Genomic DNA, 43,520 nt, shown 5'->3' with positions numbered 1-43,520 from the left:
TCCCGTTGCCGGTGGGGCAGGCGGAGGTGCGTGCCCGGGTCAACGACACCGGACCCGGAAACCCACCACGACTACTGCACCCACCGATCTTCACCCACGCACACACCCACCCCGACCGCATCGCCGTCCACGGCCACGACCACACGCTCACCTACCACCAACTCACCCAACAAGCCCTGGCCATCGCCGGACACCTACGCAGCCGCGGCATCGCCCACGGCGACCCCGTCGCCGTCTCCATCCCCAAAGGACCCGACCAAATCACCGCCGTCCTCGGCATCCTCGCCGCCGGCGCCTGCTACGTCCCCATCGGCATCGACCAACCACCCCACCGCCGCAACCGCATCCTCACCTCCGCACACGCCCACCACGCCCTCATCACCACCACACCCGACCCCGACTGGCCCCACACCACCGAACCCATCGACCTCACCACCGCCACCCACGCCGAACCCCTCCCACAACCAGCCCAACCCTCACCCCACGAACTCGCCTACATCATCTACACCTCCGGCTCCACCGGAGACCCCAAAGGCGTCGAAATCACCCACGCCGCCGCCGCCAACACCATCGACGCCATCAACCACCGCTACACCATCGGCCCCCACGACCACGTCCTCGCCATCTCCGCCCTCGACTTCGACCTCTCCGTCTACGACATCTTCGGCCTCCTCACCGCCGGCGGACACATCACCACCATCACCGAAAACACCCGCCGCGAACCCACCCACTGGGCACACCTCATCCAGCAGCACCACATCACCATCTGGAACACCGTGCCCACCCTGCTCGACATGCTCCTGACCACCACCGACACCCACCAACTCCCCAGCCTCACCCTCGCCATGACCTCCGGCGACTGGATCGGCCTCGACCTCAAAGACCGCCTCACCACCACCGCACCCAACGCCCACCTCGCCGCCCTCGGCGGCGCCACCGAAGCCGCCATCTGGTCCAACGTCTACGACGTCACCCACATCGACCCCACCTGGGTCTCCATCCCCTACGGCCACCCCCTCCCCGGCCAGCACTACCGCGTCGTCAACCCCCACGGCCACGACTGCCCCGACTGGGTACCCGGCGAACTCTGGATCGGCGGCGCAGGCCTCGCCCACGGCTACCGCAACGACCCCCACAAAACCAACACCTCCTTCATCACCACCAACAACCAACGCTGGTACCGCACCGGCGACCAAGGCCGCTACCACCCCGACGGCACCCTCGAATTCCTCGGCCGCACCGACCACCAAGTCAAAATCCGCGGCCACCGCATCGAACTCGGCGAAATCGAGACGCGGTTGCGAGAACTGCCCGACATCACGCACGCGGCGGTGTGGGTCGAGGAGTCCGGAGCCGCCAAGCGCATCGCCGCGGCCGTGGCGGGTACGGACTCCGACGCGGAGAAGGTGCGCGCCGAGCTGGCCGGAACCGTCCCCGACTACATGGTCCCGGAACACGTCCAAGTGCTGGAAGCGATGCCGCTCAACGCCAACGGCAAGATCGACCGGGCCGCCCTGGTCCGCGCATCGCCCGCGATCACCGAGACCCCACGCCGGGAGCCGGTGCCCCCGAGAACCGGGACGGAACGGGCCGTGGCCGAGATCTGGCAGGAGCTGCTGGGGGTCACCGAAGTATCGCGCGACGCGGGATTCTTCGAGCTCGGCGGCGACAGCCTGACAGCGACCCGCGTCGCACAACGCCTGCTCCGACGTTTCGACGTGGAGCTCACGCTACGCCAACTGTTCGACCATCCCACGCTCAGCCAGGTCGCCGGTCTCGTCGACGAGCTGATCCTGGTGACCGACGACCACGACGCTCCCGTGCGACTGGAAGAAGGTGTCCTGTGACCGCTAGCGACATCATCGCCGAGCTGGAACGAGCCGGCCTCCACCTGTGGGAAGACGACGGAAAGGTCCGCTTCCGCGGCCCGGAAGGGGTGATGACGCCGGAGCGTCGCGACCTGATCGCCAACAAGCGCGACGAGGTGATCCACGCGCTGCGCGAACGCGACACCCGGGTGGTCGACTCGCGACCAGAGGAACGCTTCGAGCCGTTCCCGCTGACCGACGTGCAGTCCGCTTACCTGCTCGGCAGGCGCGGTGTTTTCGAGTACGGCTCGGTGCCGTGCCACGCCTACGGCGAGCTGATGTTCGACGCACTCGACCGCGACCGACTCCAGCGGGCCTGGTCCAACGTCGTCGACCGGCACGACATGCTGCGCACCGTCCTCGACTACGACGGGTTCCAGCGCGTCCTCCCGGAACCACCGGAGCCGACGATCGACTGGACCGATGCGCGCGAGCTCGCGTCGGCCGAGGGCGAGGCACGGGTCGCCGAGACCCGGAACCGGCTCTCACACGAGTCGAAGGAGGTCACCGAGTGCCCGCTGTACAGCATCGCGGTCACCGAGCTCGCCGACCGCGCCGTGCTGCACTTCTCCATCGACTTTCTGATAGCCGACTACGTCAGCATCTACCAGCTGCTCGACGAGTTCGGCGCGTTCTACGAGGATCCCGACGCGAAGCCGCCGACTCCGAGCATCAGCTTCCGCGACTACTTGCGGGCCGAGCGGCAAGTGCGGCAGGGCCCCGCCTACGAGCGCGACCGCGAGTACTGGCTGGAACGCCTCGACACCCTTCCGGCTGCCCCGGAGCTGCCGTTGGTCTCCGAACCCAGCCGGTACGGCCCGAGCCGGTTCACCCGACGGGAGCTTCGGCTGGACGCGGACACCTGGGCGAGCCTGAAACGACGCGCCGGAAACCACAACCTTTCCGCGTCCAACGTGGTCATGGCCGCCTACGCGGAGGTGCTCGGCCGGTGGAGCCGTCATCCGCGATTCACGCTCGACATCACGGTGCTGAGCAGGCTGCCACTGCACCCGGACGTCACCAGTCTCGTGGGTGACTTCACCTCCGTGGATCTGCTCGCCGTCGACACCACCGCGGCCGACGACTTCGTGGACCGCGCCAAGGCACTCAACGAGCAACTCTTCGAGGACCTGGACCACCGCCTCTTCTCCGGGGTGGAGGTGCTGCGCGAGCTGAGCCGCAGACGCGGGCAGCAGGGCGGTCTGATGCCCGTGGTGTTCACCAGCGCCATCGGGCTGTCCGACACCGAGGAACCGAACGGTCCGATGCGCACACCGATCGAGAACGGCATCAGCCAGACCCCGCAGGTCTGGCTCGACTGCCAGGCGATGGAAGCGGGAGGTGCGCTTCGGATCAACTGGGACTCGCGCGACAACGTGATTCCCCCAGCGGTGCTGGACGACATGTTCGCGACTTTCGAGGCCCTCCTGCACCGACTCGCCGACGACGAGTCCTCCTGGTTCGGCGACCCGGTGGAGCTACCCGCCGCTCAGCTCGCACGCAGGGCCGAGGTCAACGACACCGGACGGCCGCTGAGCGGGGAGACGCTGGTCGATTCCCTCGTCGACCGGGCGCTGGACGGTCCCGACGAGGTGGCGGTCGTGGACGACGGGGCGAGCATCAGCTACCGGGAGCTGTTGGCACGGGCAGCGGCGGTGGCGAACGCGCTCCGCTCGGCGGGCCGGGAGCGGGGCGACCGCATCGGCATCGTCATGGACAAGGGCGCGCACCAGGTAGCCGCCGCCGTCGGAGTCCTGCTGTTCGGTGGGACGTACGTGCCGGTCGAGGCCGGCCAGCCGGAGAGCCGGCGGCATCAGATCCTGAGCGGTGCGGGGATCGAGGTGGTTCTCAGCCACTCGGAGAGCACGGCCGCCGCGCCGAAGGGGTGCCGCCGCATCGACGTCGACGTCCTGGAAGAGGCCACCGAACCACCGGCACGGCCGCGGGTCTCACCGACGGACTCCGCCTACGTCATCTTCACGTCCGGCTCCACCGGCTCCCCGAAGGGAGTCGAGATCAGCCACCAGGCCGCCGTCAACACGCTGGACGACGTGTGCCGCCGCTTCGCCGTCACCTCGGGCGACGTCGTGCTCGGGTTGTCCAGTCTGGCCTTCGATCTGTCGGTGTTCGACATCTTCGGTGTGCTGGGCCGCGGCGGAACCCTGGTCCTGCCGGAACCGTCCGGACACGCGGATCCCTCCCACTGGGCGGAGCTCATCCGCGAGCACGGGGTGACCGTGCTCAACACCGTGCCCGCCCAGATGACGCTGCTGGAGGAGTACCTCCGCGGGGCGGACGCCGACTGCGGCAGCGTGCGGCTCGGAATGATGTCGGGCGACTGGATTCCGTTGTCCCTGCCCGACGCGATCCGGGCGCGCATCCCGTCGATCGAGCTGGCCGGCCTCGGCGGTGCCACCGAGGCCGCGATCTGGTCGATCGTCCACCCGATAGAGCGGGTCGATCCCACGTGGCCCAGCATTCCCTACGGCACACCGCTGGAGAACCAGCGCTTCCACGTGCTCGACGGCGAGCTGCGGGCACGCCCCGATCTCGTCATCGGCGATCTGTACATCGCCGGTGCGGGCCTGGCCGAGGGATACCTCGGCGACCCGGACAAGACCGCGTCGTCCTTCATCCGGTTGCCCTCGGGCGAGCGGGCCTACCGCACCGGCGACGTGGGCCGGTACCTGCCGGACGGCAACATCGAGTTCATCGGTCGTGACGACCGCCAGGTCAAGATCCGCGGCCACCGGGTGGAACTGGCCGAAGTCGAGTCCGCGCTGGCCGCCGACCCCGAGGTCGAGTCCGTCGCCGTCACGACGCGGGGCGAGCGCAACGATCGCAGGCTGGTCGCGTTCGTCGAGACCGCGAGCACCGACGACCGGGACCGGTCCGCCGACGCCGACATCGTCGAGGAAGTGATCGCGGCGGGCGACGAGATCCGGCGGGACGTGGACGTTTCCAGGGTGGTCGAGTTCGCCGCCGTGCTCGACGACGCGGCTCTCCGCCGCATGATCGACGTGCTGCGCCGATCGGGGCTGTGGCCCACGACCGAAGCACGGCACACCACGACGGAGATCATGCGCACCGCCCGTGTCGCCCCGAAGCACGAACGTCTGGTGCGACGCTGGCTGACCGTCTGCGTCGAGAACGGCTACCTGCTCGCGCACGACGACGGCTACGAGTGTCCACGACTGATCGAGCCCGACGACGTGGCGCGGGCCTGGGCGGAAGTGGACCGGCTGATGCCCGAGGCCCACGACCGCCCCGAGCTGGTGGAGTACTTCAGGACCGCCTCCGAGCACTTGCCCGAACTCGTGCGTGACGAGCGGGACCCGCTGCGACTGCTCTTCCCGGAAGGGGACCTGAGCATCCAGGAAGCGGCCTACATGGAGGGGTTCCTCTCGCGCTACCTCAACCGCCTGGCCACCAGCACGGTGCGAGGTGTCGCCCGCGGCAACGACGGACGCGCACCGCTGCGGGTCCTGGAGGTCGGGGCCGGGGTCGGCGGCACCAGCGCGGACACCATACCCGCGCTGGACGGCGAGAACGTGCGCTACTCGTTCACCGACGTCTCACGGTTCTTCCTCAACAAGGCCGCCGACCGGTTCGGCGATTACCCCTGGGTCGACTACGCGCTGTTCGACTTCAACGAGCCGTTCCGCGATCAGGGGGTGCGCCCCAACTCGATCGACGTGATCCTGTGCGGCAACGTCATGCATTACGCCAAGGACGCCCGCGAGGCACTGCGGCGAATGCGAGAGGCGCTGGCCCCCGGCGGGTGGCTGGTGTTCATCGAGACCACGCGCGACAACTATCAGGTTCTGACCTCGATGGAGTTCCTGTTCGACGCCACCGCGGGCGACTTCCGGGACGTGCGGCAAGGCCGGGACCAGACCTTCATCGCCCACGGGCAGTGGCACGAGCTCCTCACCGAGGCGGATGCGGACATCGTGTACTGCCTGCCGGACGAGTCCGACGAACTGGCCGACATCGGCATGCACGTCTTCGCCGCACGGTTCAAGCGGGACCGCGTGGCGATCGACACCGAGGAGCTGGCGCAGCGGCTCGGTACGCGGCTTCCGGCGGAGATGATTCCCTCCCGCTTCCACGTGCTCGACTCGCTGCCGCTGACGGACAACTACAAGATCGACCGGGCCACGCTCGCGGAGTGGGCCGAGGAGCGGGATCCCGATTCCGATCAGTCCCGGGAGGACGAGGAGCAGGAAGCCAGCGAGCTCAAACGAACCACCGCCCGCATCTACGCCGAGGTGCTGGGCAAGAACGACGTCAGCCTCGACACGAACTTCTACTCCCTCGGGGGCGACTCGCTGCTGGCCGCGCAGGTGGTCACCCAACTTCGCGAGAACGTTCCCGAGGCCACCGCAGTCCTCTTCGACGAGCTGCTCAGAGAGCTGCTCAACGGAGCGTCAGTACAGGAGGTCGCGATGTTCCTCGACGACGAGCAAGCGGACAAGACCGAGACGAACGCGGGGTCGGACTACGCCCTCACCGGGGCCGCCGAGGCGATCGGCAACCCGGTGCACGTGCTGTTCAACGACGGATTCGGGGAGGACGCCGTCCGAATAGGAGCGGAGCTGGGCGAGCGCGATCCCGTCGTGCAGGTCCCCATGCTCGCCGCCGGGGAGCAGCTGGCCATCGAGGACCTGGCCCACGAGGTGGTGCGGCAGATCCGCACGCTCAGCCCCGGGCCGTTCCACCTCGTCGGGGTGCGGGGCGGCGGTCTGCTGGCGCTCACGACGGCTCAACAGCTGACCGAACTGGGCATCCCGGTCTGCGGGCTGACGCTGGTGAGCAGTTATCCGCTGCCTGCCGTGATCCGCGACGAGACGGTCTACGAGGCGATGTTCCTCCTGGGGACCGGCACCGACCCCGCCAAACTCGGCTACCCGGACGAGGCCGGGTTGGGCCGTGTCCTGGGGGAGCTGGTGCCCGCGGGCGACATTCCGCCCGGCGCGATGGCGGGACTCGTCGACCATCGGGACGCGGAGCTGCGGGCGGTGGCCGAGGTGGCGGCCGATCTCGATTCGCGGACACGCGACGACCGGGTCGAGGCGATCGCCGATCACCTCGGGTGGCCGGCCGAGGACATCGGCGCCGCGCTGCGCGGCACACTGGCGCTGTTCAACGCCGCGGCCTCGTACACACCGGACGTCTACACCGGTGACGTCCGCCTCCTGGTGCACAGCGAGGAAACGCCCGTCTGGCCGACGATGGCCACCGACATGCGGGCCTACTGGGAGAGCATCTGCGTCGGGCGTCTCGACGTGGAGCTGGTCTCCGGCAGCCACTTCAACTGCACCGAGCGACTCACCAGTGATCACATCGATCTCCCGGAGGAGGAGCGGTGACAGACGTCGATATCGCGGTGCTCGGCGGCTACGGGGCCGTCGGGGCCGCCGCGCTGGAGGCGATCGCCGAGCGTAGACCCGACGTGACGGCGAGGGTCGGAGGGCGTGACGAGGCGCGGGCCGATGCGCTGCTCGACGAACTCGGCATCGGGGGCGAGTCTCAGCGGGTCGATCTGCGGGACGGCCGATCGCTCGCCGACTTCTGTCGAGGCGCTCGGCTGGTCCTCAACTGCGCCGGACCGTCGTACCAGGTGCTGGACCGGGTGGCTTGGGCCGCGATGGCGGCCGGTGCCGACTACGTGGATCCGGGCGGGGACGAGCCGGTCTGCGACGCCCTGCGTCGGCCGGGGTCGTTCACCGGCACCGCGGTGCTCACGGCGGGGATGCAGCCGGGGCTCACCGGCCTGCTGCCCCGGCACCTGGCGCGCCCGATGTCCGATCCGCGAGCGCTCACCGCTTACGTCGGGACGATGGACCGGTTGACTCCGGCGGGAGCGGCGGACTACCTGCTCAGCCTGGGCGGTTCGTACGGCGAGTCCCAGGCCGCCATCCGGAACGGTGTCCGGGTGGAACGCGCGCTGGAGCCGCGCACCGACATCGAGCTTCCGTACGCCGGACGCAGGCTCGACGCGTATCCGTACCTGAGTTTCGAGTCCGAGGAGATCGCCCGGGAACTAAAGCTGTCCGATGTGGACTGGTTCAACGTCTTCGAGGGCGGGGCGCACATGATGACCTGCCTGAGCAGGCTCCAGGGCGCCATACGCGGTGAGTCGGATCTGACCGGGGCGGCCGACGAACTGACGCGGGCGGCCGCGCTGGACCTGTTCGGCAAGAGCCCCTTCCAGATCATGCTGTTCGAGGTCACCGGCGACCACCTGGGCGAACCCGCGACACGCTGCCTGGTGCTGCGCGCTCACGACACCTACGCCCTCACCGGACTGGCGAGCGCGCTGGCCGCGCTCGGCGTGTTGGACGAGCGGATCGGTCCCGGAATCCACTTCGCGGCCACGGCTCTCGACTCCTCCGCCGTGTTCGACGCCCTGCGGGCGAGCCCGGCGGTGACGACCCTCGAGGTCCACGAGCGGCCGGTCCTCGGAACCCGCGCCACCGAGGAGGGACAGTTATGACCCCCGAGGGTTCCGAGACCGGCATTTCCGAGACCCGGCCGCCGAGGGTGGTGGTGGCCGGGACCGGCTTCGGCCGGGCTTACCTGGCCGCCTTCGAGCGGCCCGACTTCCCCTTCGAGCTGGCCGGGATCATCGCCAACGGGAGCGAGCGCAGCAAGGCCTGCGCCGAGCACTACGACGTGCCGCTGTGGACCGAACCCGGTCAGGTGCCCGAGGACGTCGACATGGCCTGCGTGGTGGTGGGTGGCGCGATGAACGGTGGGCGGGGACCCCAGCTCTCGCGGGAGCTCATGTCGCGGGGGCTGCACGTGCTGCAGGAGCACCCACTGCACCCCGACGAACTGGCCTCGTGCCTGCGAACGGCCCGCGAGCGACAGGTGGTGTTCCGGATGAACACCCACTACCCCCACGTGGAGCCGGTGCGGCGTTTCCTGGCATGCGCCCGCGAGCTCGGCGAACGCCAGCGTCCCCTCTTCGTCGACGTCACCTGCGCCTTCCAAGTCCTCTACACGGTCTTCGACCTGCTCGGCGAGGCGCTCGGCTCGATCAGGCCCCTCGGCGTCCACGGGGCGACCGAGGAACCGGCCAACGGTGCGACAGCGCCGTACCGCGGCGTGAGCGGACGTTTCGGGGGGGTTCCGCTGACCCTGCGGCTGCAGAACGAGCTCGTTCCCTCCGAACCGGACAACTACAGCCACCTGCTGCACCGGATCAGCATCGGCTACGAGGGGGGCAACCTGACGCTGTTCGACACCCACGGACCGGTGCAGTGGAGCATGCGCCCCCACATGCCCGCCGAGATGAAGGACCTGGTGCGGTTCTCCGACGCCACGGCGGAGCACCTGCGAACACCGAGCGTGCAGCCCATAGGCCCCTCGGTCGGCGCGTCGTACCACGAGGTGCTGGGCACGCTGTGGCCGCAGGCCACAGCTCGCGCGATGACCGCACTCAGGCAAGCGATCGTCGACAACGCCTCCTCGGACGCGCACGTACAACGGCACATCACCCTCACCCGGATGGCCATGTCGGTCGCCGAGGCCTGCGGTCCAGTGCGTCTGCACCACCCCCCGAACCCGCCGGAACTGATCAGCGCGGAGGAATTCGGCGAACACCTACGGAGGTAAGGCGCTATGACGATGATCCGCGACGCGTGGCTTCGGACGTTCTTCCCCCGTCCGAACGCCCCCCTGCGGCTGCTGTTCTTTCCGCACGCCGGTGGCTCGGCCAGTTTCTACCGGTCGGTGGCCGGTGCCCTGCCGGAGCACGTGGAGCCGGTGATCGTGCAGTACCCGGGGCGGGAGGACCGGATCAACGAGAAGCCGTGCGTCGACATGGACGAGCTCGTGGCGGGGCTGACCGAAGCGCTCGATCCGCTCGTGGACAAGCCGATCTGGTTCTTCGGGCACAGCATGGGAGCCTCGGTGGCTCACGAGGTGACCCGCCTGCTCACGGCGCGGGACCGCCCACGGCCGGAACACCTGGTCGTCTCGGCCCGGCCCGGTCCGGCACGCCAGCGGTCCGACGACAAGTACCTGGACGACGAGCGGCTTTGGGCCGACGTCCGCGACATGGGCGGTACGAACGCCAGTCTGCTTGCCATGCCCGAGATCAAGGCCATGGCGCTGCCCATGATCAGGGCCGACTACCGGTTGATCGAGACCTACCGCGCCCGGGTCAGCGCCGACCTGGACATACCGTTGACCGCGTGCTTCAGCGACCGCGACCCCGAGGTCGACCGCGAGGACGCCGAAGCGTGGCGGGCGGCGACGAGCGGCCCGTTCGCGGTGGAGAGCTTCACGGGCGGCCATTTCTATCTGCGTGAGGAGAGCGAGCGCGCCGTCGTCGACTGGCTCACCGCACGAATCGGGAACAGGCGGACGTGAGAGCGCTCAGCGGTGGGCGAGCACATTGATCACGTTGCCGTCGCGGTCCCGGAGGAAGAATCTGCGAACTCCCCAGTCCTCGTCGTGGAGTTCGTAGATGATCTCCATTCCCGCCTGTTCCGCCGCCGTGCAAGCGGCATCGACATCCTCGACCTCGACCGAGGCATCCATATTGGACGGACCTGTTCGGTCCTTTGTTATCAGTCCTATTTGAGCCGAAGGATGCTCCGGCGAGGCCAGGATGGCGATCCATCCGTGATTCATCACGACTTCCATACCGGTAGTCCGCGCATAGGCGTCGACGGCGGCGTCGAGATCGCTCACCGTCAGGACGGACATCACACGACGTACAGCCATGACGACAGGCTATCCGGGATGAGTTCGGGCTGGTGCGCAGGCCTGTTGGCACTCTTTCATCGAAGCACCCCACCCGGCCGCACCGGGCTACATTCACGCCGACAGACGCGGGAACGCAACCGATCCGCCGCGCTCCCGGCGTTGTTCACATCCGCCTGAGGAGGATTGACGTGGTACTCGTCAACGCAGCCGGAACTGCCGTCAAGAACACCGTGCTGGAGGAGCTGCGCGACTCGATCCGGGGTGAATTGATCACCCCCACCGATCCCGACTACGACGCGCGCAGGCAGATCTGGAACGGGTTCTTCCAGAAGAGCCCCGGCGCCATCGCGCGGGTGGACGGAGCGTCGGACGTCACCAAGGTCGTGAAGTTCGCTCGCGAGAACGAGATCGAGCTGGCCGTCAAAGGCGGCGGGCACTGCTTCGCCGGCACCGGCACTGTCGAGGGGGGACTGGTGCTGGACACCTCGAACCTGCGCGGCATCCGGGTCGATCCGTGGCGTCGTCGCATGGTGGTCCAGCCGGGGCTGCTGCAGGGTGACGTCGACGCGGAGACACAGAGCTTCGGCTTGGCCGTCACCGGTTCGCAGGAGTCCTACATCGGCATCGGAGGCGTGACGCTCGGAGGTGGTCTGGGCTGGCTGGCCCGTTACCGGGGTCTGCTGGTCGACAACATGATCTCGGCCGACGTCGTGCTCGCCAACGGGGAAATGGTGCGGGCCAGCCCACAGGACGACGCGGACCTGTTCTGGGCGATCCGCGGTGGCGGCGGCAACTTCGGCGTCGCGACCAGCTTCGAGTTCGAGCTTCACCCGCAGGGTCAGTGCGTGGCCGGGATCCTGGGTTTCCCGATCGACCAGACGGTGGAGGTGACCCGTCGCATCGACGAGTTCAACCAGTCCGCCCCCGATGCGCTGACCACCTCGTTCGCCTTCCTGGTCGCCCCCAACGGCGAACCGGCCGTCGGCTTGGGCTTCTGCCACGCGGCGCCGGACGAGAACACCGAGAAGCTGGTCGACCAGATGCGCGGCCTGGGAACGAACCTGGTGCTCGACCACTGCGGCACCATGCCCTACGTGGCAGTGCAACAGTTGCTGGACGACAACACCATCGCTGGGCACCGCTACTACCCGCGCTCGTTCCTCCTGCCGTCGCTGAACGGGGAGGCGATGCAGATCCTGGCGGACGGCTTCCTCAACACACCCTCGCAGCGCAGCCTGGTCGGCGGCGCCCAGATGGGCGGGGCGATGCTGCGAACGGCGTCGGACGCGACGCCGTTCCCCCACCGGGACGGCTACCTGACGAGCATCCTGCCCTCGTGGACCGACCCTTCCCAGGACGAGGAAGCCATCGAGTGGACGGAGCGGATCTACGCCGATTTGCTGCCCCACACGACCGAGGGCGTCTACGCCAATCATCTCGGCGTGGACGCCGCCGAACGGGTCGGCGAAGCCTACGGCGACAACTACAAGCGCCTCGCGGAGCTGAAGTCGGTTTACGACCCGGACAATTTCTTCCACACGAACGTCAACATCAAGCCGAAGGCCTGAGGAACGAGTACTTCCGGGACGCCGCGTCGGCTCGGGTATCGGGCCGATGTGGACCGAGGCGTTCCGGGGCGCCGAGTCGGTGGCCGTGCCGGTACGACGGGGCACGTGGTGCGGGTGTGGCCACTGCTCGACGTGCCCTACGAGACGACCTGGAGTCCGGCTCGACCGATGGCTCACCGGGCGGGGCGGGCTCTGGGACGGGCACCACTCCCGAGTTCCGCCCCGAGGCCGACGATCCGGGAGCCGGAGGGGCGACCGGGTCGGGGGCACGGCCGCGGCGGAATCCCGCGTGCGATCCCGAGATCGGAATGATCATTCCCGAACTCCGCACGAGGGAACGGAATACACCGGCACGAACGGAACCTCCAGACGCGCTGGAATCTTTTCCGATCAAGGTTCCGAACGGAGCAGCGGACGCGTCGGCGTGTATACGCCGAAAAGATGAAATCCGACTCCCGCGGTTGACAATCCTAGCAAAACCGACAATACTACCGAACAATAGTCCGACTGGAACAGCAAGCAAGAAGACCGACCCGAACCACTCACGGATCGCACATTTATTCGCGCGCCAAAACGGGGGCAGGGGGAAACGCGCGGTAAAATCGGGAAAACATCCGCGAAACAAGCTTTCCTCGGGCGATTTCCACCCGAAAAACACCGGAAATACGAAACGAAACCGGCCATATTTCCGGGAATTCCCGGAGCACGACGCAGAACTGGGGTGAGCGCCAACGAAGACGGCCGAGCCCGACCGAACCGGATAACCAATTCTCGCGCCCCGGGGAACGACCCCGACCGGCGAATTCCTTTATATCCGACGGTCGAGAAAGCCGCCGGACAAGCTTTCCATACTTTCACCCGTCGAATATCGAGCACGTGCGACGAACGCACGTGAGGGCGACGTAGATGCGGGAGCGACATGTCGAACACCGAGACACCCCGTGCCACTGCCTACAGTATTCCTCGTCAAGTGCCGCTCGACCCCTCGAGAAAGTGCGGGAACGCGCCGCTGATTCGGCGATGAGCACTCGTCCGGAAGTCGTGTTCCTGCGCTGGCCGGCGCAGAGCCATGAGCGCACCCGATTACGTGAGGCGGGAGTTCCCGCCCTGCTGATAGTGGAGGGAGGCGTCAACCCGCCGACCGACATCGCTCCCACGGAGGACTGGGTCCGGCAGCCGATCCCGCGTTGCGACATCGAGGCGCGGGTCTCGGTGCTGCGGCAGCGCACGGCCGACACCGTTCCCGTGCTGGACCCCGCCGGGGTGCTCTACTACGACGGCGAGTCGGTGCCGATGTCGAACGCCCAGGTGGCGATGATGCACTGCTTCCTCGCCGACTTCCGCCGCGTGGTTCGTCGCGGGGAGCTGCAGGAAGCGCTGGCCGACATCCGGGTCGGATTCTCCAACAACGCGTTGGATCTACACATTCTGCGGCTGCGCAAGCGAATCGCCAGGCTCAGCCTCGAACTGCGAACCGTGTGGGGGCGCGGCTACATCCTGGGGTGGGCGGCTTCGGAGGCCCGGAGTACTCCCGAGAGCCCGGTCCACCGCGTTCAGGTGAGCTCCTAGCGGGCTCCGCTGGCTCGGTTCTCCGCACCCGCTCGGCGGAACCTCTCGTACGCTCTCGTTCCGAGGCCCGACGTCGGTTGGCTACGCCCACCAGACGTCGGGCCTTCCTCGTGCGGGGACTCGGGTAGGAACCCCGGCCGTGCGAGCGACAGCGCGTCGAGGGCGGGTGTCCGCACCGGCCGAAACCGTTTCCGCGCGGAGAACGCCCCGGCTGATTCCCGGAGTTCCGCGGGATGCCGCACCGGAAGCGGGTATCCCGGCCGGGCGCGAAAAAGTTCGGCGAGATGTGCGGGCAGCACACCTCGCCGAACTCGCCGAGTCAGGTCGGTGTCCGGGTCACGTCCTCGACGACCGTCCGGACGGCCCGCCTTCGGAGCACTACTCCCCCCGCTCCGCGGCGGAATCGTGCTCGACCGCCCCGGAGTCGTCCGGACGTCCGTCCCCGTGGGAACCACCCGTCGAGCCTCCACCGTCGGTGGACAGTTCCGCACGCTTTATACGCAGCCCGAACACGACCACGAGTGCCGTGGCGAGCAGCATCACGCTGACGACGAGGAAGGCTTGGGTGGCGCCTGCGGTGAACGCGATCTCGTAGAACCGGTCCTGCTGGGGAGTGGCTCCCTCCGAGGACGGCGGGGGCGCTCCGCCGAGCAGTTCCGCCTGTTTGTCGAGCAGCTCGCGCACCCCGATCGTGGACAGCACCGCGATACCGAGGGCACCACCCACCTGCTGCATGGAGTTGAGCACCGCCGAGGTGACGCCCTGCTCGTTGGCATCGACACCGTGCACCGCGGTCAGGGTGAGCGAGATGAACATCAGCGCGAAGCCGGTGGCGGCGACGATCATCGGGGGGAACAGATTGGCCCAGTAGGTCGAGTCGGCCTGGAGCATCGAATACCAGTACATTCCCGCCGCGCCCAGGAGCGCCCCGCTGCCCGCGACCCACCGCGGGTCGAAACGCGACACCAGGGACGAGGCCAGCTGTGACGCCCCCATCATGAACACGGCGAACGGCAGGAACGCGATGCCCGTCTGCAGGGCGGAGTAGTCCATGACGTCCTGGGCGTACTGGCTGAGGTACAGAAAGAACGAGTACATCGCCGCGGCCACGATCAGCATCGCGAAGTAGCTGGTCGCCCGGGTGCGCTCTCGCAGGATGTGCAGGGGTAGCAGCGGTCCGATCGAACGCCGCTCGACCAGGATGAACACGACCAGGAACAGCACACCCGCCCCGAGTGCGATCATCGTCTCGGGCTCCGACCACCGGCTGCCGCCGCCTGCCGTGCCGCCGCTCGCGTGGGTGAAGCCGTAGACCAACGACACCAGACCGACCGTCGCGGCGAGCGCGCCCACCAGGTCGAACGAACCCCGTTTCGGATTCGACTCGGCGAGGAACCTGGGAGCCAGCAGCGCCACCGCGATCCCGAGCGGCACGTTGATGAGGAACGTCAGTCGCCAGGACAACTCGGTCAGCACGCCGCCCAGCAGGAGACCGACTGTCGAACCCAGCCCGGACATGGCCGCGTAGACGCCCATAGCGCGGTTGCGTTGCGGCCCCGCCGGGAACGTGGTGGAGATGAGCGCCAGCGCCGCGGGAGCGGCCATCGCCGCGCCGACGCCCTGAAGCCCTCTCGAAACGATCATCCATCCGGGATTGGTCGCGACGCCGCCCAGCAACGACGCGACCGCGAACAACGCCGAGCCGAGGACGAAGACGCGTCGCCGCCCGACCAGATCGCCCAACCTGCCACCGAGCAGCAGCAATCCGCCAAAGGCCACCGAGTAGGAGGTGAGCACCCAGGAGACGTTTTCCGGAGCGAATCCGAGATCAGTGCGCAATCGCGGCAACGCGATGGTCACGATCGTCGCGTCGAGCACGACCATCAGCTGCACCGTGCTGATGAGCACGAGTGCCATGCCGAGACGACGCCGGCCGTGCTCGTCGGCCGCCGAGTCCTCGTCACTCGAATCAGTCAAGTCGGCAGACACAGGAGAAACCCTCTTTCGCTAGAGGTCCGCGAGATGGTTCGCCCGAGCAGCAGGCGGAAGGAACGACAGCGGTCCCGGCCGTGTTGACGATCGCCACGTGGGTTCTCCTCACTCGGGCGCGGGCAGTGCTCGGGCACGGGCAGTGGTTGGTTCGAACGTAGTCGTTCGCGACCGAGTCGAGGGCTTTTCTGAAAGAGCGACGACAGGGTTGGGCACTCGCCCGGCACGACCCGGCTAGCCTCCGCCGCAGCCGTGCTCACGGGACCGGAACGGCAGTACGCCGAACGTGCCACCCGCTCGCGCGGCCCGCCGGAGCCGGTCCGAACCAAGGAGGCAGCCGTGTCAGCCCAGCCCCCACCCCGACGTCCGCACACACCGACCGGGCGTGGGGCGGCCGCGCCGCGCCATCGGCCCGACGGCGGCTCCGGTGAGTCCCGCGCGACGGCCCGGGGACTGTCAGTGCGGTTCTTCGGCGCCGGACTGGCCACGGCGGAGCTCATGACCTGCTACCTCGGTCTGGAGATCGGCGCCTACCGTGCGCTGGCCGATCTGGGTCCCGCGACGCCCGCGGAGGTGGCGCACCGCGCCGACCTCGACGAGCGCATGACTCTGGAGTGGCTGGAGCAGCAGACCGGCGCGGGCATCCTGCGCATCGAAGACCCCGAGCCGCCACCGGAACGACGGCGCTTCGAGCTTCCGCCCGAGCACGCCGAGGCGCTTCTCGACCCGGACAGTCCGCATTGGATCGCACCGCTGGCGGTGATGCCGATCGGCGGTATAGCCGCGGTTCTGCCGCGACTCGTGGCGGCCTACAAGAACCGGACCGGACTGGAGCAGAGCGCCTACGGCGAGGCCATGCGAACCGGCCAGGAGAATCTCAACCTCGGTGTCTTCAACCACCATCTGGGCGACTGGATAGCCCGGCACCTGCCCGATATCGAAGCCCGGCTGCACCTGCCCGGTGCCGCCATCGCGGACGTCGCATGTGGTTCGGGCCGCTCCACGATCGAGCTGGCGCGACTGTTCCCACTGGCCGAAGTGCACGGCATCGACCCGGACTCCGATCGCATCGCGGCAGCCCGTCAACACCTCGCCGAGACCGATCTCGGCGAGCGGGTGAGCTTCAGCGACCGGGACGCGGCCGAGTACGACGACGAGGGCCGACACCTGCTGGTGTGCGTCTTCGACGCCCTGCACGACATGCCTCGACCGGTCGAGGTACTCCGCGCCTGCCGACGGATGCTGGCCCCCGGTGGCGCCGTCCTGCTGATGGAGCCCTCCGTCGGGGAGCGGTTCAGCGCCGAGCCGGCCGACAGCGAACGTTTCCACTACGCCGTCAGCGTGCTGCACTGCCTGCCGATCGGCATGAGCGAGACCCCCACGGCGGCGACCGGCACCGTTATGCGGCCCGCTACCGTGCGCGAGTACGCACGCGAAGCCGGCTTGGACACCGAGGTGATCGACGTCGGTCACCTCTTCCACCGGCTGTACCGGCTACGGGCCGTCTGACCGGCGCTTTCACCTCGTGTTGCCGGTCGGCTCGTGTCGCCGGTCGGCGGGGTCTTTCCGGCGCTGGGAAGGTCGGAAAGAGCCACCGCCGGCGGGGTCTCCCCGCCCCGCTTTCCCGTGCGGACGGCCCGCTTCAGGTCGCGTGGCTGTCGTCGGACTCCCGCTCGCGTGCCCGGGTGCCGCTGAGGGGTTTCCCGATCCTGCCGGTTCGCAGGTACTCCCCGACCAGGTTGTTGACCTCGGTCGGTTTCTCCAGCAGGGACGCGTGGCCGCTGTTCCGGATCTCGGTGTACTCGGCGGTCGGAATCAGTTCGGCCAGTTCCCGCGCGTACTGCCGCGGCGCGACGATGTCGTGCTCCATGCCGACGACGAGCAACGGCACGCGGATCTCGGCGACCTCCTGTTCGGAGGGACGGAACATCCGAGCGGCCTCCGCGTGGCCGATCGCGCCGTGGCCGCCGGACTCGGCCCAACCCTGCAGGCCTTCCAGGAACGGTGCGATGAACGCGTCGCGGTTCAGCGCTCGCGGTCCGAACAAGTACATCGCGCGATACACGCCTTCGAGCAGCGCCGGAACCTTCTGGTCCGACTGCAATCGCGTCACGGCTTCGGCCTGGATGGCCTCCTGGAGCTTGCTGGCTTTCCACGGCACGCCGATCAGAGCCGCGCGCTCGACCAGGTCGGGACGCTTCATCGCGAACTCCAGCAGGATCATCGCCCCGACGGAATACCCGATGTAGGTGCACGCACCGAGCCCCAGCAGCTCGTTGAGCGCGGCCAGGTCCTCGGCGAGCAATTCGACGGTGTAAGGCGGCGGGGTTTCCTCCGACGGCGCGACGCCACGCAGGTCGAAGGTCACGACCCGGTACCCCATCCTGGTCAGGTACGGCACCTGCACGTCCTCGAACAGGGAAGCCTGGTGCTGTCCCGGAACGAGCACGACGACCGGACCGTCCTCCGGACCGAAGATGTCGTAGCTCAACGTGACCTCGGTCGGCAGTGTTGCCTTCATGCGGTTTCCCTTCCTCGGGGCGGGCTCGGTGGTGCTCAGGAAGAGACGAGCTGTTCCTGAGCCGTGAGCTGACCGATGACGTACTCCAGGACCCGCTCCGTGGTCTGAATGCTTCGCCCGGTTTCCTCGTCGATCGGTGGCAGGTCGAAGTCGTCCTCGATCGCGAAGGCCAGCTCCAGCAGGGCCAGGGAGTGGAAGCCGAGATCGTCGACCAGGTGCAGATTCTTCGCCGGATCGAACCGAGTCGGCTCCGGTGCGAGCTGCTCGATGATCCCGAGCACGGTCTCGCGGACTTCCTCCGCCGTGTAATACATCCGCGTTCTCCAGTTCTCGACCTTCTCAGGTGGGTCGCTCCACCCGGCTGGAATGGCTCAGCGTGAGCCACAGCTCCCGACGCCGGTACTTGCCGCTGGTGGTGCGGGGGATGGTCCCGCGGGGAACGCGCTCGACGTGTCGCGTCGCGCCGGGACACGTCGAGCCCAGCACCCGATCGGCGATCGCCGCGCAGTCGGCGTCGAGCTCTTCGAGGACGGCGTAGGCGTGAGCCCGTGAAGCGACCTCCCCGAGCACCACGCAGACGCGGTTGAGATCCAACCCCGCACGACCGAGCGCCATCTCGACGTCCTCCGCGAGGAGGAACCGCGCGTTGACCTTGATGCCGTCGCCCAGTCTGCCGAGGACGTACACCTCGCCGTCCCGCTCGAAGGCCACGTCGCGGGTGTGCAGCCTGCCGTTCCGGAACGCGGTGTCGGCGGCCCGCGCGCCCTCCGGCGCGTCGTCCAGGTAACCGTCGGCGAGCGAGTCCCCAGTGACCACGAGCTCACCGAGGTGTCCCTCGGGCACGGGCTCGCCGTTCGCGTCGACCAGCAGAACGTCCGTTCCGGCGAGCGGTCTGCCGCAGCTGATCACATCGACGATCCCGTCCTCGTCCAGGTCCGAGACATCGGTGCGCACGGGCGCGCCGACCGCCAGTTCGCCGCGGCGGACCCGCACGCTGGCCGGGTTCTCGCGCACCGACACCCCTGTGACGGCGAGCGTGCTCTCCGCGAGCCCGTAGGCGGGGGTGAGGGCGCGCGCGTCGAGGCCGTGGTCGGCCAGCAGTTCGGTGAACGACCTGGCGAGGGTGGGATCGATCCGTTCCGCGCCGACGATCACGGCTCGCCAGTGGGAGAGGTCCAGCCCGTCGAGATCATCGGGGCGCACCCGTTCGACGACGCGGCGCAGCCCGAAGGTGGGGGTGGCGGTGATGGTGGCACCGCCTCGGTCGAACCGGCGCAGGTAGGCCAGCGGATGCCGGAGGAAGCTCTCGGGGGTGCACACGGAGAGACCGTTGGTTCCCCCCGATACCGGGACGACCATGCAGCCGATCAGCCCCATGTCGTGGTGCATCGGCAACCAGGAACACCAGGCGTCGCGTTCGGTGGCGCCCTCCCAGGCGCGGATCGCCGCGACGTTGGCCGCCAGGGCGTCGTGGGAGATCAGCACGGCGCGCGGCCGACCGGAACTGCCGGAGGTGAACTGTACGATCGCGAGCTCAGCGGCGTCGCGTCGCACCGGATCGGCCATCGCCAGCTCTTCCAGCACAAGCAGCCGCACGGTTCGCCGGGCGGCGAAGTCGGGATCGGTGACCACCTGGCGCGCGTAGTGCTCATGATGCGCGTCGACCACGAGCACGTCGGCTTCCAGGGCGTCGAGCACCCGCCTAACCCGCTCGCGGTTCTCGTCGCCGGACATTCGTGTGGGCGGCGCGAGCACCGACACCGCGCAACCGGCGGCCTGGACACCGTAGAACCCCGCGATCAGATCCGGTCCGGTCCGACACAGCAGCGGGACCACGGAACCGGCCGCCACGCCGCACTCCACCAGGCCGCCCGCTGTGCCCAGAGCACGTGCGGCGATATCGGTGTACGACGTTCGACCGGCCGACTCGGCGTCGAAGAACTCCACGCTGGTGTCCGCGCGTGGCCGTTCCAGCCACTCCAGTGGATGAACCGCGCTGCCGGTCATCGATCTCCCCCTGCTCGACGGGTGGAAAGCCGACCGCGTGTCCACGACCGACCAGTTCGGAACAGTAGGAGACGCGTTCACGACACCGGTCGTCTCTTTCAAAGCTCTGTCGCGACGCCGGATCGCTTGCGTCAACTGCTCGAAACTGGCCGCAGGCGCCCGTCACGCGCCCCGCGAAAGCCACACGCGACCGCAACCGCGCCGTCTTGTGAGGATTGCCGATGACCGACGACTTCCCGATGACCGACAAGTTCACCGCGTGGCCCGCGGCCGATGCCGAGCGTTATCGGCGGGCGGGACTGTGGCAGGGCGTTCCCCTCGGAACGGCCCTCACCGCCATGGCGGACGAAGTGCCGGACGCGACGGCCGGAGTCGACCACCACCGGAGGATCAGTCACGCTCAGCTGCGTGCCGAAGCCGACGAGATATCCCGCGGTCTCCTGGCCACGGGCATCGGCCCCGGCGATCGCGTCGTGGTGCAACTGCCCAATGTGGTCGAGTTCCTCACCGTGACCGTCGGCATGCTGCGGGCAGGCATCATCCCCGTGCTGGCGCTGCCGGGCCATCGTCGCACCGAGATCGAGCACCTCGCCGAGGTCGCCGAGGCGGTCGGCTACGTGACGACCGACCGCTTTCACGGTTTCGATTACCGAAGAATCGCCCGCCACCTGCGGGAGACGACACCCGACCTGCGCTGCGTGGTCCGTGGCGACGCCCAGGAGTTCACCTCGCTCGAGACGATCCGGAGCACCGGAGCGGGTTCGGTGACCGATTCACTTCCGGAGGTGGACCCGTCCGGCGTGGCGCTGCTGCTGCTCTCCGGCGGGAGCACCGGCAAGCCCAAGCTGATCCCGCGGACGCACGACGACTACGCCCTCAACATACGTGGCTGCGCCGAGGCCCTCCGGTTCGGCCGGGAATCGGTATACCTCGCCGTCAACCCGGCCGCCCACAACGCGGCCCTGGGCTGCCCCGGGGTGTGGGGAGCGCTGCTCGTGGGAGGGACAGCGGTGTTCGCGGCGAGCGCGGCCCCCGACGAGGTCTTCGGCCTGATCGAACGGGAGGGAGTCACCCACACGACCGTGGTGCCCGCCGTGGCCGCGCTGTGGTCGTCCGCGAGTACCACCCGAAAAGTCGACATGAGCGATGTGCTGTTGCAGGTCGGCAGCTCGAAATTCGACGAGGAGGCGGCTCGGCACACCCAGGAGGCACTGGGATGTCGGATCAGCAACTGGTTCGGCATCGGCGAGGGATTGCTGACCTACACCCGGCTCGACGACCCCGAGGAAGTCATCCACGGAACGGAGGGTCGACCGCTGTCGGCGCACGACGAGGTGCGCATAGTGGACGAGGAATCGCGCGACGTGCCGCCCGGGGAGATCGGAGAACTCATCACGCGGGGGCCGTACACGATCCGCGGGTACTGGAACGCCCCAGAGGCGAACCGCGCCGCGTTCACACCGGACGGATTCTTCCGAACCGGTGATCTCGCCCGGATGACGCCCGAGGGGAACCTGGTCATCGCCGGGCGCGTCAAGGACACCATCAATCGCGGCGGCGAGAAGGTCTCGGCCGAGGAAGTGGAGTTCCACCTGCGCGGTCACGAGCGGATCAGCGAGGCTGCCCTCGTCAGCCGTCCCGACACCGAGCTGGGTGAGGCCTCCGTCGCCTACGTCGTACTGTCCGGTGAGGACGAACTCAGCCTCTCCGACCTCAAGCGTTACCTGACCGCCAGGGGACTGGCCGTCTTCAAGCTGCCCGACGATCTGCGACTGCTACCGGCCCTGCCGCGCACACCGGTCGGGAAGATCGACAAGACGAGTCTCCGCGAGGACGCGGCCAGCCCGACCCCGACCGGTTGAGTTCCACCGGGTGTGTCGGTACTGTCCGCCGGTCACACCGAGCGAACTCCGCGACCACGAGAGCTCGCCCGGACGTTCTCGACTCCGGGCGAGCGCCGAACGACGTTCAGGCGGCGCGGGCTGTGACGGGAATGCTCTCGTAGGCCCAGTACGGGTACCGGAAACCGCCGCTGCTGGGATTCCAGCCGGCGGTCCCGGCGGGTTCGAGGTGAGCGAAGCGGGCCACCAGCCGCTCGAACAGAACAGCGCCTTCGACCCGGGCCAGCGCCGCGCCGAGGCAGTGGTGGACCCCGCCCCCGAAACTCAGGTGCGGATTGGGCGAGCGGGTCAGATCGATCCGGTCGGGATTGTCGAAGACCGAATCGTCGTGATTCGCCGAGGCCAGCAGCAGCACCACGACCCGACGCGGCCGTAGGGTGTGCCCGGAGATCTCGATCGGTTCCAGAACCAGCCTCGACGTGGTGTGGATCGGCGCGTCGTAACGCATGAACTCCTCCAGCGCGGTCCCGACGAGGTGGGGGTTCGCGCGCAGCTCGCGCTGGGTTCCCGGCTGGCCGATCAGGACGTTCCCACCGGTGGCTATCACGTTGGTGGTGGTCTCGAAGCCCGCGTAGTACACGAAGAGCGCGTTGTCGACGATCTCCTCGTCGGTGAGCGGCTCGGTACCTTCACGGTCCGCGGCGATCATCCGCGACAGCAGGTCGTCACCCGGTTCGCGACGCCGCTCGCGAAGGAGATCGGCGAAGTACTCGCGGAGCCGGACGACGGCATCGTGCGCCTCCTGCCGCTTGTCCTCGGGAATGAACACCGCGAAAGCCTGCGCCAGCGAGGTCGACCACCGTGCGATCATGTCGCGGTCGGCCGCCGGGATGTCGAGCAGTTCGCTCATCACCGATACCGGCACGGGAACGGCCAGATCGGACACCAGGTCCCACGTACCGCGCTCCGCCAACCCGTCGAGTATCCGATCCACGAGCGCGCGGACCGGCTCGGTCAACGCGCGCACCATCGCGGGGTTGAGCGCTTTGGTCAGCAGCCGCCGCAACCTGACGTGGCCCTCGTGGTCGCGGTTGATCACGATACGCCGCAGGTAGTCGTTTGCCGGTCCTTCCCCGACGGACATCGCCTGGTACCGCTCGGGGTACTCGCGCCCCAGGCGCGGGTCGCGCAGCAGCGCGCTGACCTCGGCGTGCCGCGAGAAGACCCACTGGCCCGGACCTCCCCGACACACCGGTCCGTACTCCCTGAGCCGCCGGTAGACCGGATACGGATCCGGCACGTCCCTGGCGTCGTCGAGCACGTACCGCGGCATGTCCGACAGCATGAAGCACCTCCAAGTCGAGGTCAGACTAGTCGGCACGGCGCGCTCCCCGGGCCGGTCGCGAAGGTTCGACGACAGGTTCGGCGCCGATTCGCCGTAGCTCTGCGAGGCTCGGATTCGACCGGAACGTGCGACAGCGAGGGTGGCAGACAGGGATGCGACAGATCCCGGCGAAGTTCGACTCGAACGATCCGCGCGTACTCGACTCCCCCTACACGGTGTACGCCGAGGTCCGGGAATCCGGACGGCTGGCGCGTGGCGCCGCCGGGCAGTGGGTGGCCTCGCACCACGCGGACGTGTCCCGGCTGCTCAAGGACCGGCGGTTGGGACACCAGTACCCGGCCGAGTACCACGAGTTCTCCAACGGCACCGGCCCCGCCAACGACTTCCTGCAGCGCATCGTGCTGGACCAGGACCCTCCGACGCACACGTTCTGGCGCCGGATCATGCACCACTCGTTCAGCCCGCCGCTGATGCGGCGACTCTACGGCTACGTGGCGGGGCAAGTGGACGAACTGATGAGCTCGGCCCTGTCACGTGGTCACTTGGACGTGGTCAGCGACCTCGCCTTCCCGCTGCCGGTGACGGTGGTCTGCGAGCTGATCGGCATCCCCGACGTCGATCGCGAGGCCGTGCGCCCGCACGCGGTCGAACTGGCCAAGGCGTTCGCGCTGTACGTGCGGTCCGAGGAACGGCAAGGAGCGCACGAGGCGGTCACCTGGTTGCGGGACTACATCACGACTCTGGTCGAGGAACGTGCCAGCAGGCCCGCCGACGACCTGATCAGCAACCTGCTCGCGGCGGAGCGCGAGACCCCTGAACTGGACCGGGCCACGCTGATCGACAACGTCGTGTTCCTGTTCTTCGCCGGTTTCGAGACCACGACCAACCTGATCTCGACGACCTGGTCAGCGCTGCTCACGAATCCCGAGCAGCTCCGGCTGCTGCGCGAGCGCCCCGAACTGGCGGAAAACGCCGTCGCGGAGATGCTCCGCTACGACGCCCCGATCCAGGCCACCGCCCGCTACGTCAGGGAACCGGTCGAGATCGACGGACGCACCGTGCGCGCGGGACGGATACTCGTTCTCCTGCTCGGCGCGGCGAACCACGATCCGGCACGCTTCGATCGGCCCGACGAGCTCGACATCACCCGCGATCCCAATCCGCACGTCAGCTTCGGCGGTGGACCGCACCATTGTCTGGGGGCGGCACTGGCGCTGGTCGAGGGCCGCGCTGTAGTCGACTGGCTGGCACGCGCCGCGGAGCCGCCACGGCTGAACGGCCCGATCATAAGGCGCCCCAGCGTCTCCTTCCGCTCCTATCGGAGCATCCCCGTCACGCTGTGCCACGGGAGGTAGTGTGCACTGGCTGTGACAGGAGAGTGGCAGATGGTGCGCTCAGGCGCCTGCCTACGGCTAGGATAGCGCTCATGTACATGTTTCCCCGCATCATCGTGCACTCCCCCGACCAAGCGTCGACTTTCTACCGGGAAGCCTTCGGCGCCAAGGAAGTGTTCCGCGCTCCGCTGCTCGACGACGGCCGTCCCTCCGTGATCGACCACCAGATCGGCGATTCCTCCCTGCGGGTCTCGCCCGCCGTCTCGGAGTGGGGCTGGCTCGCACCCGACGACGTCGGCGGCTCCCCGGTCCTCCTGGAGATCGACGCCGAGGACCCGGACGCCGTGGGCGAACAAATGATCGCCCACGGCGCGGAAACCATAGTGCCGATCGAGAACCGCGCTTACGGCAAGCGCTCGGGCCGCATCCGCGATCCGTTCGGACACCTGTGGATCATCACCGGCGAACTCCGGTGACTCGGGCTGCGCCCCCGGTCACGCGGCCTGACTGGTCGGTGGCCAGGGGTGCAGCCGGTACCCGAAGCCCTGCTCACTGCGCTTGATCCCCTTCTTGATCGCCATCGGCAGGGTCAGGTCGCGCATCATCCGCTCCCACCAGTGCCGGGGCGTCATGATCGACCCCATGCGCTGGGCCTGCTTGCACATCTCCGCCACCCGTGCGCGACGGTCGGCCTGGAACTCCGCGAAGGCCGTGGTGACCTCCGGCTGGCGACGCAGTGCGGCGGTCAGCTCGTAGGCGTCCTCCAACGCCAGCGTCGCCCCGATCCCGAGATGCGGCTGGATGGCGTGCGCGGCGTCCCCGATCACCATGGCCGTACCCCGGTGCCACTGTTCGAGCTGCGGCACCTCGTACACCGGCCACCGCCACACCGTCCCCGCGGCGGACCGGATGATCTCGCGGAGTTCCCGCGCGTCCGTCCGGTGCCGCTCGACCAGGGATTCCATCCACTCGTCGTCGGTGAGGTCCGCGAGTTCCTTGAAGGTTCGCTCCTCCGACTCGTAATGGTTCTCGAACCAGAGAATCCGGCCGGGGCTGATCACCTGGTAACCGAAGAAACCCCGCAGCCCGAAGGTCATGTGGAACGTACCGTCGACCTCGAAGCGTTCGGACACCTCCGAGAGTCCTCCGGAGCCGATGACGCCCGCGTAGCTCGGCACCGGCGCCCGCGGCAGCGCGTGGCGGCGGACGTCCGAGTGCACCCCGTCGGAACCGACCACGACATCCGCTTCGGCGGTCGAACCGTCGGCGAAGGACAGCTCCCAGCTGCCGTCGGGCTGTTCGGTCAGGGAACTCAACCGCTTCTCGCGCTTGAGTTCCACTCCCTCGTCGATCGCCGCCTCACGAAGCGCGGCGGAGAGTTCACCGCGCATGATGTTGGTAGTGGTTTCCGGATTGTTGGCGAGCCACCGTCCCTTGTGATTGCGGAAACTGATGCCGGTACAGACGGTCCCGCTCTCAAGCACGTGATCGATTCCCAGCTCCTCCAGGACAGTGCGTCCGAGAGGAGCCAGATTGAAGAACGAGCCCACGTCCTGCACCCGGCGCGTGTGCGCCTCGTAGATGGTCACGTGGTAGCCCGATCGGGCGAGACCGACCGCGAGCGTCGGTCCGGCTACCCCTCCTCCGACGACAGCCACGTTCCGGTCGGCCCTCGGTCCACTCATATCGGACTCCTCTCCGCGAACCGCCTCAGCACAGGTGGAAGGACGTCATCACGGTAGGAAATCGCGCCGGCCACGAGCGGATTGATGTCGCGAATCTGTCGCCTTCGGCGAACCTCGATGCCCCGAGGGGAGCACGGTGTACCGAAGGGACGAGCCCTCGGATCCGCAGGTGGTGCGGCCGGACGCCCGGCGCGGCGATCTCGCGAGAAATCTACGGCCCGGCCACCGGTCAGCCCCCGGTCGGTCCCGGCTGTCGCTCAGAACAGCCCACCCCGGTAGCTGCCGTGTGCCGTGCGCACGGCCACGGTGAGCCACGCGAGCACCAGCAGCAGGTAGAGCGCCACGGCGGCGACGGTGAACAGCAGCGAACCGGTGCGGGCGGCCAGACCGCTGGTGCCGGTGACGACGGTGCCCACCGGGAAGGTGAAGCTCCACCAGGTCAGCGCGAAGGGCAGCCCGGAGCGGGCGATGCGGAGGGTGAGCGCGGCGGCCAGCGCCAACCAGACGAGGGCGAAGCCCCAGGCTGCCACCCCGTAGAACAGACCGAGGGCGTCGGCGGCCGCCCCGTAGGGCGCGGGCAAGACGTTCCCGGCGGGGCGGGCCAGCAGATTGACCGCCGTGACGGACTGCCCAAGCGGGCCGAGCACGATCCACACCGTGGGCACGGTGGCGGCGGCACCGGTCTTGTGGCGCAGCAGGCGCTGCCAGAGCTGCGGAACGATGCACAGCGTCGCGAACAGGCTGATGCCGAACATCGCGTAGCAGCCCAGCAGCATGGTCAGGCGGGGCTGGCCCGCCGGCAGGTGCTCGACGAGCAGCGCGCCGTTGGCTGCCGAGACCATGGGAGGAACCACGGGCATCAGCCAGCCGCCGAAGGCGCTGTCGCGCGTTATGTCGTGCGTGGTCATCATCCGGTAGGGGATCCACGCGGTGGTGAACAGCCCGAGAAGGGTTCCGGCCGTCCACAGTATCCAGTTCACGGTCAGCGCCGGGGTGAGCCCGATCCAGTCCCTGCCCAGCAGCAGGGTGCCCGCACCGACCGTCATCAGCGCCATCGGGGGCGCTCCCCAGAACTGGGCCATGACCGGATCGTGGGCGTGACCACGCGCCGTCCCGGTGTGGCGGGTCCAGTGCACCGCCCACGCGGCGCAGAGCGCGAGGAGCAGCAGCGCACCGAACGCCCAGACCACGGTGGCCGCGGCGCGCACCCCGGGCAACCACACCGGCAGGGTCGCGGCGGCGTTGGCCACGATGCCGGTGCCCATCACGGAGGCGAACCAGTTGGGGCCGAGTCGGGCGAAGACCCGGGCCGGGTGATCGAGTTCGCGCAACGGGCCGAAGCGTCGCGACGTCGCGGGTTCCTCGGCGAGGGCGGTGCCGGTCATGCTTCCACCCTCGTTCGATTCGTCGCGGCCGAGTAGCCCCTCGTCGATTGGGAGTGCATAAGCTGTGCCTATGTCTTCTCGCCCGTTGCCCCGGTCGGTACGCGATCTGACCGGTTACGAGTTGCTGCTGAGCGTGGCCGAACTCGGCAGTATCGGGCAGGCGGCGGGCTCGCACGGCATGTCCCAACCCGCCGCCAGCGCACGGCTGCGGCAGTTGGAGGCCGATGTCGGGACCGCCCTGCTCGAACGTCGCGCGCGCGGAACCCGGCTGACCACGGCGGGAGAACTCGTGGCGAGCTGGGCGCAGGCCACTGTCGAAGCCGCCTCGGACCTGGCCGCGGGCATCGCCGCCCTGCGGGCCGATCGCCACGGCCACGTCCGGATCGCGGCGAGTCTGACGGTGGCCGAGTACCTGCTGCCCCGCTGGTTGATCGCGCTGCGGGCCTCCGATCCGGAGACCGTTGTCGCGCTGGACTCGGGCAACTCGGCGGAGGTCGCGACGAGCGTGCTGGCCGGTACGGCCGACATCGGATTCGTCGAGAGCCCGGAAGTGGCGAGTGGACTGTCCGCGCGTGAGGTCGCCAGGGACGAACTGGCGCTCGTCGTCGCGCCGTCGCATCCCTGGGCCAGCCGCCGACGTGAGCCGAGGGCCGAGGAACTGGCCGCCACCTCGCTGGTCAGCCGGGAACGCGGCTCCGGGACCCGCTGGGCGCTGGAACGGGCGTTGCGGGAACACGCCGGACTCGAAACCGCCGAGCCACTGCTGGAGGTCTCCTCCACCACCGCGATCAAGGCGGCCGTGACCGGCGGAATCGGTCCCGCCGTGCTCAGCGCCCGTGCCGTGAGCACCGAACTCGCCGCGGGAACGCTCGTGCGGCTCGGAGTCACCGAACTCGATCTGACCCGGAGCCTGCGCGCGGTCTGGCCCGAAGGAACGCCGCTGCGCGGCCCGGCTCGCGATCTGCTCGCCATCGCACTCCGGGGTGAGTGACACCGGCGCGGCGATTTCGCGAGAAATCGACGGCCGGTTGGCGGGGACCGTAGCTGGGAACACGCCGTGCCGGGAAGGATGTTCGGGGTGCACGACGCCTTCACGCTCATCCGCCGGGCGACCGAGCTGTTGCCGGAACACGCGCGGGCCGAGAACGGGGTGCTCCCGGACGACGTTCGGGACTGTCAGCGGGCTGGGGACTGGGAGCTGGCACTCGACCTGCTGCTGCGGATCGGCGAGTCACATCCGTTCCCCGTCGACTTCTGGCGGATGCTCACCGAGAGCGCACGACAACTGAGGCTCACGGAAACAGCCGCGTGGTGTGTGCTGCGCGACTACGAGACGCGACACGGCACGGTCCGGGCACGGCTGAGCCTGCTGCCAACCAGTGAGGGCGGACGACGAACCCCGGTTCCCGGCGGCGGACGACTCCGACCGCTTTGGAACATCGGTAACCGCGCTCCCGGAAGTGAGCGGCCTCTCAACGTCGCGGGGCTTTGGTTGGAAGGGCTCGCCGAACTGTCACCGGGGCACAGTGCCACGGTCCGGCTCGCCCCGCTCAGCCCGGAGCAGTGGCGGCACCTGGCCGCGGGCGACGCGATCACGATGCACGAGAGTCGACCGCCCGTCGGCGTCGCGAGGATCGTCGAGGTCACCTCGACCGCCGTTTCCGGACACCCCTGACCGAACTCGACCGGCCCCGCCACCCCGGCGTAGATCTCACGAGAAAACGACGGCCGGGTGGCGGGGTGACACCAGCGGCGTCGATTTCGCGAGAAATCGCCGGGCCGGTGTGACGTTGTCCACTCCCGGTGCGAGTTCGGGCGACCCCCGGGAACCGAACGGCCCCTCCGGACGACGTGCACGGCGAACACGGTTCGTCCCACGACTCGACGGTCGAGAAACGGAAACGGGCATGCACGGTGAGATGGCGGCAATGCACATGCCACTTTTACCCATGTGGTTACGAATCGTGTGGGCACTGGCACTTTTAGTGGTAATCGTGGTGCACGCTGGCCACCTGATCGCGATGTCCGGACAACACCGCGCATGGCACGCGGGGCACACGGTCATGGCGGCGGGTATGGCCCTGATGTATCTGTTCCCCCGCATGACGAACCCGGAGCTGTACCGGATCGGGCTGGCCCTGTTCGTTCTCGTGACACTCACACAGGCCGCCATCACCGTCACTTTCCGCGTCCGCGAGGGTGCGCTCAACCCGCTGTGGTTCCTGTCCACGGTGGACATGGCGGCGATGGCCTACATGCTGCTGGCGCCGATGGCACGCCCGGACTGGCTGAACTGGGTGTTCGTGGTCTACCTGACCTGCCAGGCGGTGGCCTACGGCGTGGGAGCATGGGACCGACTTCCGGTGTTCGACCACCGGGCTCCGGCCACCGTCGCCACCACGTCCACCCCGGCGGCGGAACCCGTCCGACAGCACGAGCACGGGGTGACACCGCTGACGGCCGAACCCGCGTCCGACCCGACGGCGGGGCCGGTGGTGGGGCTGGTAGCGCATTCCACCGTGGGAGTGCGGGTGACGCTGGCGGTGATGGCGGCGAGCATGGCCTACATGTTCGCGGTCATGTAGCGGAGAACGAGGAGGATGTCGGCGGTGGATCCCCTGACCTGGTCGAACGCGCTGACCAGTTGGCAGCTCTCGCCCTGGGACGTACTCGTGGTGTTGCTGGCCGTGACCTACCTCGCGGGACTGCTCCGGTACCGACACCTCGGCCGATGGCCGATCCGCCGCGCCGCGGCCTTCCTGGGCGGGCTGCTCGCACTGGTCGTGGCCGTCAACAGCGCGATCGGTGTCTACAGCGAAGCCCTGACCTGGGTGCACATGGTCCAGCACCTGGTGCTGATCATGGCGGTGCCGATCCTGCTGATCGTGGGGCGTCCGCTGGAGCTCTGGGTCGCGGCGAGCGGAACCACCGCGTCACGGCGCCTGGAGAACGCGCTGCGAAGCAGGACCGTGAACGCGCTCACCCACCCGGCGACCTCTTTCGTGTATTACACCGTCGTGCTGGTGGTCACTCACCTGACGGTGTTCGCGCAGCTGCGACTGGAGCACGAGTGGCTGCGGCACTTCGAGATCGTGCTGTACCTGACCAGTGGTTACCTGCTCTTCCTGCCCGTGCTGGGCAGCGAACCGCTCCGGTGGAAGCGGTTCCCCCATCCGTTGCGCGTGGTGCTGCTGATGGCGGGAATGCTGCCGGACACCCTGGTCGGTGTGGTGCTGATGATGGCTCCCAACCCCATCGCACCGGGTTATCGCCTGGCCCGCCCCGACTGGGGGCCGACGCTGCTGGACGACCAGCACCTCGCCGGAGCGATCATGTGGTTCTTCGGTGACGCCACCATGGCCGTGCTGGCACTGATCACCGTCGGGGTGTGGCTGCGCTCGCGCGGCCCGGAAGCGGGCTTCGGCACGTGGTTGGAGTCCGCGCGCCGCAGCGCGCTGGCCCAAACCGCCTCGGGGTCGGCTCCCGCCCTGCGCGACTCCGCCGATGTGGACGCCGACGAGCAGGCGCTGGCCGACTACAACGCCATGCTCGCCCGGTTGCACCAGGGTTCGGGAGCACAACAGGGTTCGGGATCGCACCAGGGCACTGCTTCGTACCGGGACACGGGGCCGCACTCCCCGGGCGGTTCCACCGGCGAGGCCGCCCCGGCGGATCCCGCCGCGGCCGAGTACGGCACCGGGAACACCTGGCACGACCGGCCGGAGCGGGGGAGCCGATGACTTCGGTGGCACAGCCCGAGGAGTCGCACTCCGAGGGCTACTCGGTGGACCTGGCCGTCACGGGGATGACCTGCGCCGCGTGCGCGACGCGGGTGCAGCGCAAGCTCAACAAGCTCGACGGCGTGTCGGCCAGCGTCAACTACGCCACCGAGAGGGCCACCGTCGAGGCGTCGAGCGGTGTGACGGTGGAACGGTTGCTGCGGCAGGTCGAGACGGCGGGATACGGCGCGGAGGTGACCCGGCCCGACAGCCAGCAGGACGATGACCCGGCCGACCGGGTCCGCTACCTGTGGCGCCGCCTGGTGGTGGCGCTGCTGTGCGGAGTACCGCTGGCCGACCTGTCGATCACGCTGGCCCTGACCCCCTCGCTGCGGTTCCCGGGGTGGTCGTGGGTGTTGCTGGCGTTGACGCTGCCGGTCGCCACCTGGTGCGCCTGGCCCTTCCACCGCCAGGCCCTGGTGCAGGCCCGCCACGGAACCACCTCCATGGACACCCTGGTCTCCATCGGCATCCTGGCGTCCGCCTGCTGGTCGGGCTACACGATCTTCGCCTATCGACGAACGACCGCCGGTGACCAGGGGCTGACGGGACTGTTGTTGGAGCCCGCCGGATCGGTCTACCTGGATGTGGCGGCGGCGGTCACCATTTTCATGCTCGCCGGACGGCTGCTCGAGGCCAAGGCCAAACAGCGCGCGGGTGGTGCGCTGCACGCGCTGGCCGCGCTCGGTGCCAAGGACGTCGCGGTGCTGGACCGGGACGGCGACGAGAGTCGGGTGCCGGTCGAGCGGCTGCGACGCGAGGACCACTTCACGGTTCGCCCCGGTGAGACCGTGGCCACCGACGGCGAGGTGCTGCGCGGGCACGGCACCGTGGACACCAGCGCGATGAGCGGCGAACCGGTCCCCGTCGAGGCTTCGGCGGGTGACGCGGTCGTGGGAGGCACCATCCTCACGAGCGGCCGACTGGTGGTGCGGGCAACGCGCGTCGGCGAGGAGACCCAACTCGCCCGGCTGCGGGGGCTGGTCGAGCGGGCGCAGCACGACAAGGCCCGGACGCAGCGGCTGGCCGATCGGATCTCCGGCTGGTTCGTGCCCGCCGTCGGCGTGCTGGCCACGTTGACCCTGCTGAGCTGGTGGCTGCTCGACGCCCCTCCGGAGCGGGCCTTCAGCGCCGCGCTGACCGTGCTGATCATCGCCTGCCCCTGTGCGCTGGGGCTGGCGACTCCCACCGCGCTGCTGGCGGCCACGGGGCGCGGTGCACAGCTGGGAATCTTCATCAAGGGGCACCGGGCCCTGGAGTCCGCCCGGGCGATCGACACCGTGGTGCTGGACAAGACCGGCACCCTGACCACCGGCAGGATGGCCGTGGTCGACCTGCGCACCACCGCGGATACCGACACCGCCACGGTACTGCGGCTCGCGGGCGCCGTGGAGGACGCCTGCGAACACGCCGTGGCGCGGGCGATCAGCTCGCTGGCCGGGGACGAGCTCGGACGGCCGGAGCCGGTCACGGACTTCACCAGCCTCTCCGGACTGGGCGCGGCCGGGACGGTGGCGGGCAGTTCCGTGCTGGTGGGTTCGGCAAGGCTGCTGCGGGAACGCGGCAGCGAGCTGCCCGAGGAGCTCGAAGCCAGGCGTGTGGCGTGGGAGAGCCAGGGGCGCACCACGGTCGCCGTGGCTGTGGACGGCCAAGCGCAGGGGATCTTCGCCCTGACCGACACGGTAAAACCCTCGGCGGCTCGCATGGTCGGTGAGCTGCACCGGCTCGGTCTGCGCACGGTGCTGCTCTCCGGTGACAACACCGCCACGGTGCGAGCGGTCGCCGAGCGGGTGGGCATCGACGAGACGCTGGCCGAGGTACTGCCCACCGACAAGGCCGCCACCATCGCGGGACTGCGGGAGCAGGGCCGCACCGTGGCCATGGTCGGCGACGGGATCAACGACGCTCCCGCACTCGCCGGTGCCGATCTCGGGATCGCCGTCATCTCCGGTACCGATGTGGCGCTGGACGCGGCCGACCTGCTGCTCGTGCGGGACCGACTGGAGGTCGTCCCCGAGTCGATCACGTTGGCCCGCCGGACGCTGCGCACCATCCGGGGCAACCTGGCCTGGGCCTTCGGCTACAACCTGGCCGCCCTTCCTCTGGCCGCCCTCGGACTGCTCAACCCGTTGATCGCCGCGGCGGCCATGGCGTTGTCCTCGCTGTTCGTGGTCACCAACAGCCTGCGGTTGCGCAGGTTCGGCACCGAATCGTCCCGTCGGGAAGCGGCTCCGGACGGATCTTCCACCGACGGCTCACCGGTGGACGGAACCCGAACCGACAACGCGGCCACCCCGTAACGGCGCGGCCGCTAGGACGGCGTCGATTTCCCGCGAAATCGCCGCGCCGACAGTGCGGGGTGGTCCCGCGTCCGTCGATTTCTCGCGAAATCGCCGCGCCACCGGCGCCGAGGCGTGTCGAGCTCCAACCACCCCCGAAGGCCGACCCCCGAACACTCCCGCGGGCCGAACTCCAGCCACCCCCGCAGTCGGCACCGCCGCGGGTTCTCCCGTGCGGCTCTCGCGAGGACGCCCCCGACGTTGTGTAGTGACTACCCGATGTCGGGGGAACCGCAGCGAGAGCCGTGCGAGAGGTTCCGCCACCCGCACCGCCAGGCAACCCGGCGGCAACGAACTCCACGAGGAACTCACTCCGAGTTCACGGTCAGCCCGTTGTCCTCGGTGTCCGCATCGACCGTCACCTTGTCACCGTCCTTGATGTCACCGGCCAGCAGCTTGCGGGACAGCTCGTCACCGATGGCCGACTCCACCAGCCGCCGCAGTGGCCGGGCGCCGAACACCGGGTCGAAACCGTGCACCGCCAGCCACTCCCGCGCGGGTTGCCGCACGTCCAGGGTCAACCGCCGCTGCGCCAGCCGCCTGGCCAACCGGTCCACCTGGATGTCCACGATGGAGGTCAGCTGTTGGGTGGACAGCGCGTGGAAGACCAGCGTGCCGTCCAGCCGGTTCAGGAACTCCGGCTTGAACTGGCTGCGCACCACCGACATGACGGCCTCGTCCCGCTCGGACTCCGACAGGTCGGGATTCGCGATGGCCTGCGAACCCAGGTTGGAGGTCATCACCAGGATGGTGTTGCGGAAGTCCACGGTGCGTCCCTGACCGTCGGTGAGCCTGCCGTCGTCGAGCACCTGCAGCAGCACGTCGAACACGTCCTGGTGCGCCTTCTCCACCTCGTCGAGCAGCACCACCGAGTAGGGCCGCCTGCGTATCGTCTCGGTGAGCTGTCCGCCCTGGTCGTAGCCGACGTAGCCGGGCGGCGCGCCCACCAGGCGTGCCACCGAGTGTTTCTCGGAGTACTCGCTCATGTCGATGCGCACCATCGCGCGCTCGTCGTCGAACAGGAACTCGGCCAGCGCCTTGGCCAACTCGGTCTTGCCGACACCGGTCGGACCGAGGAACAGGAAGGAACCGGTGGGGCGGTCCGGATCGGCCACCCCGGCACGGGCACGCCGCACCGCGTCCGAGACCGCACGCACGGCCTCCCGCTGGCCGACGACACGCGCCCCGATGGCGTCCTCCATGCGCAGCAGCTTCTCCGTCTCGCCCTCCAGCAGTCTGCCCGCCGGGATCCCGGTCCACGAGCTGACCACCTCGGCGACGTCGTCGGGGGTGACCTCCTCCTGCAGCATCGCCTTGGAACGGTTCTGCTCCTCGGTGGCCTGCTCCAGTTCCTTCTCCAGCTGGGGGATGCGTCCGTAGCGCAGCTCGGCGGCCTTGCCCAGGTCACCGTCGCGCTCGGCGCGTTCGGACTCGCCGCGCACCGACTCCAGCCTGCTCTTGAGGTCGCGGACCTTGTCGATGGACTCCTTCTCGCGCTGCCAGCGGGCGGTCAGTTCGGACAGCCGTTCCCGCTGGTCGGCCAGCTCCTGGCGCAGCGAGTCGAGGCGCTCCCGCGAGGAGGGGTCGTCCTCGTTGGACAGCGCCATCTCCTCGATCTCCAGCCTGCGGACGGCGCGCTCGACCTCGTCTATCTCCACCGGCCGGGAGTCGATCTCCATCCGCAGCCGGGAGGCGGCCTCGTCGACCAGATCGATGGCCTTGTCCGGCAGGAACCGGTCGGTGATGTAGCGGTCGGAGAGCGTGGCGGCGCCCACCAGCGCGCCGTCGGTGATCCGCACGCCGTGGTGCACCTCGTAGCGCTCCTTGAGGCCGCGCAGGATCGCCACGGTGTCGTCCGGGGTGGGCTCGCCCGTCATGACCTGCTGGAACCTGCGCTCCAGCGCGGCGTCGGTCTCGATGTGCTTGCGGTACTCGTCCAGCGTGGTCGCGCCGACCATGCGCAGCTCACCCCGCGCCAGCATCGGCTTGATCATGTTCCCGGCGTCCATGGCGCCCTCACCGGTGGCACCGGCACCGACGATGGTGTGCAGCTCGTCGATGAAGGTGATCACCTGCCCCTCGGACTCGGTGATCTCCTTGAGCACCGCCTTGAGCCGCTCCTCGAACTCGCCGCGGTACTTGGCGCCCGCGACCATCGACCCCATGTCCAGCGCGACGACCCGCTTGTCGCGCAGCGACTCGGGCACGTCCCCGGCGATGATCCGCTGCGCCAGGCCCTCGACGATCGCGGTCTTGCCCACGCCGGGCTCGCCGATGAGCACCGGGTTGTTCTTGGTGCGCCGGGAGAGCACCTGCACGACCCTGCGGATCTCGGCGTCCCTGCCGATGACCGGGTCGAGATCGCCGTTGCGTGCGCGGTCGGTCAGGTCGAGGCCGTACTGCTCCAGCGCGTTGTAGGTGCTCTCCGGATCGGGGCTGGTAACGCGTGCCGAGCCGCGCACCTTGGTGAAGGCGTCCTTGAGCGCTTCGGGGGTCGCGCCGTAGCGGTTGAGCAGCTCACCGACCTGCCCGCCCTCGGCGGACAGCCCGACGAGCAGGTGCTCGGTGGAGACGTACTCGTCGCCGAGCTCCGTCGCCAGCTGCTGGCTGTGGGTGAGGGCCTTGATCGACTCACGGGACAGCTGCGGCGTGGACACCGTGGAGCCACTCGCCGAGGGCAGCCCGTTGGCGAGCTGTTCGCACTCCTCGCGCACCCGTGCCGGATCGGCACCCACCGCCGAGAGCAGCGAGGGGGTGAGTCCGTCGCGCTGCGCCAGCAGCGCACCCAGCAGGTGCGCGGGGGCGATGTCGGGATTGCCCGCCATCGTCGCGGCCTGCGCCGCGGCGGAGATCGCCTGTTGGGTCTTGGTCGTCGGGTTGAACGCGTCCATTCCTCACCTCTCTCGTAGCGGCTTCGTCGCCCCGGCGAGGGCATGTCTTCCCGCCATACCCCGAAGGCCGCCCGACGTAACAGCCGCACCACAGCGACTATGGAAACAAAGTTGAGCCTGTATGACTCAACTATACAGACACGATCCGACTCGCGTCATCCGCACACGCTCGAACCGCTCGAACCGGGGCCACCACGAATTCGGGGGACGTCTCGCGCGAGACGTCCCCCGAGGGCGGTTGATGTCACGAGCCCGACCTCACCGCGGGCTTCCCGACAACCTGATCGGAAAACTTCGATCAGCCGAAGGCGGCGATGTGCTCCCGGGCCCACTGCCGGAAAGTACGCGCGGGCCTTCCCGTGATCCGCCGAACCGTGTCCGGCAGCCCGGGATCCCCACCCTCCGTGGCGAGCATGTCCTCGACGATCCCGGCGGGCATGTACTCCAGCATCCGTTGCCGGGCCTGTTCGGTGCTCAGCTCCACGAACTCGACGGGGCGCCCCAGTTCCTCCGCCAGCACGGCCACCCGCTGCGCGACGGTGAGCTTCTCGGGCCCCGTCAGCGAGTGGATCCGCTGTTCGTGGCCCGACTCGGTGAGAGCCCGAGCCGCGACCGCGGCGATGTCGGCGGGATCGACGACCTGCGAGCCCTCCGGGCTCTCGTGGGCGTACACGCTGCCGTGCTCGGTGATCGAGGGGATCCACCAGAACGCGTTGGAGGTGAACTCCCAGGGACGCAGCACGGTCCAGTCGAGCCCGCTGTCCCGGACGGCCTTCTCCCCGGCCAGCGCACCACTGCCGATGAAGGAGTCCGGGTGCGTCTCGGCGAGCAGCGAGGAGACCAGCACCACCCGCCGCACCCCTGCCTCGACGGCCCGATGCAGTATCGCCGGGACGTCGCCGGGAGAGCCGAGCAGGAAGAGTCCGTCGACTCCCGCGAAGGCGTCCCGGAGCGAGTCCGGATCTTCGAGGTCACCGGCTACGACCTCGACCCCGTCGGGGAACTCCGCCCCGCCGGGATCACGGGTGGTCGCCCGCACCGCGAATCCCGCGTCGTGCAGGTCGCGTACCAGGCAGCGACCGATGTTGCCGGTCGCCGAAGTCACCAGGATCATGCGCTCTCCGAACCTCGTCCACGAAATCAACAGGCGAAACCGCCGGGTAGGCGAACCCCGTCGGGAAACTCCGTCGGGAGTTCGCGCCCACGGGCGGCGTGTGGACGAGTCTGGATCTTCCAGCGCACTCGAAGTCAACGATGCTCGGAGCACGGCGCCGCGCATCACCGCGCCGGGGGAACCCCGGGGCGGGGCGCCGGACAGCATTGTTTCGCGTGAAACATCAACCCGGAGACGGCGGCCCTCAGCTCACTCCCTCGGCGAGCACGGCCTGCACGTCGAGCTCGACCCGCAGCGTGGTGCCGATCGCGGCGATTCCGGTGCTCAGCGACTGGTTGAAGGTCATCGCGAAGTCCTCGCGCCGCAGGATCGTGGTGGCCGAGGCGGACGCCCTGGTGCCGCCCCACGGGTCGGGGCCCACCCCGGTGAACCTGGTCTCCAGCCGCACCGGACGGGTGACGCCACACAGCGTCAGCTCACCGTCGAGATCCCAGTGGTCGTGCCCGCGCGATATCCCGGTGCAGGTGAAGTCGATCCGGGGGTGGTTCGCGACGTCGAGGAAGTCACCGCTGCGCAGGTGCTCGTCGCGCTGCGCGTTTCCGGTGTCCACGGTCGCGGCGTCGATCCGGACGTCGACCGAGGAGGACTCCACCGGTCTGGCTATCCGGATCTCACCACCGAACTCGTTGAACCGACCGTGGATGCTGCTGATCCCCAGATGCTTCGCGGTGGCACGGATGGCGGAGTGCGCCGGATCGATGTGCCACAACCCGGGGTCGGGCAGCTCGTCACCGCCTCCCACCGGGGAGAGCTCCACCCCGTCCAGCTCGACGGCGTTGCCCTGCCGCACCATCGCGGTGCGCGCGAGCGGCTGGTGCCCCAGCGCCGTGACGATCGCCGTGTAGCGTCCCGGCGGCAGCGCCTGCACCGTGGCTTCCCCCGCCGAGTCGGCGGGAGCGCGTCCCACCTGGGTCCCCGAGGCGTCGGTGACCGTGAGCACCGCTTCCGGCAGCGGCCAACCGCCGGGCGTACGGGCCCGCACTGTGACCGCTCCGCTCGTTGCCGGATCGTGCCGTTCGCTGACCTCGCCCTGGCCGAGGCTCATCGGAGTGTCCTCCCCTGCGTGAAACCGCGGAACCGGGAGTAACCGGATCCGCGGGTCTGGTTCGAAGAATCGCGCCGTCGGCGATCGGCCCACGGGACCGGCCACCTGCGGCGGGCCGGCCCGCCCCCTACTCCAGACCGAGGGCGATGTCGTGCTCGACGTGCTCGTCCCGCACGCTGAGGTTGTTCGCGGTCGGCGCGTAACCGGTGGCGATCACGGTGTAGTCCCCGTGCGAGAGGTCGGTGAACCGGTACTCCCCGTCCGGACCGGTAACCGTGGCAGCGACCACCCCGCCCGAGGCGTCCAGCAGGGTCACCTGGGCCTCCGGCACGGCGTGCCCGAGCCGGGCCGAGCGGATCACACCGCGCACCTCGGCACCCGACTCCAGCGACACGTCCAGCGTGGCGCGTTGGCCCTCGGGCAGTGCCACCTCGGTGCTGGTGGGCTGGTACCCCTCGGCGGTGACGGTCAGGGCGTAGGAACCGCCGACCAGATCGTTGAACTCGTAGCCGCCTCCACCGCCCGTGCGCGCGGCGGCCACCACGGAGCCGCGCACGTCGGTGAGCACCACCGTGGCGTCCGGCACGGGTACCGGACCACTGTGGACCATGCCGGACAGTCCGCCACCACCGGTGAGTTCGACGTCGTGGCGCACCGTGCGCCCGGACACCGCGACCATGGCCGCCGCGGGCTGGTAGTCGTCAGCCGCGGCGATCAGCACATAGGTGCCGCCACCGGCGGGTTTCACCCGATAGTTCCCCTGATCATCCGAGTGGGTGCGATCGACCTGATTTCCCACCGAGTCGGTGAGCGTGAGCACTACCCTCGAGAGAGGGACCCCACCCGGCTCCCGGACCACGCCGTGCACGGTGGGAGCACCGTCGTCCGGGTAGAGCGAACCGGCCAGACTGGCGCCGTTCGCGCCGTGCCCGTTCGCTCCGAACCCGTTGTTCGACAATGCGGCTGACCTGCCACCCGTCGAGTTCTCCCCAACGTTGTCCACAGGCCTTTCCACAGAGTTGTCCACAGGGTCGACCGATGTGTTCACAGGGCGCTCCACTGCCTCCGATATGTGGCCTTCACGGGTGATCGGCTGCGCCGAACTCGGTGAACCGGCCACCGATCCGTCACCACCACTCGACGAGTTATCCACAGATTTGCTCAAGTTCTCCACAGCCCGGTGCTTACCGCCATCCGCCGGCTGGTCGTGCTTCTCGACGGTGGTACGCAGCGGCACCTCGCGAATGAACAGCACGGCGAGCAGCGTCACCACCGAGACGCAGGCTGTGATCAGGAACAGGTCCCCGATGGCCCTGCCGTAGGAGTCGTGCAGGATCGCCTCGATCGGGGCGGGCAGACTGTTGATGTCCAGCGAGACGCCGCCGTTGCCACCGCTCGGTGAGGGGGTCGGTCCGGGCAGTTCCGACATCCCCTCCCGGGCGTACTCGCTGACCCTGCTGCCCAGCACGGCGCCGAGCACCGAGACCCCGGCGGACCCGCCGAGGGTGCGGAAGAAGGTCACCACCGAGGTGACCGAACCCATGTCCTTGATGTCGACGCTGTTCTGCACCGCGAGCACGAGGTTCTGCATCAGGGCGCCGACCCCGATCCCCATGAGGGCGAGGTAGACGTCCACGAGCGGCAGCGGCGTGTCCGAGTCGATCGTGCTCAGCAGCCCCATACCCAGGGTCAGCACCAGGCTGCCACCGATCAGGAACGGTTTGATCTTGCCGGTGACCCGGGAAATGATCTGTCCGGTCACCGTCGAGGAGACGAACAGGCCGAGCACCATCGGCAACGTCATCAGTCCTGCCTCGGTGGGGGTGTAGCCGCGCCCGAGCTGGAAGTACTGCGCGAGGAAGACCGCACCACCGAACATGGCGGTGCCGACGGCGACCATGGCGACGATCGCCAGCGAGACCGTGGGATTGCGGAACATTCCCAGCGGCACGATCGGCTCGCGAACCCTGGTCTCCACGAACACCGCGAGCATCACGGCGAGCACACCGCCCGCCACGAACCCGAACGTGGCCCAGGAAAGCCAGTCGAACTGCTTGCCCGCCAACGACACCCACGCCAGCAGCAGGCTCACCCCGCCGACGAGGAACAGCGCGCCGAACCAGTCGATGGAGACATCGCGCTTGATCACCGGCAACCGCAGGACTCGTCCCAGCACCAGGAACGCGATCACCGCGATCGGCGCTGTCACCCAGAAACACCAGCGCCACCCGAGCGGCGAATCCACGATGAGCCCACCGACCAGCGGTCCGCTGGTGGTGGCCACGGCGAAGGTGGCACCGATGTAGCCGGTGTAGCGACCGCGGTCGCGCGGCGCGACCATCGCGGCGAGCACCACCTGGATCAGCGCCTGCATCCCGCCCATACCGATGCCCTGGATGGCGCGGAAACCGATGAGCATCCCCATCGACTGCGAGAAACCGCCGAGCACCGAACCGATCGTGAAGATGGTTATCGAGAGCTGGTACAGCAGTTTCTTGCTGAACAGGTCCGAGAGCTTGCCCCAGATCGGGGTGGTGGCCGTGGAGGTCAGCAGCATGGCCGTGACCACCCAGGTGTACTGGCCCTGCGTGCCGTTGAGCTCGGCGGTGATCCTGGGAAGCGCGTTGGACACGATCGTGGAGCTCAGGATCGCCACCAGCAGGGCCAGCAGCAGCCCGGTCAGCGCCTTGAGCACCTGGCGGTGCGTCATCGGCCCACCGACTCCTCCCTGGTCACCGGCGCCGGAGGACGAGGTGTCCCGCGCTGGGGCCCGGTCGGCGGCGGCCTCGCCGGACGAAGTGAGCCCCGCCCCGGCTCCCGCGACGTTCGAGGTGGTCATCGGTTTCCTTCCTCGGCCGTGTCTTCCGGGGTCACGAGGTCTTCCGGGGTCGCGAGCAACTGCCTGGAAGCGATCAGCAAGTCGTCCGAAAGGGCGCGGAGCAGTTCGTCCAGTTCGGTGAGCCGACTCTCGTCCCAGTCGTTGAGCACCGCCTCACTGAGCCAGCGCGCCTTCTGCCGCTCACGCTCCTCGAGCGCGGCCCGCCCCCGCTCGGTGGCTCGCAGCAACGAGACCCTGCGGTCGGTCGGATCGGGTCTGCGCTCGATCATTCCCTCCTGTTCGAGCTGAGCGAGCTGTCTGCTCACCACGGAGGTGTCCACGACCCGGTGGTGCGCCAGATCGGACGCTCTCGACTCGCCGCCGTGCACCAGCTCGGACAACAGACCGGTCCCCGACGTGCTCAGTTCGCTGCCGTGCTGCGCCCGCTGCAGCGCGAGCTGCCTCATCCCCAGCAACTTGCGGAGCGGTTCCAGCAACCGCTCGCAGGATTCGAAGTGCGATCCCATCGAGCATTCCTTTGGTTGGTACAACCAACCATAAGGATCCTTAGTTTGAGTAAGCAACTTAATCACGAACAGCGGAGAGCCAGGTCACACCCGAGCGGGAAGACCGAACCGCGGAAGTCGTCGGAAGGGGAGGTCGAACGACCATCCCGATGCGGAGAGGCGACGAACCTCGCTCAGTACATCGCGTTGAGCTTGCCGAGCAGCCTCGCGAACTGGTGCAGATCGTCGGTGGACCACTGCACGAAGTCCTCCCGCAAATGGCGGGAACGACGTTGCCGCGCCCCGTCCAGTCGCTGCCTGCCGGACTCGGAGAGCTGGATCAGCCTCGCCCTGCCGTCCTGGGGGTCGGGGGCGCGGCGCAGCAGATCCAACCGCTCCAGGTTGGCTATCTGCCTGCTGACGGTGGACTTGTCCAGACCGATGCGTTCGGCCATCTCGATGGCACGCATGGAACCCGCGTCGGCGACCATGAGCAACAGGCTGTAGGAGGCGGGGTCGAGCTCGGGGTGGACCTCGGCGGCCACCTCCAACGACATCTTGCGGGCACGGCGGAACATCATGGCGAGTTCACGCTCGACCTCGGCAGCCGCCTGTTCGCGCTCGGTGCCTGCCGAACCCCACGACTCGGAGGCCACCTCGCCTGCCCCGTCGTCCGGAATGTTCTCGGTCACGAGCTCGCCCTCCCATCGCCGACGTCCCCAGTGTGACGGTGTCGTACCGTGCGCGGGCAGGCGGTCCTTCGACCGGAATCGCACCCTCGTACATTTCGCGAGAAATTGACGCCCAGCGTTGACGCCCAGCGCGGCGGCACGGTCCCGGCGGCGTCAATTTCCCACGAAATCGCCGCGCACCCAGTGCCACCGGGCGAACCCGGCCGACACCCGGTGCTCAGTCGTGCTGGGGTTGCGTTTCGTGCCAGGGGCGTGCCGTTCCCTTCGCCGCGAAGTAGTCCCCGCCCTTGCGCTTGACGTCGTCGGTCCCCCACGAGCGTTCCCGTGACACGGGAGCCATTCGCGGGATGTGCTTGCGGCAGTGGATGTAGGCCTCCTCGACCTGCACGACCACCCAGCGTTCCGGTTTGCGGCCGCGTTCGAAATCCGAGCGGAGTCCGGGG

General features: G+C 68.8%; 31 protein-coding genes (1 of these 31 only partly in view). 16 read left to right on the top strand and 15 right to left on the bottom strand.

Features of this window, described 5'->3' with window-relative positions:
• The 5 genes from BM150_RS22215 to BM150_RS22195 form a co-directional block, all read left to right on the top strand.
• A partial coding sequence (locus tag BM150_RS22215; protein WP_139219624.1) for an amino acid adenylation domain-containing protein occupies positions 1–1,847 on the top strand: 1,847 nt, incomplete at its 5' end.
• Positions 1,844–7,240, top strand: a complete 5,397-nt coding sequence (locus BM150_RS22210) for a non-ribosomal peptide synthetase (protein WP_092929705.1) — start codon at positions 1,844–1,846, stop codon at positions 7,238–7,240. The genes BM150_RS22215 and BM150_RS22210, both read left to right, overlap by 4 nt.
• A complete protein-coding gene (locus tag BM150_RS22205) occupies positions 7,237–8,367 on the top strand; it encodes a saccharopine dehydrogenase NADP-binding domain-containing protein (RefSeq protein WP_092929703.1) in 1,131 nt (376 codons plus the stop codon). The genes BM150_RS22210 and BM150_RS22205 overlap by 4 nt, the downstream gene beginning before the upstream one ends.
• Positions 8,364–9,491, top strand: a complete 1,128-nt coding sequence (locus BM150_RS22200) for a Gfo/Idh/MocA family oxidoreductase (protein WP_092929701.1) — start codon at positions 8,364–8,366, stop codon at positions 9,489–9,491. The genes BM150_RS22205 and BM150_RS22200 overlap by 4 nt, the downstream gene beginning before the upstream one ends.
• A 6-nt stretch (positions 9,492–9,497) precedes the next feature.
• Positions 9,498–10,250, top strand: a complete 753-nt coding sequence (locus tag BM150_RS22195) for a thioesterase II family protein (RefSeq protein WP_092929699.1) — start codon at positions 9,498–9,500, stop codon at positions 10,248–10,250.
• A gap of 6 nt (positions 10,251–10,256) precedes the next feature.
• Here the strand turns inward: BM150_RS22195 and BM150_RS22190 are convergent, their stop codons facing one another.
• The gene (locus BM150_RS22190) at positions 10,257–10,607 is read right to left on the bottom strand and encodes a VOC family protein (protein ID WP_175496976.1); all 351 of its coding nucleotides are present in this window, start codon (positions 10,605–10,607) and stop codon (positions 10,257–10,259) included.
• A gap of 170 nt (positions 10,608–10,777) precedes the next feature.
• Here BM150_RS22190 and BM150_RS22185 point away from each other — a divergent pair, with 170 nt between their 5' ends.
• Positions 10,778–12,157 carry an FAD-binding oxidoreductase gene (locus BM150_RS22185; protein WP_092929695.1) on the top strand — a complete coding sequence of 460 codons (1,380 nt, stop codon included), beginning with the start codon at positions 10,778–10,780 and terminating at the stop codon, positions 12,155–12,157.
• 1,020 nt (positions 12,158–13,177) lie between these two features.
• Positions 13,178–13,726, top strand: coding sequence for a helix-turn-helix domain-containing protein (locus BM150_RS22180; RefSeq protein ID WP_092929693.1), 549 nt, complete (start codon positions 13,178–13,180; stop codon positions 13,724–13,726).
• A gap of 378 nt (positions 13,727–14,104) precedes the next feature.
• Here the strand turns inward: BM150_RS22180 and BM150_RS22175 are convergent, their stop codons facing one another.
• Positions 14,105–15,703, bottom strand: coding sequence for an MFS transporter (locus BM150_RS22175; protein ID WP_217641853.1), 1,599 nt, complete (start codon positions 15,701–15,703; stop codon positions 14,105–14,107).
• Between the two features lie 351 nt (positions 15,704–16,054).
• On the opposite strand from BM150_RS22175, the gene BM150_RS22170 reads away from it, so the two are divergent.
• A complete protein-coding gene (locus tag BM150_RS22170; RefSeq protein ID WP_217641851.1) occupies positions 16,055–17,224 on the top strand; it encodes a class I SAM-dependent methyltransferase in 1,170 nt (389 codons plus the stop codon).
• A gap of 133 nt (positions 17,225–17,357) precedes the next feature.
• Here the strand turns inward: BM150_RS22170 and BM150_RS22165 are convergent, their stop codons facing one another.
• From BM150_RS22165 to BM150_RS22155, 3 genes are read right to left on the bottom strand one after another with little or no spacing between them, the layout of a single operon-like run.
• Positions 17,358–18,236, bottom strand: a complete 879-nt coding sequence (locus BM150_RS22165) for an alpha/beta fold hydrolase (RefSeq protein ID WP_092929691.1) — start codon at positions 18,234–18,236, stop codon at positions 17,358–17,360.
• A gap of 35 nt (positions 18,237–18,271) precedes the next feature.
• Entirely contained in the window at positions 18,272–18,550 is a 279-nt protein-coding gene (locus BM150_RS22160) for an acyl carrier protein (protein ID WP_092929689.1), read from the bottom strand.
• Between the two features lie 25 nt (positions 18,551–18,575).
• Positions 18,576–20,243, bottom strand: a complete 1,668-nt coding sequence (locus tag BM150_RS22155) for an AMP-binding protein (RefSeq protein ID WP_092929687.1) — start codon at positions 20,241–20,243, stop codon at positions 18,576–18,578.
• A gap of 221 nt (positions 20,244–20,464) precedes the next feature.
• Here BM150_RS22155 and BM150_RS22150 point away from each other — a divergent pair, with 221 nt between their 5' ends.
• On the top strand, positions 20,465–22,105 hold the full coding sequence (locus tag BM150_RS22150) for a (2,3-dihydroxybenzoyl)adenylate synthase (RefSeq protein WP_217641849.1): 1,641 nt from the start codon (positions 20,465–20,467) through the stop codon (positions 22,103–22,105).
• Between the two features lie 106 nt (positions 22,106–22,211).
• Here BM150_RS22150 and BM150_RS22145 read toward each other — a convergent pair whose 3' ends face one another.
• Entirely contained in the window at positions 22,212–23,429 is a 1,218-nt protein-coding gene (locus BM150_RS22145; RefSeq protein WP_092929685.1) for a cytochrome P450, read from the bottom strand.
• Positions 23,430–23,581: 152 nt separating this feature from the next.
• Here BM150_RS22145 and BM150_RS22140 point away from each other — a divergent pair, with 152 nt between their 5' ends.
• The gene (locus BM150_RS22140; RefSeq protein WP_092929683.1) at positions 23,582–24,784 is read left to right on the top strand and encodes a cytochrome P450; all 1,203 of its coding nucleotides are present in this window, start codon (positions 23,582–23,584) and stop codon (positions 24,782–24,784) included.
• Positions 24,785–24,855: 71 nt separating this feature from the next.
• Positions 24,856–25,239 (top strand): VOC family protein, encoded by a 384-nt coding sequence (locus BM150_RS22135; RefSeq protein ID WP_092929681.1) that lies wholly within the window; start codon positions 24,856–24,858, stop codon positions 25,237–25,239.
• Positions 25,240–25,257: 18 nt separating this feature from the next.
• On the opposite strand, the gene BM150_RS22130 is transcribed toward BM150_RS22135, so the two are convergent.
• Positions 25,258–26,448 carry an FAD-dependent oxidoreductase gene (locus BM150_RS22130; protein WP_092929679.1) on the bottom strand — a complete coding sequence of 397 codons (1,191 nt, stop codon included), beginning with the start codon at positions 26,446–26,448 and terminating at the stop codon, positions 25,258–25,260.
• Positions 26,449–26,705: 257 nt separating this feature from the next.
• Positions 26,706–27,833, bottom strand: a complete 1,128-nt coding sequence (locus BM150_RS22125) for a TDT family transporter (protein ID WP_092929677.1) — start codon at positions 27,831–27,833, stop codon at positions 26,706–26,708.
• A gap of 70 nt (positions 27,834–27,903) precedes the next feature.
• Between BM150_RS22125 and BM150_RS22120 the strand changes: the two genes are divergently transcribed.
• From BM150_RS22120 to BM150_RS22100, 5 genes are all read left to right on the top strand, one after another.
• Complete coding sequence (locus BM150_RS22120) at positions 27,904–28,824, top strand: LysR family transcriptional regulator (protein WP_175496975.1); 921 nt, start codon at positions 27,904–27,906, stop codon at positions 28,822–28,824.
• A 66-nt stretch (positions 28,825–28,890) separates the two neighbouring features.
• Entirely contained in the window at positions 28,891–29,508 is a 618-nt protein-coding gene (locus tag BM150_RS22115) for a hypothetical protein (protein WP_217641847.1), read from the top strand.
• Between the two features lie 319 nt (positions 29,509–29,827).
• Complete coding sequence (locus BM150_RS22110) at positions 29,828–30,418, top strand: DUF5134 domain-containing protein (RefSeq protein WP_245755679.1); 591 nt, start codon at positions 29,828–29,830, stop codon at positions 30,416–30,418.
• 24 nt (positions 30,419–30,442) lie between these two features.
• A complete protein-coding gene (locus tag BM150_RS22105; RefSeq protein ID WP_245755678.1) occupies positions 30,443–31,573 on the top strand; it encodes a cytochrome c oxidase assembly protein in 1,131 nt (376 codons plus the stop codon).
• Positions 31,570–33,912, top strand: a complete 2,343-nt coding sequence (locus BM150_RS22100; protein WP_092929669.1) for a heavy metal translocating P-type ATPase — start codon at positions 31,570–31,572, stop codon at positions 33,910–33,912. Before BM150_RS22105 ends, BM150_RS22100 begins: the two co-directional genes overlap by 4 nt.
• Before the next feature lie 347 nt (positions 33,913–34,259).
• Here BM150_RS22100 and clpB read toward each other — a convergent pair whose 3' ends face one another.
• The 7 genes from clpB to BM150_RS22065 form a co-directional block, all read right to left on the bottom strand.
• Positions 34,260–36,842: an ATP-dependent chaperone ClpB gene (gene clpB, locus BM150_RS22095; protein WP_092929667.1), complete on the bottom strand. Its 2,583-nt coding sequence runs from the start codon at positions 36,840–36,842 to the stop codon at positions 34,260–34,262.
• Positions 36,843–37,140: 298 nt separating this feature from the next.
• Positions 37,141–37,956, bottom strand: a complete 816-nt coding sequence (locus tag BM150_RS22090) for an NAD(P)H-binding protein (RefSeq protein ID WP_175496974.1) — start codon at positions 37,954–37,956, stop codon at positions 37,141–37,143.
• Positions 37,957–38,200: 244 nt separating this feature from the next.
• Positions 38,201–39,061 (bottom strand): YceI family protein, encoded by an 861-nt coding sequence (locus tag BM150_RS22085; protein ID WP_092929663.1) that lies wholly within the window; start codon positions 39,059–39,061, stop codon positions 38,201–38,203.
• A gap of 127 nt (positions 39,062–39,188) precedes the next feature.
• Entirely contained in the window at positions 39,189–41,900 is a 2,712-nt protein-coding gene (locus tag BM150_RS22080) for an MFS transporter (protein WP_092929661.1), read from the bottom strand.
• Entirely contained in the window at positions 41,897–42,406 is a 510-nt protein-coding gene (locus BM150_RS22075; RefSeq protein ID WP_092929659.1) for a MarR family winged helix-turn-helix transcriptional regulator, read from the bottom strand. The genes BM150_RS22080 and BM150_RS22075 overlap by 4 nt, the downstream gene beginning before the upstream one ends.
• A 173-nt stretch (positions 42,407–42,579) precedes the next feature.
• Positions 42,580–43,077: a MarR family winged helix-turn-helix transcriptional regulator gene (locus tag BM150_RS22070; RefSeq protein WP_245755677.1), complete on the bottom strand. Its 498-nt coding sequence runs from the start codon at positions 43,075–43,077 to the stop codon at positions 42,580–42,582.
• Between the two features lie 217 nt (positions 43,078–43,294).
• On the bottom strand, positions 43,295–43,520 hold the end of the coding sequence (locus BM150_RS22065) for a pyridoxamine 5'-phosphate oxidase family protein (protein WP_245755676.1). It continues 662 nt past the right edge of the window; the window shows 226 of its 888 coding nt (coding positions 663–888); its start codon lies off the right edge, out of view — the gene reads right to left on this strand; its stop codon occupies positions 43,295–43,297.

Origin of the sequence: Actinopolyspora alba (assembly GCF_900112765.1) — a bacterium.
Lineage (GTDB): Bacteria > Actinomycetota > Actinomycetes > Mycobacteriales > Pseudonocardiaceae > Actinopolyspora > Actinopolyspora alba.
This window is presented reverse-complemented; position numbering and strand designations above follow the sequence as displayed.

Coding starts and splice junctions, on each gene's coding strand:
- BM150_RS22190 (WP_175496976.1), bottom strand. CDS start 10,607: ATGGCTGTACGTCGTGTGATGTCCGTCCTGACGGTGAGCGATCTCGAC.
- BM150_RS22130 (WP_092929679.1), bottom strand. CDS start 26,448: ATGAGTGGACCGAGGGCCGACCGGAACGTGGCTGTCGTCGGAGGAGGG.
- BM150_RS22160 (WP_092929689.1), bottom strand. CDS start 18,550: ATGTATTACACGGCGGAGGAAGTCCGCGAGACCGTGCTCGGGATCATC.
- BM150_RS22125 (WP_092929677.1), bottom strand. CDS start 27,833: ATGACCGGCACCGCCCTCGCCGAGGAACCCGCGACGTCGCGACGCTTC.
- BM150_RS22080 (WP_092929661.1), bottom strand. CDS start 41,900: ATGACCACCTCGAACGTCGCGGGAGCCGGGGCGGGGCTCACTTCGTCC.
- clpB (WP_092929667.1), bottom strand. CDS start 36,842: ATGGACGCGTTCAACCCGACGACCAAGACCCAACAGGCGATCTCCGCC.
- BM150_RS22135 (WP_092929681.1), top strand. CDS start 24,856: ATGTACATGTTTCCCCGCATCATCGTGCACTCCCCCGACCAAGCGTCG.
- BM150_RS22120 (WP_175496975.1), top strand. CDS start 27,904: ATGTCTTCTCGCCCGTTGCCCCGGTCGGTACGCGATCTGACCGGTTAC.
- BM150_RS22180 (WP_092929693.1), top strand. CDS start 13,178: ATGAGCACTCGTCCGGAAGTCGTGTTCCTGCGCTGGCCGGCGCAGAGC.
- BM150_RS22165 (WP_092929691.1), bottom strand. CDS start 18,236: ATGAAGGCAACACTGCCGACCGAGGTCACGTTGAGCTACGACATCTTC.
- BM150_RS22100 (WP_092929669.1), top strand. CDS start 31,570: ATGACTTCGGTGGCACAGCCCGAGGAGTCGCACTCCGAGGGCTACTCG.
- BM150_RS22085 (WP_092929663.1), bottom strand. CDS start 39,061: ATGAGCCTCGGCCAGGGCGAGGTCAGCGAACGGCACGATCCGGCAACG.
- BM150_RS22200 (WP_092929701.1), top strand. CDS start 8,364: ATGACCCCCGAGGGTTCCGAGACCGGCATTTCCGAGACCCGGCCGCCG.
- BM150_RS22195 (WP_092929699.1), top strand. CDS start 9,498: ATGACGATGATCCGCGACGCGTGGCTTCGGACGTTCTTCCCCCGTCCG.
- BM150_RS22145 (WP_092929685.1), bottom strand. CDS start 23,429: ATGCTGTCGGACATGCCGCGGTACGTGCTCGACGACGCCAGGGACGTG.
- BM150_RS22075 (WP_092929659.1), bottom strand. CDS start 42,406: ATGGGATCGCACTTCGAATCCTGCGAGCGGTTGCTGGAACCGCTCCGC.
- BM150_RS22150 (WP_217641849.1), top strand. CDS start 20,465: ATGACCGACGACTTCCCGATGACCGACAAGTTCACCGCGTGGCCCGCG.
- BM150_RS22155 (WP_092929687.1), bottom strand. CDS start 20,243: ATGACCGGCAGCGCGGTTCATCCACTGGAGTGGCTGGAACGGCCACGC.
- BM150_RS22140 (WP_092929683.1), top strand. CDS start 23,582: ATGCGACAGATCCCGGCGAAGTTCGACTCGAACGATCCGCGCGTACTC.
- BM150_RS22090 (WP_175496974.1), bottom strand. CDS start 37,956: ATGATCCTGGTGACTTCGGCGACCGGCAACATCGGTCGCTGCCTGGTA.